This is a genomic window from Paraburkholderia fungorum (genome assembly GCF_003610895.1).
Lineage (GTDB): Bacteria > Pseudomonadota > Gammaproteobacteria > Burkholderiales > Burkholderiaceae > Paraburkholderia > Paraburkholderia fungorum_B.
On sequence record NZ_MCAS01000025.1, the window covers coordinates 1 to 57454 of the forward strand.

51 protein-coding genes and 1 riboswitch (1 of these 52 cut by a window edge) are annotated in these 57454 nt (G+C 63.8%); of the genes, 23 read left to right on the forward strand and 28 right to left on the reverse strand.

Annotated elements, in window-relative coordinates; genetic code table 11:
• The 5 genes from BCY88_RS22945 to BCY88_RS22965 all read right to left on the reverse strand — a co-directional run.
• Nucleotides 1-728: IS30 family transposase (locus tag BCY88_RS22945; protein ID WP_147408512.1), on the reverse strand; the 728-nt coding region annotated here is incomplete at its 3' end.
• 292 nt (nucleotides 729-1020) lie between these two features.
• Nucleotides 1021-2253: a multifunctional CCA addition/repair protein gene (locus BCY88_RS22950; RefSeq protein WP_120346472.1), complete on the reverse strand. Its 1233-nt coding sequence runs from the start codon at nucleotides 2251-2253 to the stop codon at nucleotides 1021-1023.
• On the reverse strand, nucleotides 2250-2903 hold the full coding sequence (locus tag BCY88_RS22955) for a glutathione S-transferase family protein (protein ID WP_120346473.1): 654 nt from the start codon (nucleotides 2901-2903) through the stop codon (nucleotides 2250-2252). The genes BCY88_RS22950 and BCY88_RS22955 overlap by 4 nt, the downstream gene beginning before the upstream one ends.
• A 35-nt stretch (nucleotides 2904-2938) precedes the next feature.
• Nucleotides 2939-3892: a complex I NDUFA9 subunit family protein gene (locus tag BCY88_RS22960; protein WP_120346474.1), complete on the reverse strand. Its 954-nt coding sequence runs from the start codon at nucleotides 3890-3892 to the stop codon at nucleotides 2939-2941.
• Between the two features lie 81 nt (nucleotides 3893-3973).
• Entirely contained in the window at nucleotides 3974-5941 is a 1968-nt protein-coding gene (locus tag BCY88_RS22965; protein ID WP_120346475.1) for a lytic transglycosylase domain-containing protein, read from the reverse strand.
• Nucleotides 5942-6018: 77 nt separating this feature from the next.
• Here BCY88_RS22965 and BCY88_RS22970 point away from each other — a divergent pair, with 77 nt between their 5' ends.
• Entirely contained in the window at nucleotides 6019-6561 is a 543-nt protein-coding gene (locus BCY88_RS22970) for a 5-formyltetrahydrofolate cyclo-ligase (RefSeq protein WP_259461491.1), read from the forward strand.
• 81 nt (nucleotides 6562-6642) lie between these two features.
• Here BCY88_RS22970 and BCY88_RS22975 read toward each other — a convergent pair whose 3' ends face one another.
• On the reverse strand, nucleotides 6643-7155 hold the full coding sequence (locus tag BCY88_RS22975) for a winged helix DNA-binding protein (protein ID WP_120346476.1): 513 nt from the start codon (nucleotides 7153-7155) through the stop codon (nucleotides 6643-6645).
• 206 nt (nucleotides 7156-7361) lie between these two features.
• Between BCY88_RS22975 and pxpB the strand changes: the two genes are divergently transcribed.
• The 6 genes from pxpB (at nucleotide 7362) to BCY88_RS23005 (ending at nucleotide 13825) form a co-directional block, all read left to right on the forward strand.
• Complete coding sequence (gene pxpB, locus BCY88_RS22980; protein ID WP_120346477.1) at nucleotides 7362-8015, forward strand: 5-oxoprolinase subunit PxpB; 654 nt, start codon at nucleotides 7362-7364, stop codon at nucleotides 8013-8015.
• Entirely contained in the window at nucleotides 8012-9064 is a 1053-nt protein-coding gene (locus tag BCY88_RS22985) for a 5-oxoprolinase subunit C family protein (protein WP_120346478.1), read from the forward strand. The genes pxpB and BCY88_RS22985 overlap by 4 nt, the downstream gene beginning before the upstream one ends.
• 24 nt (nucleotides 9065-9088) lie before the next feature.
• The gene (pxpA, locus tag BCY88_RS22990) at nucleotides 9089-9841 is read left to right on the forward strand and encodes a 5-oxoprolinase subunit PxpA (protein WP_120346479.1); all 753 of its coding nucleotides are present in this window, start codon (nucleotides 9089-9091) and stop codon (nucleotides 9839-9841) included.
• A gap of 275 nt (nucleotides 9842-10116) precedes the next feature.
• Nucleotides 10117-10866 (forward strand): DUF969 domain-containing protein, encoded by a 750-nt coding sequence (locus BCY88_RS22995; RefSeq protein WP_120346480.1) that lies wholly within the window; start codon nucleotides 10117-10119, stop codon nucleotides 10864-10866.
• Nucleotides 10863-11819: a DUF979 domain-containing protein gene (locus tag BCY88_RS23000; RefSeq protein WP_120346481.1), complete on the forward strand. Its 957-nt coding sequence runs from the start codon at nucleotides 10863-10865 to the stop codon at nucleotides 11817-11819. The genes BCY88_RS22995 and BCY88_RS23000 overlap by 4 nt, the downstream gene beginning before the upstream one ends.
• Nucleotides 11820-12019: 200 nt before the next feature.
• Nucleotides 12020-13825: a tetratricopeptide repeat protein gene (locus BCY88_RS23005; protein ID WP_120346552.1), complete on the forward strand. Its 1806-nt coding sequence runs from the start codon at nucleotides 12020-12022 to the stop codon at nucleotides 13823-13825.
• A 28-nt stretch (nucleotides 13826-13853) separates the two neighbouring features.
• Here the strand turns inward: BCY88_RS23005 and BCY88_RS23010 are convergent, their stop codons facing one another.
• The 11 genes from BCY88_RS23010 to BCY88_RS23060 form a co-directional block, all read right to left on the reverse strand.
• On the reverse strand, nucleotides 13854-15005 hold the full coding sequence (locus BCY88_RS23010) for a TraB/GumN family protein (RefSeq protein WP_120346482.1): 1152 nt from the start codon (nucleotides 15003-15005) through the stop codon (nucleotides 13854-13856).
• Nucleotides 14998-16017, reverse strand: coding sequence for a peptide ABC transporter ATP-binding protein (locus tag BCY88_RS23015; RefSeq protein ID WP_120346483.1), 1020 nt, complete (start codon nucleotides 16015-16017; stop codon nucleotides 14998-15000). The genes BCY88_RS23010 and BCY88_RS23015 overlap by 8 nt, the downstream gene beginning before the upstream one ends.
• Complete coding sequence (locus BCY88_RS23020) at nucleotides 16014-17018, reverse strand: ABC transporter ATP-binding protein (RefSeq protein WP_120346484.1); 1005 nt, start codon at nucleotides 17016-17018, stop codon at nucleotides 16014-16016. Before BCY88_RS23020 ends, BCY88_RS23015 begins: the two co-directional genes overlap by 4 nt.
• A 1-nt stretch (nucleotide 17019) precedes the next feature.
• Entirely contained in the window at nucleotides 17020-17937 is a 918-nt protein-coding gene (locus tag BCY88_RS23025) for an ABC transporter permease subunit (RefSeq protein WP_120346485.1), read from the reverse strand.
• 85 nt (nucleotides 17938-18022) lie between these two features.
• Nucleotides 18023-19033: an ABC transporter permease subunit gene (locus BCY88_RS23030; protein WP_120346486.1), complete on the reverse strand. Its 1011-nt coding sequence runs from the start codon at nucleotides 19031-19033 to the stop codon at nucleotides 18023-18025.
• A gap of 132 nt (nucleotides 19034-19165) precedes the next feature.
• Nucleotides 19166-20794: an ABC transporter substrate-binding protein gene (locus tag BCY88_RS23035; RefSeq protein ID WP_120346487.1), complete on the reverse strand. Its 1629-nt coding sequence runs from the start codon at nucleotides 20792-20794 to the stop codon at nucleotides 19166-19168.
• 205 nt (nucleotides 20795-20999) lie between these two features.
• The gene (locus tag BCY88_RS23040; RefSeq protein ID WP_120346488.1) at nucleotides 21000-22643 is read right to left on the reverse strand and encodes an ABC transporter substrate-binding protein; all 1644 of its coding nucleotides are present in this window, start codon (nucleotides 22641-22643) and stop codon (nucleotides 21000-21002) included.
• 306 nt (nucleotides 22644-22949) lie between these two features.
• Entirely contained in the window at nucleotides 22950-23780 is an 831-nt protein-coding gene (gene metF / locus BCY88_RS23045) for a methylenetetrahydrofolate reductase [NAD(P)H] (RefSeq protein ID WP_120346489.1), read from the reverse strand.
• Between the two features lie 11 nt (nucleotides 23781-23791).
• Nucleotides 23792-24145 carry a phage holin family protein gene (locus tag BCY88_RS23050; protein WP_028198543.1) on the reverse strand — a complete coding sequence of 118 codons (354 nt, stop codon included), beginning with the start codon at nucleotides 24143-24145 and terminating at the stop codon, nucleotides 23792-23794.
• Between the two features lie 155 nt (nucleotides 24146-24300).
• The gene (gene ahcY, locus BCY88_RS23055) at nucleotides 24301-25716 is read right to left on the reverse strand and encodes an adenosylhomocysteinase (RefSeq protein ID WP_120346490.1); all 1416 of its coding nucleotides are present in this window, start codon (nucleotides 25714-25716) and stop codon (nucleotides 24301-24303) included.
• A 33-nt stretch (nucleotides 25717-25749) separates the two neighbouring features.
• Nucleotides 25750-25884, reverse strand: a riboswitch (S-adenosyl-L-homocysteine riboswitch).
• A 145-nt stretch (nucleotides 25885-26029) separates the two neighbouring features.
• Nucleotides 26030-26827 (reverse strand): glycosyltransferase family 2 protein, encoded by a 798-nt coding sequence (locus BCY88_RS23060; protein ID WP_120346491.1) that lies wholly within the window; start codon nucleotides 26825-26827, stop codon nucleotides 26030-26032.
• A 304-nt stretch (nucleotides 26828-27131) separates the two neighbouring features.
• Here BCY88_RS23060 and BCY88_RS23065 point away from each other — a divergent pair, with 304 nt between their 5' ends.
• Entirely contained in the window at nucleotides 27132-28130 is a 999-nt protein-coding gene (locus BCY88_RS23065; protein WP_120346492.1) for a LysR family transcriptional regulator, read from the forward strand.
• A gap of 132 nt (nucleotides 28131-28262) precedes the next feature.
• Here BCY88_RS23065 and BCY88_RS23070 read toward each other — a convergent pair whose 3' ends face one another.
• Together BCY88_RS23070 and BCY88_RS23075 are read right to left on the reverse strand one after the other, a co-directional pair.
• Nucleotides 28263-29999 carry an OmpA family protein gene (locus tag BCY88_RS23070; protein WP_120346493.1) on the reverse strand — a complete coding sequence of 579 codons (1737 nt, stop codon included), beginning with the start codon at nucleotides 29997-29999 and terminating at the stop codon, nucleotides 28263-28265.
• A gap of 172 nt (nucleotides 30000-30171) precedes the next feature.
• A complete protein-coding gene (locus tag BCY88_RS23075; RefSeq protein WP_120346494.1) occupies nucleotides 30172-31821 on the reverse strand; it encodes a GMC family oxidoreductase in 1650 nt (549 codons plus the stop codon).
• 307 nt (nucleotides 31822-32128) lie between these two features.
• On the opposite strand from BCY88_RS23075, the gene BCY88_RS23080 reads away from it, so the two are divergent.
• Together BCY88_RS23080 and BCY88_RS23085 are read left to right on the forward strand one after the other, a co-directional pair.
• Nucleotides 32129-33814, forward strand: coding sequence for an isovaleryl-CoA dehydrogenase (locus tag BCY88_RS23080; RefSeq protein WP_120346495.1), 1686 nt, complete (start codon nucleotides 32129-32131; stop codon nucleotides 33812-33814).
• 88 nt (nucleotides 33815-33902) lie between these two features.
• Nucleotides 33903-35321 carry a coniferyl aldehyde dehydrogenase gene (locus BCY88_RS23085; protein ID WP_120346496.1) on the forward strand — a complete coding sequence of 473 codons (1419 nt, stop codon included), beginning with the start codon at nucleotides 33903-33905 and terminating at the stop codon, nucleotides 35319-35321.
• Nucleotides 35322-35488: 167 nt separating this feature from the next.
• On the opposite strand, the gene BCY88_RS23090 is transcribed toward BCY88_RS23085, so the two are convergent.
• The 5 genes from BCY88_RS23090 to fliE form a co-directional block, all read right to left on the reverse strand.
• Nucleotides 35489-35854, reverse strand: coding sequence for an EscU/YscU/HrcU family type III secretion system export apparatus switch protein (locus BCY88_RS23090; protein ID WP_120346497.1), 366 nt, complete (start codon nucleotides 35852-35854; stop codon nucleotides 35489-35491).
• Nucleotides 35854-37290: a flagellar hook-length control protein FliK gene (fliK, locus tag BCY88_RS23095; RefSeq protein ID WP_120346498.1), complete on the reverse strand. Its 1437-nt coding sequence runs from the start codon at nucleotides 37288-37290 to the stop codon at nucleotides 35854-35856. The genes BCY88_RS23090 and fliK overlap by 1 nt, the downstream gene beginning before the upstream one ends.
• Nucleotides 37291-37371: 81 nt before the next feature.
• Nucleotides 37372-37698 carry a flagellar protein FliT gene (locus BCY88_RS23100; RefSeq protein WP_120346499.1) on the reverse strand — a complete coding sequence of 109 codons (327 nt, stop codon included), beginning with the start codon at nucleotides 37696-37698 and terminating at the stop codon, nucleotides 37372-37374.
• Nucleotides 37695-38129 carry a flagellar export chaperone FliS gene (gene fliS / locus BCY88_RS23105; RefSeq protein ID WP_120346500.1) on the reverse strand — a complete coding sequence of 145 codons (435 nt, stop codon included), beginning with the start codon at nucleotides 38127-38129 and terminating at the stop codon, nucleotides 37695-37697. Before fliS ends, BCY88_RS23100 begins: the two co-directional genes overlap by 4 nt.
• A 298-nt stretch (nucleotides 38130-38427) precedes the next feature.
• On the reverse strand, nucleotides 38428-38763 hold the full coding sequence (gene fliE, locus BCY88_RS23110; RefSeq protein ID WP_120346501.1) for a flagellar hook-basal body complex protein FliE: 336 nt from the start codon (nucleotides 38761-38763) through the stop codon (nucleotides 38428-38430).
• Nucleotides 38764-39000: 237 nt separating this feature from the next.
• On the opposite strand from fliE, the gene fliF reads away from it, so the two are divergent.
• From fliF to fliR, 13 genes are all read left to right on the forward strand, one after another.
• Nucleotides 39001-40794 (forward strand): flagellar basal-body MS-ring/collar protein FliF, encoded by a 1794-nt coding sequence (fliF, locus tag BCY88_RS23115; protein ID WP_120346502.1) that lies wholly within the window; start codon nucleotides 39001-39003, stop codon nucleotides 40792-40794.
• Nucleotides 40784-41779, forward strand: a complete 996-nt coding sequence (gene fliG, locus BCY88_RS23120) for a flagellar motor switch protein FliG (protein ID WP_120346503.1) — start codon at nucleotides 40784-40786, stop codon at nucleotides 41777-41779. Before fliF ends, fliG begins: the two co-directional genes overlap by 11 nt.
• On the forward strand, nucleotides 41766-42449 hold the full coding sequence (gene fliH / locus BCY88_RS23125) for a flagellar assembly protein FliH (protein WP_183081431.1): 684 nt from the start codon (nucleotides 41766-41768) through the stop codon (nucleotides 42447-42449). Before fliG ends, fliH begins: the two co-directional genes overlap by 14 nt.
• Nucleotides 42443-44146 carry a flagellar protein export ATPase FliI gene (gene fliI / locus BCY88_RS23130; protein ID WP_120346505.1) on the forward strand — a complete coding sequence of 568 codons (1704 nt, stop codon included), beginning with the start codon at nucleotides 42443-42445 and terminating at the stop codon, nucleotides 44144-44146. Before fliH ends, fliI begins: the two co-directional genes overlap by 7 nt.
• A gap of 2 nt (nucleotides 44147-44148) precedes the next feature.
• Complete coding sequence (gene fliJ / locus BCY88_RS23135) at nucleotides 44149-44598, forward strand: flagellar export protein FliJ (RefSeq protein WP_120346506.1); 450 nt, start codon at nucleotides 44149-44151, stop codon at nucleotides 44596-44598.
• 60 nt (nucleotides 44599-44658) lie between these two features.
• Complete coding sequence (locus BCY88_RS23140; protein ID WP_120346507.1) at nucleotides 44659-46236, forward strand: flagellar hook-length control protein FliK; 1578 nt, start codon at nucleotides 44659-44661, stop codon at nucleotides 46234-46236.
• A gap of 1000 nt (nucleotides 46237-47236) precedes the next feature.
• Entirely contained in the window at nucleotides 47237-47743 is a 507-nt protein-coding gene (fliL, locus tag BCY88_RS23145) for a flagellar basal body-associated protein FliL (RefSeq protein WP_120346508.1), read from the forward strand.
• Between the two features lie 50 nt (nucleotides 47744-47793).
• Nucleotides 47794-48792 carry a flagellar motor switch protein FliM gene (fliM, locus tag BCY88_RS23150; RefSeq protein WP_028198523.1) on the forward strand — a complete coding sequence of 333 codons (999 nt, stop codon included), beginning with the start codon at nucleotides 47794-47796 and terminating at the stop codon, nucleotides 48790-48792.
• Nucleotides 48785-49249, forward strand: a complete 465-nt coding sequence (fliN, locus tag BCY88_RS23155) for a flagellar motor switch protein FliN (protein ID WP_120346509.1) — start codon at nucleotides 48785-48787, stop codon at nucleotides 49247-49249. The genes fliM and fliN overlap by 8 nt, the downstream gene beginning before the upstream one ends.
• A complete protein-coding gene (gene fliO / locus BCY88_RS23160; RefSeq protein ID WP_120346510.1) occupies nucleotides 49246-49890 on the forward strand; it encodes a flagellar biosynthetic protein FliO in 645 nt (214 codons plus the stop codon). The genes fliN and fliO overlap by 4 nt, the downstream gene beginning before the upstream one ends.
• Nucleotides 49890-50732: a flagellar type III secretion system pore protein FliP gene (gene fliP / locus BCY88_RS23165; protein ID WP_120346511.1), complete on the forward strand. Its 843-nt coding sequence runs from the start codon at nucleotides 49890-49892 to the stop codon at nucleotides 50730-50732. Before fliO ends, fliP begins: the two co-directional genes overlap by 1 nt.
• A 131-nt stretch (nucleotides 50733-50863) precedes the next feature.
• Entirely contained in the window at nucleotides 50864-51133 is a 270-nt protein-coding gene (gene fliQ, locus BCY88_RS23170) for a flagellar biosynthesis protein FliQ (RefSeq protein ID WP_028198519.1), read from the forward strand.
• Nucleotides 51134-51179: 46 nt separating this feature from the next.
• Entirely contained in the window at nucleotides 51180-51962 is a 783-nt protein-coding gene (gene fliR / locus BCY88_RS23175; protein WP_120346512.1) for a flagellar biosynthetic protein FliR, read from the forward strand.
• A gap of 80 nt (nucleotides 51963-52042) precedes the next feature.
• Here fliR and flgL read toward each other — a convergent pair whose 3' ends face one another.
• The 4 genes from flgL to flgJ all read right to left on the reverse strand — a co-directional run.
• Nucleotides 52043-53263, reverse strand: coding sequence for a flagellar hook-associated protein FlgL (flgL, locus tag BCY88_RS23180; protein ID WP_120346513.1), 1221 nt, complete (start codon nucleotides 53261-53263; stop codon nucleotides 52043-52045).
• 10 nt (nucleotides 53264-53273) lie between these two features.
• A complete protein-coding gene (gene flgK / locus BCY88_RS23185; protein WP_120346514.1) occupies nucleotides 53274-55256 on the reverse strand; it encodes a flagellar hook-associated protein FlgK in 1983 nt (660 codons plus the stop codon).
• Between the two features lie 97 nt (nucleotides 55257-55353).
• Nucleotides 55354-56127 (reverse strand): flagellar brake protein, encoded by a 774-nt coding sequence (locus tag BCY88_RS23190; RefSeq protein ID WP_183081432.1) that lies wholly within the window; start codon nucleotides 56125-56127, stop codon nucleotides 55354-55356.
• A gap of 439 nt (nucleotides 56128-56566) precedes the next feature.
• Nucleotides 56567-57454, reverse strand: the 3' portion of a protein-coding gene (gene flgJ, locus BCY88_RS23195) for a flagellar assembly peptidoglycan hydrolase FlgJ (RefSeq protein ID WP_120346516.1). It continues 102 nt past the right edge of the window; 888 of the gene's 990 nt are visible here — the last part of the coding sequence; its start codon lies beyond the right edge, outside the window; the stop codon is at nucleotides 56567-56569.

Consider the following 57454-nt stretch of genomic DNA (forward strand, 5'->3'; position numbering starts at 1 on the left):
GCCAGCAGATCGCCTTCCCAATGCCCGGGCACCGCGCGGTCTTCCACTTCGGCCGGTCTTTCGCTGATCGACACGGCCCCGATTATCCTGCCCCTGTTCTGCCCGCTTGCCGAGGCGCTCTTCGCCTGACGCATCGTACGATTGGTACGAAGATGCTCGACGAGTTCCTTTTTAAGGACCCCGCGTGCCTGGATGAACAGGCTCCGGTAGATCGTCTCGTGTGATATCTGCATGTCCTTGTTGACCCGGAACTCGCGCCTGAGCCATCCCGCTATCTGTACAGGGGCCCATTTTAATTTGAGTCTGGCCGCCACCAGCCGGCGCAGCCGCGCATTGCCTGACAACGCACACACCTTGGGCCGCCGTGCACGCTCCCAGGCGTTCACATCGGCCTCGTGCGCCCGATATCGGTGGCTGCCGCCATTACGCGAAATCTCCCGGCTGATGGTCGATTTCGAGCGCCCCAGTTGCAACGCAATCTCGCCCATCGTACCGCCTGCGACAAGGCCCCGCGATATCTCCTCGCGTTCGGCCAGCGTCAGTGCCCGTGCAGATCGTGTGCGCACGGGCGGGGAAAATCCGCCGTTCCTGTTCACAACGTGATAAACGGCACTCGGCTGGCGCTCGAGCATCCGCGCGATTTCACTCAGCGACTCGCCCTCGCGCCACAGCTTCCAGATTTCCGCCTTCTGTGCGGTGTTCAACCACGGTCTTCTTTGTCGTCCCATCGTGCTCCACTCTCCATTTCCCTATTGGAACAGAGGTGTTGCAACGACCGGTTGAATCCGCCGCCGCTTTCTTTGCTTATCTTTCTTTGCGGCGGCAAAGAAAGTAAGTGCCGCCCCGCACAGGGGCAACACTAATAGACCATTAAGAAATCAAGGAAAGGCCAAAGAAGCCAGAACAAGGAAAGGCCAAAACCACAAAAGCACAGCCAAACCGCGCGGAGCAAACAAACAGATCAAGAAAAGGCCAACATCGTAAAACCACACCCAAAGCGCCGCGCAGGCAAAACCCCCCTCACCCAACAACAACCTCAACAGCGCGAACGCGCTCCCGATGCACCGCATCCTTAATCCCACCAGGCGAGTCAGCAAGCCGCTTAGCCACTGCCCCAGCATCAACTCCCCGCGCAGCAACAAGCGCAACCCGCAGCCGCTCAGCCTGCGGATACTCCCGCATCTCAAACCCAAGCCGCCCGCGTGCATCCGCCTCGCAAGCCTGCAAGGCTTCAGCAAACCGTGCCGGTTTCCGGATAGCATCGCTGCGCTCGAGCAACCTCACCAGCGCGGCCGCGCCCATCTCCATCACGCGATGAATATTCCCATGTTCCCGCGCCACCAGCACCGCCAGATCGCGGCATTCATTCGGTACCCGCAGCCGCTCGCATAACGGTTTCAGCAAATCCACGCTGCGCCCCTCGTGCCCGATATGGCGTGGCAATACGTCCTCGGGCGTCGTTGCTTTGCCCAGGTCATGCGTGAGCGCCGCGAACCGTACCGGCAACGCATACCCCTGCTGCGCGGCATGGTCGACCACCATCATCACATGCACGCCCGTATCCACTTCGGGGTGATAGTCCGCCCGTTGCGGCACGCCGAACAGCGCATCGATCTCCGGGAGGATTCGCGCCAGCGCGCCACATTCCCGCAGCACCTCGAACATCCGCGATGGCTTCTTCTCCATCAACCCGCGTGACACCTCCTGCCACACGCGCTCCGCCACCAGCGCGTCCACCTCACCGTCGCTCACCATCGCGCGCATCAGCGCCATCGTCTCCGGCGCCACCGTGAAATCGACGAAGCGCGCCGCGAACCGCGCAATCCGCAGAATCCGCACGGGGTCTTCAAGAAACGCACCGCTGACGTGACGAAACAGCCGCGCCTGCAAATCGCCCCGGCCGTTGAACGGGTCGATCACCGGCCCAGTCAGTTCGCCGTCCGGGCGCATTTCGCGCGCCATTGCATTGATCGTCAGATCGCGGCGAGCCAGATCCTCTTCGAGCGTGACGTCCGGCGCGTAGAAGAACTGAAAACCGTGATAGCCCGCCGCAGTCTTGCGCTCGGTGCGTGCGAGCGCATATTCCTCGTGCGTTTTCGGGTGCAGGAATACCGGGAAATCCTTGCCCACCGGACGGTAGCCCTGCGCCACCATCTGCTCCGGGGTCGCGCCGACCACCACGTAATCGCGGTCCTGCACCGGCACGCCCAGTAACTCGTCGCGAATCGCGCCGCCGACCGCGTAAATGTTCATGGACATTCGTCTTGATAGGGAATCGTGTGCGTTTCGCGAAGCGCGTCGTCAATCCAGGCCTTCACGGCCGGCAGCGCCGTCACGCGACGAACATAAGCCGCCGCGGCTTCGGACAAGCCGGGCTGCCATGTGTTGAAACGCATCACCACCGGCGCGTACATCGCGTCGGCAATGCTGAACTCACCGAACAGGAACGGGCCGCCGTAGGTCTCGAGGCAATGGCTCCAGAGCGCGTCAATACGCGCGATGTCGGCAAGCGCGCCCGGCGTGCCGTTCTTGCCGGGAAACGACGCGCGAATATTCATCCACATGTTCGAGCGCAATTCGCCAAAGCCCGAGTGCATCTCGGCGCTCACGCTGCGCGCGTGGCTACGGGCTGCCGCGTCACGTGGCCACAATGCATGCTGCGTGAAGCGCTCAGCCAGCGTCTCGGCGATCGCCAGCGTATCCCACGTGGCCGATCCGTCTTCGCCGATCAAACACGGTAACTTGCCCGGCCCTGTCGGCGCATAAGCAAGAATCGCGGACTTCGTGCCGGGTTCATTCAGATGAATCAGCACCTCCTCAAACGGGATGCCGAAATGCTTGAACAGCAGCCACGGACGCATCGACCACGACGAATAGTTCTTGTCACCGATAAGCAGCTTCATGCTCTGTCTTTGTATAAGTGGGTAGATAAAATGATTCAACGCCCCGCGCCGGCGCGAAACGTATCGAAGCGCGAGCGCGTCGACGCACCGGTCAGATACACGGGCGCGATGGTTTCGATGCTGACGGGCTCGATGCCGAGTTCAGGCGCAAGCGGTCCGCTCAGCACGTTGTCGACTTTCATCGAATCGAGATTGTCGCGCGAAATCACCGGTTCCCCAGGCGCCATTTCGAACGTCAATGCCTGCAGGCGCGCCAACGCTTCCGGCAGGCGAATAATCCGCGCTTTCCGGCCAATCACATTGCCGCAATACTCGACGAGGTCTTCGAGGGTATAGACAGTCGGCCCGCCCAGTTCGTAAGTATGGCCGCTCGCGGCATCGAGATCGAGCACGTTGCAGATCGCTTTCGCCACGTCGCCGACATACACCGGCTGGAATTTCGCGTCCGGCATGGCAAGCGGGATCGCCGGGAACATCCGCTGCAGGAAAGCGAACTTGTTGAGAAGCTGGTCTTCGGGGCCGAACACCACGGACGGCCGGAAAATCGTCCACGCCAGATTCGCCGCGTGCACAGCCTTTTCGCCGTCGCCCTTGGAGCGCGAGTACATGCTCGGCCCGTTCGTGTCGGCGCCGAGTGCGCTGATATGAATCAAACGATGCACGCCCTTGCCTTCGCAAGCCGCCACGATCCGGGTCGGCAATTCGACGTGCATGCGCGCGAACTCCGGGCCATAAGGCTTGCCGCGTTTGCCATGCAACGTGGCAACGAGATTGACGACGCAATCGGCACCCTCGACGAAACGCGCGAGCTGCACCGGATCGAACACGTCGGCTTCGATGACGTCGATGGGCAGCAGGGTGAGATGGCGGGCGTTGTAGCGGCGCCGCGTGGCAATGCGCACGTCTTTGCCCATTTCGACGAGCGCGTTGACGAGATAGCTGCCGATAAAACCGGAACCGCCGATGATCGCAATGGCTTGGTGTCGCATTTTCGACTCCCAGGTGGAAGCCGCGGCAACGGCTGGCGTGACGCACCGCCGCGTCGGAGTGACGCGGCGGCGGCCCGGCGCTTACGGTGCGATATAACCCAGACGCGCCTTCAGCGATTGCGGACGGCCTTCGAACAATGCCGCGTAGTAGACCGTGTTGGACAACACATTCTTCACGTAGTCGCGCGTTTCCTGGAACGGAATCGCTTCGGCAAAGATCGCGCCTTCAACCGGACGCTGCAACGATTGCCGCCAGTTGCGCGGGCGGCCGGGACCGGCGTTATAACCGGCGGTGGCCAGCACGGCGGACCCGTCGAACTGATTGTAGATCATCGACAAATAGTTCGTGCCGAGCAGGATGTTGGTGTTGATGTCATTCATCTGCTCACGCGAAATCGGGCCGAGGCCGATTTTCTTCGCCACCAGTTGCGCGGTGCCCGGCATCAACTGCATCAGACCGCTCGCGCCGACTTCCGAACGCGCGTTCATGATGAAGCGCGATTCCTGGCGAATCAGCCCATATGCCCATTCGACGTCGAGCCCATTCGACTGCGCGTCGCGCTCCACGATGTCCTTGAACGGCGACAGATAGCGCAGCGAGAAATCATGCTCGCTCTTCGTGCGGTCGGCCGTGTTGACCGTGCGGTCATACAACTGGATACGGCGCGCGTATTCGGCCACGGCGAGCAGTTGCCGGTCGCTCATGTTGCGCAGCGGCCAGTTCCATTCGCGATTGCCTTCGAGCCGCAGATTCAGCGCATAGAACCGCTGCGCCAGATCGAAGCCCGGCGTGTTGCCGGCCTGCTGGATTTCGGCGTCGCTCACCGTGGTTTTCGGCGGCACGGTGATCTTCTGACCGAGCTCTTCGGAAGCCAGCTGGCCATAGAAGTTGAAGCCCTGCGAGATCGACTCGAATTCCTGATTGGCGGTGGCGGTGTCGCCGGCCTGCTTGAGCGCGCGGGCATGCCAGTACACCCACGACGGCTGGTTGCGCAGCCCTGCCGGCATCTGTTCGATCGACCAGCGCACCATCGTCCAGTCGCCCGCGAGCAGTGCTGTGCGGGTGCGCCATTCGTAAGCAGGGGTCGACAGCGGCGCATTCACCGAAAGCCGGTACCAGTCGACCGCGCTCGGCATCTGCTTGACCGCGGCCTGATAGGCAATCGTGCCCCAGCCGATGGCCCGCTCGGGCGAACTCAGCGACGGCGCCACCGAGGCGAACGTGGCCGCGGCCATGGCCGGGTCGTTGCGCGCCATGCGCGTGATCGCGAGCAGCGCGAGTTGATGCGACTGCGTATCCGGACCGACACCGCGTGCCAGCAGCAACGGCGGCGTACTCGTGGCCTGGCCGAACAGCACCGGATCGGGCGGCTGGTTGCTGAGCGCATCGACGAGCTTGCTGCCGGTGCTGGTGTAGTTCTGCTCGTACGCGAGACGGATCTGTTGCCACACGTCGTCGGAGCTGAATTGCTGGTTGACTGCCAGCGCGGTAACCAGATCGACGCAGCCGTCGCCGTACCATTTCGGATCGACCAGCAGCGCACGCGCCGCGTCGGCAACGTTCTCGCCACGCGCGGCACGCGATTCGAGCGCGTAGCACTTCACCTGCGTATCGTCGTTCAGCACGAAGCGCGCGTATTGCTGATCGAAATTACGCCAGTCATGACGCGCGCCGAGCACCGTAAGGTAGTCGTTGCGCAAGCGGTCGGCAATGGCCTGGCCGTCGTATCTCTGCAGGAACGACAGCACCGGCGCATCTGGCGCGTCGATGCGCGCATGGCCGCTGGAATCGAACAACTGCGGTTTGATCTGGAAGTACTCCAGATACGCAGGCGCCGGATAGTTCGGGATCATGCTCGCCAGTTGCGCTGCACGCGCCGCATCATTATTGCGGGCGGCTTCGCGAAGCTGGACGAAGGTCTGGTCGTCGTTCGTGAGTTGCGAAAGGGGAATGGGCTTGACGGCGGCGGCCGTGCTGCACGCGACGAGTGCCGCAGCGGCAAGCGCCAGACCGGCCGCGCGATATACTCGATAGAGGCGTTTTGACATCGTTGTTTCTGGAGCGCGAATTGAACCCAAGCATAGCATGCAACCCTGTCGCGGAATCGAAAAAGGCGCTGCGTCGAATGCTATTGGAAGCAAGGCTACAAGCGGCTTCCGAGCCGGCACGCCATGCCGCGCTCGGGCGCCACGTTCTCGACGCATTGAAGCGCTACGGCGTGAGCAGCGCCGGGTTCTACTGGCCGCTCACGGGCGAGTTCGACGCACGCGCCGCGATCGCGGTCTGGCTCGCGGCAGACGCGCAACGCGAGGCGAGCCTGCCGGTCGTCAAGGAACGTGGCGCGCCGCTCGAATTTCACGCATGGGCGCCGGATATGCCAATGAAGATCGGTCATCACAAGATTGCCGAGCCCACTTCGGGGCGCGTCGTCATTCCCGAGCTGTTGTTCGTGCCGTGCGTCGGCTTCGACGCCGACGGCTACCGGCTCGGCTATGGCGGCGGCTACTACGATCGCACGCTCGCCAGCTGGCCGGGCGCGACGAAACCGGTCACGGTCGGCATCGCCTATGAAGCGTGCCGGACCGACGCGCTGCAGCGCGAGGCCCACGACATCCCACTCGATCTGATCGTGACGGAGGCCGGCTGCTATCCCCACCCAGCGGATTAAGCGTTTGACGAGCGCCGTGCGGCGCGCGCCCTTCAGCGCGCCCTGCGCGCGCCCCTCCCCCAGCGCCGCGGCCGCGCCCCGTTATAAAGACGCCGCCGCCCGCGCGGCCGTGTCATACAGTCCCGACGCATTGCGCATCAGTTGTGCCGCCTCGCCGATCTGCTCGTTAGTCAGACCGCTCTCCTTCAGCGTCGAAATCAGGCAACTCTCGCGCACTTCGCGGTACCTCAGGCAGAGTTCGCGGCCCGCATCGGTGGCCGAGAAGAACACTTCCTTGCCGGTCTTTTCGCTTTTTACATACCCTCTAGCTACGAGCTTCTTCAACGCATAGGTGGCGACGTGGGTGTCTTCGATGTTCAGCACGAAGCAGATGTCGGCCAGTTTCTTGCGCCGTTCGCGATGGCTGACGTGGTGCAGCAACGAGACTTCGATCGCGGTCATGTCCTTCTCGCCCGCGGCCGACATGCAGCGCACCATCCACCGGTTGAATGCGTTGCCAGCCATGATGAGTGCGTACTCCAGCTCGGACAGCTCCGCGCTTGTGTCAGACACGAGATGTTCCGAGGAGACGATCTTGGTGGGGTGGCGCGACATGTGAAATTTCTCGAGAAACACGATGGGAAGGTGTCGGGAGTGTACGACGAGCAGCCCCTTCCCGGGAGCCTGGCGAAAACGCTTATTGAGAATTTGTCGATATTTTATTGATAATGTACGCTCCAAACATCGCGGACCCCGTGCCGACTGAAACTCATGGGGTCCGATATGCTCGACAATTCCGACTCGACCAGGGCCACTAAGCGATGAGCCAACCCAGAATCTTTCCGTTCGGTGATGCCGCGCTAGTCTGCGAGGCGCCGCCGCCAGCCACGCTGGAATGCCAGCGGCGCGTGTGGGCGACCGCCGAAGCCGCGCGCGACTGGCCGCATGTGCTGGAGGTCGTCCCAGGCATGAACAATCTCACGCTCGTGTTCGATTCGCTCGAAGCCGATCGCGACGCGCTGGTGAACCATCTGCAAGCGGCCTGGGACGCGGTGAGCGACGCGCCCGCAACCGGCCGCGAAGTTGAAATCCCGGTGCAATACGGCGGCGAATTCGGACCGGACCTGAAAACGGTCGCCGATCACACCGGCCTGAGCGTGCGCGAGGTCGTGCAACGCCATTCGGCGGGCGAATACGTGGTGTTTTTCCTCGGTTTCCAACCGGGCTTCGCCTATATGGGCGGGCTCGACGAAACGCTGCACACGCCGCGCCGCTCATCGCCGCGGCTGGAAGTGCCGGCTGGTTCGGTAGGTATTGGCGGTGAGCAGACCGGCATCTATCCGGCCACCTCCCCCGGCGGCTGGCAGTTGATCGGCCGCACCGAACTGCCGCTGTTCGATCCGGCGCGGCGCCCGCCCACGCTGCTGCAACCGGGCGACCGGGTGCGCTTCACCATTGCGGGGATACACGCATGATCGATGTGATCCGCGCGGGCCTCCTGACAACGATCCAGGATCTTGGCCGCCACGGCTACCGGCACCTCGGCGTCGCCATGGGGGGCGCGCTCGACCGTTTATCGCTCGAAGTCGGCAACCGCCTGGTCGGCAACCGGCCCGACGCGGCCGGCCTGGAAATTACCTTCGGCCCGACCGTGCTGCGCTTTCTGCGCGCCACACGCGTGGCCATCACCGGCACCGAATTCGGCGCGACGCTCGACGGCAAGCCGGTCTATTCATGGTGGAGCCTGCCAGTGCAGGCCGGCCAGGAGCTGGTCCTGAACACCGCCAAACGCGGCATGCGCGGCTATGTCTGTATCGCGGGCGGCATCGACGTTTTGCCGATGCTCGGCTCGCGCAGCACCGATCTGGCCGGCCAATTCGGCGGACTCGGCGGCCGGGCACTGCGTGACGGCGATCGTCTGCCGGTCGGCGCGCCGCCGCAACGCGGCCACCTCGGCTTTACCCCCGAAGCGCCGGAGTTCGGCGTGAAAGCGCCCGCCTGGTGCAAGTTCGTGCTGGTTCACGAGCCGCTGCGGCGCGGCCGTCATCCGTCCGGCGTGCCTTGGGCGGTGCCGATCCGCGTGCTGCAAGGCCCCGAGTACGGCAGCTTCACTGAAGAAGCGCACGAATCGTTCTGGTCCGACGAATGGCTGGTTACCCCAAACAGCAACCGCATGGGCTACCGTCTCGCCGGAACGCAACTGAAGCGCACCCAGAAAAGCGATCTGCTGTCGCATGCAGTGCTGCCCGGCACCATTCAGGTCCCGCCCAACGGCCAGCCGATCGTGCTGATGAGCGACGCGCAAACCACCGGCGGCTATCCGAAAATCGGCGCCGTGATCCAGGCCGACCTGTGGAAGCTCGCCCAGGTCCGCCTGAACGCCGCCATCCGTTTCATCCCGACGACGCCCTATGAAGCGCGCCAGGCGCTGCTGGAAGAACGCACCTATTTGCGGCAGATCGACGCCGCGATTGCCATGCACGAGGAGCGCTGCGCGCGCCAGCCGGCGGTCGCGACGCTGTAACACTAAGTAGAGTAGAGGAACACCATGGAAATCGATTTGAACGCCGACCTCGGCGAAGGCTGCGGCTCCGACGAAGCACTGCTCGATCTCGTCAGTTCGGCCAACATCGCGTGCGGCTGGCACGCAGGCGGCGCCAACGCGATGCGCGACTGCGTGCGCTGGGCGGTACAAAAAGGCGTGTCGATCGGCGCGCATCCAAGCTTTAACGACCCCGAAAATTTCGGCCGCAAGGAAATGGATTTGCCGGCCCACGAGATCTACGCGGGGGTGCTGTACCAACTCGGCGCACTGTCGGCGATCGCACTGGCCGAGGGCGGGCGCATCGCGCACGTCAAGCCGCACGGTGCGCTTTACAACCAGGCCGCGCGCGACGCGAAGATCGCCGACGCGATCGTCTCGGCGGTCCATGATTTCGATCCGTCGGTCGCGGTATTCGCGCTCGCCAACAGCGGACTCGTGACGGCCGCGCGCGAAGCAGGTCTGATCGCCGTGGAAGAAGTCTTCGCCGACCGCGGCTATCGTGCCGACGGCTCGCTCGTGCCACGCAAGGACCCAGGCGCGCTGCTCGACGACGAAGAAGTCGTGCTCGCGCGCACGCTCGCCATGGTGCGCGAGCGCCGCGTGCAGGCCGTGGACGGACACTGGGTGCCGCTCAACGCGCAAACCATCTGCCTGCACGGCGACGGCCCGCATGCGCTGGCGTTCGCACGGCGCATCCGCAGCGCGCTGGAAGATGCCGGCATTGAAGTACACGCGGCAGGCGCCGCGAGCGTCTGATCCGCGCGCCGGACCGCGCGAGTCCGTCAGCGTGAATCGCCCCATTGTCATGCCCTGAACGCCCCGCTCCTTGCGGGGCGTTTGCCAGGTGCAGATGGTTTGCAGTACCCGGAGTGGAACAACACCGTCGAACAACAAAAAGCAGCAGGTGCAGGTGTAGTCGAAGCAACGCGGCCAGCAAGAGCCGTGGCAACAAAACGGCGCGAGGATCAGCAAGCGCCGGCCCACGTTAGCCGCCACAAGCGGCGAGGTTGAAACCCTGTTTGGAGATCCAGATGCAGACAACAGTCAGTCTATGGCCACTCATTGGCGTGGCCGTCATCATCGTCGGCTTTTTATTACGGTTCAATCCGATGCTGATCGTGGCAGTTGCCGCGATCGTCACGGGTCTGGCCGCGCACTTCCCGCTCGAAAAAATCCTTGCCGAAATCGGCACCGGCTTCATCAAGACCCGCAATATTCCGCTGATCATCCTGTTGCCGCTGGCCGTGATCGGCCTGCTGGAGCGGCATGGATTGCGCGAGCGCGCGCAGACATGGATCGGCAGCATCAAGGCCGCGACCGCGGGACGTTTGCTGATCGTCTATCTGCTGGTGCGCGAACTGACGGCCGCTGTCGGACTCACCGGCCTCGGCGGCCATCCGCAGATGGTGCGCCCGCTGATCGCCCCCATGGCTGAGGGCGCGACTGAAACACGCTTCGGCAAGATCAGCGACGCGGTTCGCTTCAAGTTGCGCGCCTTCTCGGCGGCGACCGACAACGTCGGCCTGTTCTTCGGCGAAGACATCTTCGTTGCATTCGGCGCCATCGTGCTGATGACGACCTTCCTGAAAGAGGCCGGCATCGTCGTCGAGCCGATTCACGTGGCTGTCTGGGGCATCCCGACCGCGATCAGCGCGTTCATCATTCACGGCTTCCGTCTGTATCTGCTCGACCGCAGGCTCGAGCGCGAACTGCGCGGCAATGCCGCAGCGAACGCCGCATCCGTTTCGCCGACGCAACCCGCCGCAGGAGACAAAGCATGACGCTCACGATTACCTATCTGTTCTGGCTGCTGGGCGTGGTGCTGCTTGTGATCGGCGGCATGATCGTCACCGACAAGGAGCACCCGCGCCGTTTCACCGCCGGCGGCTTCTGGATTCTTTACGCGCTGATCTTCCTGATCGGCGACAAGCTGCCGGCCTCCGTGGTCGGCGTGCTGGTGATCGTGATGGCGCTGGCCGCGGGCTTCGGCGGCGTAACCGCGGCGAAGCCGAAGCTGCTGTCGCTCGAAGCCCGCAAGGCCAGCGCCGCGCGTCTGGGCAACAAGCTGTTCGTGCCCGCGTTGACGATTCCGGTCGTCACCGTGGTCATTACGCTGTCGGCCAGCCATCTGATCTTCGGCGGCATGCCGTTGATCGAGAAGGCCAACGTCACCCTGATCGGCTTCGGCATTGGCTGTGTGATCGCGCTGGCGATTGCCTGCGTGATGACACGCGACACCGTCGGCCAGTCGATGAAAGAGGCGCGCCGCCTGGTCGATGCGCTGTCATGGGCCGCGGTGCTGCCGCAGATGCTCGGCATGCTTGGCCTCGTGTTCTCGGACGCGGGCGTCGGCAAGGCGGTCGCTCACGTGACCACGGCCTACATCAGCCTCGACTACCGGTTTGTCGCGGTGGCCGTGTACTGCATCGGCATGGCGCTCTTCACGATGGTGATGGGCAACGGCTTCGCCGCATTTCCGGTGATGACGGGCGGCGTCGGCGTGCCGATTCTGGTCGGCGTGTTTCACGGCAATCCGGCGGTGATGGTCGCGATCGGCATGTTCTCGGGCTATTGCGGCACGCTGATGACGCCGATGGCCGCGAACTTCAACATGGTGCCGGCGGCGCTGCTGGAGTTGCCGGACAAGAACGCCGTGATCAAGGTGCAAGTGCCGACCGCCTTGACCCTGCTGGTTGTGAACATCTTCCTGCTGAATTTCCTGATGTTCCTGTAGGACTGTTGACCTGGCCGCGTGCGAGATAGTGGTGTCGCACGCGGGCGGCGAGTTGCATAAGCCGTGGTGAACGAACGCCGCCGAATTAGGATGCGTCCGATCGTCAACATGAGTACCTGAACATAAGCTGGTGGATGGTCTCCCATCCACACGCGCCGGCGCACGCAATGCGCGCCGCAGGCGCTCTCCAGCAGGTTCTCATGGAACAACCCTCCCACCCCGACACCGCGAGCGCCGGCGCGCCGCCTTCCGCCTATCTCGCCTCGGTAGTCGACGCCGCGCTCGAAGCACACCAGGCCGGCCGGCTCGATGCCGCCGAGCCGCTCTACCGCGAGGCTCTCGCGCTCGACCCTGCGCATGCCGGCGCGCTGCACTATTTCGGCGTGCTGCAACATCAGCGCGGCAACCACAGCTTCGCTGCGGAGTTGATGAGCGAAGCACTCAAGCGCGATCGCACCGACGCCGTCTGCTGGAGCAACCGCGGTCTCGTGGCCGCCGCGCTCGGCCACTCCCAGGAAGCCATGATCTGCTACGACCAGGCGTTGCAGCTGCGGCCGGATTTCGCCGACGCGCGCAACAATTTCGGCGTCGCGCTGCAAGCGCAAGGCGCGTTCGACGAAGCGATCGGGCAATACCGGCTGGCGCTGGCAGCGAATCCGCTGTTCATCGACGCGCTTCTGAACCTCGGCTCGGCGCTGAGCAAACTCGAGCGCTACGACGAAGCACTGGCGTGCTATCAGGACGCGCTGGCACTCGACCCGCAATCGGCGGAAGCGCACTTCAACGCGGGCAATGCGCACAACGCGCAGGACAATCACGATGCCGCCATCGCCAGCTTTCAGCACGCGCTCTCGCTGCGCCCCAATTACGCCGAGGCGCATGTCAACCTCGGCAGCCTGATCGGCAAGCTTGGCGACTACGCCGGCGCCGAAGCTCAATATCGGCAGGCGGTCGAACTCAAGCCGAACCCGACCAATCTGGTTTGCCTCGGCGCATCGCTCGGCGCGCAAGGCTGTCTCGACGAGGAGGAAGACCTGTATCGCCATGCGTTGGCGCTCGATCCCGACTACGCGGACGCGCATCAGAATCTCGCGTGGCTGTTGCTCAAGCGCGGCGACTACAAGCAAGGCTGGGCGGAGTTTGCAAAGCGCTGGCGCAAGCGCGATTACGAGGCGATCGCCGTGCCGGGCGTCGCCGAGTGGCATGGCGAACCGCTCGAGGGGCGCCGTCTGTTGCTGGTCGGCGAACAGGGTTTCGGCGACCACTTCCAGTTTCTGCGCTATGCGCATGAGCTCGAACAACGCGGCGCCACGGTCGACCTCTGCGTGCGCGAGCCGCTGTTGCCGCTGGTTGGACGCATTCCGGGCGTGCGTCGCGCGTTCAGTGGCAAGCCCGAGGGCGAGTACGACTTCTGGGTGCCGATGATGAGCGTGCCGTCGTGCGTCGGCACCGAACTGTCGAGCATTCCCGTCAACGTGCCGTATCTGTTCGCCGACAAGGCGCAGATCAGGACATGGCGCAAACGGGTGGACGCAGCCGGCAAATCGAAACGCAAAGTGGGTCTGGTGTGGGCCGGCAGTCCGACGTTTGGCAACGACCGCTATCGCTCCGTGGCGCTGGCCGATCTGGCCTCGCTAAGCGAGGCGAACGACGTTGCCTGGTATGCCCTGCAGAAAGGCCCGGCGCACGATCAGTTGGCCGACGCGCCTGAAGCTTTCCGGGCCCACGATTTCACCGCCGATCTGCACAACTTCGACGACACCGCCGCGCTGATCATGAATCTCGATCTGGTGATTGCCGTGGACACCGGCGTGGCCCACCTCGCTGCCGCGCTGGGAAAACCCGTCTGGGTATTGCTGCCCGCTAATTCGGACTGGCGCTGGCTCGAAGAGCGCAACGATTCGCCCTGGTATCCGACCATGAAACTGTTCCGGCAAACGGCCTTAACCGATTGGACGCAGGTGGTCGAACGTGTGTCGCAAGCGCTACGCGAGGGCAGCCGATAAAACCTGGGCCGCGCGGATTTCAGGCGTCTCAGCCCGCATCGACCACGAACCCGTGCTGCCGCAACAACTGCAGCACGCCCTTGCGGCCGCCCAGATGCAATGCGCCGATCGCCACGAACACCGGCTTGTTCGGCCCGGCGATCAGCAGCATCCGCGACACGAAGCGCCGATTGCGTTCGTACACGATCTTGTTGTCGATCGAATCGGAGATGCGCTTGTCGCGGGCCAGTTTCTCCGACTTCGCGGCCTGCCAGGCCGCAATCGCATCGGCGTCCCCCACGCGCCATAGCCGATGCAAGGTCTTCACATCGTCGACATTTTCCTGGGGTGTCTGCACCAGGTCCTGCGCCAGCATTTCGCGCTGTTGCGCGAGCGAAAGCCCGGTGAACGCGCGCATCTGCTGATGCAGCGTCTCAAGGCCGACGATCTTGCCGCGCGTCCTGATGTACACGTTTTGCAGCTGCGCTTCCGTGCCGTACTCGGTCTGCAAACCGGCACTCAGCGAATCGTAGGTTTCGACCACCAGGGACGCGAGCCACGGGCGCATCTTCTTGATTTCATCCAGCGCCGCGGGATTGCCGCGCAGGCGCGCGGCCAGCTTGTGCCACAAGGGCTCGGGCAGCAGGCCCGGCAGACAGTCGCGGCGGCATATGCCGTACTTCGACACGTCGTCCTGCGAGACCAGCAGTTCGTCGGGTGAGAGTTCAAGCGCCAGCGTCGGCGAGGCCACCAATGCGCCGAGAATCGGTGCTCGGAACGGCTGTTGGGGCGGATAGTCGGCGGGATCGCCGACGTGCAACGTGCCGAGCACGTAGATGGTTGTGGTGCCGCGCGTGGCGACATAGAACGGCATGCGCGCCGGCTGCAGGCGCACCGGACCGCTCGCCGTGGTGCCCGGCGTGGCGGGCGGTGGATTGAAACCTGGCAAGGTGGCGCGCGGCGGCGTCTGCAGATTGGGCACCTGCATTGCCGGCCGCCCGGCCTGAGCGGGCGTATTGGCAGCCGCCCCGGCGGCATGCGCAACGCCGATCGGCAGCACGCTCAAAAGAAAGACACAACAAACGCCGAGGAGCGCGGCACCGGTTAGTGCACGCGCTCCCCGGCGCCGCGCGAAAGCCACGTGGCGGCCGTCATCACGCGAGCGGCGCGTAGGACGACGCGCCGCCACTGCATCAGGCATCCACGTCCCCCACCTCCTCGGCACGGTGACACGACACCTGACGGCCATCCACTTCACGCAACTTCGGTTCTTCGCTGCGGCACCGGTCGATCACGTACGGGCAGCGCTGGTGGAACGTGCAACCCGATGGCGGATTCAGCGGCGACGGCATTTCACCTTGCAGCTTGATCTTGATGGTGCGATCCGCTTCGAAGATCGAAGGCGTGGCCGACATCAGCGCACGCGTGTACGGATGACGCGGGTTCGAGAAAATCCGCTTCTTGTCGCCGAGCTCCGCCACGCCACCGAAGTACATCACCATCACATCGTCGGCGATGTGCTCCACCACCGACAGGTTGTGCGAGATGAACACGTAGCTGGTTTTGAACTGCTCCTGCAGATCCATGAACAGATTGAGAATCTGCGCCTGGATCGACACGTCGAGCGCGGACACCGGCTCATCGGCGACCACGATCTGCGGATCGAGGATCATCGCGCGCGCAATCGCCACGCGCTGACGCTGACCGCCCGAGAACATGTGCGGATAGCGCTTTGCGTGCTCCGGACGCAGGCCGACCGTACGCATCATCTGCGCGATCCGCTCGGCGCGTTCGGTCGAGCTCATCTGCGTGTTGATCGCGAGCGGTTCGCCAAGCGTCTGCTCGACGGTCTTACGCGGATTCAGCGAAGCGAACGGATTCTGAAACACCATCTGCACGCGCCGCCGCAGCGCGGCGATCTTCGCGTGATCGGCGCCGGCCACGTCCTCACCGTCGATCAGCAGGCGGCCCGCGCTAGGCGCTTCGATCATGGTCAGTTGCCGCGCGAGCGTCGATTTGCCGCAGCCGGATTCACCGACCACCGCCAGGGTCTTGCCGCGTTCGAGCGCAAACGACACGCCGTTCAAAGCCTTTACCGTCCCCTGGCTGAACATGCCGCGCTTGACCGTGTAGTAACGCGCAAGCTTGTCGGCAACCAGCACGTGATCGCCCGCATGGCCCGACTGGCGCCGCGGTTCGAGTACTGCGTTCATCGTGCGCCTCCATGGGTGTGAACGTTGGCGTCGCCGCTCAGGTTCAGGGGTTTGATGCAGCGCACCCGCGCCACTTCAGCGTGACCTTGCATCGGCGCCAGCGCGGGACGTGCCTTCATGCAGTCGTCGACCACGTACTTGCAGCGCGGCGCGAACAGACATCCTTTGGGACGGTCGTCACGCCCCGGCACCATGCCAGGCAGCGCGGCGAGCCGCACCGCGCCGACATTGTGCTCAGGAATCGCCGCCAGCAAAGCCTCCGTGTACGGATGATGAGGCGCTGCGAAGATGTCCGGCACGCGGTTGGTTTCGATCACTTCGCCAGCGTACATGACCGCGACGCGCTGCGCGACCTCGGACACCACGGCCAGATCGTGCGAGATCAGCACGAGCGCCATGCCGCGTTCCTTCTGCAGCTTGATCAGCAGCTCCATGATCTGCGCCTGGATCGTCACGTCGAGCGCGGTGGTCGGCTCGTCGGCGATCAGCAGCTTCGGGTTGCAGGCAATCGCCATGGCGATCATCACGCGCTGGTTCATACCGCCCGACATCTGATGCGGGAACGACGTGATACGGCCCTTCGCGTCCGGAATGCCGACCTGGTCGAGCAATTCCAGCGCGCGTTTGTCCAGTGCACTGCCGCGCAGGCCTTCGTGCAGCTTGAGCACTTCCTTGATCTGATAGCCGACCGTGTAGCTCGGATTCAGACTGGTGAGCGCGTCCTGGAACACCATCGCGATGTCTTTGCCGATGATCTTGCGGCGCTCGCGCGCGGAGGCCTTCAGCAGGTTCTTGCCGTTGAAGGTGACTTCATCAGCGGTGACTTTGCCCGGCGCGTCGATCAGGCCCATCAGCGCCATCATCGTGACGCTTTTACCCGAGCCCGATTCGCCGACCACGCCGACCACTTCGCCCGGCGCGACATCGAGGTTGATACGGTCGACGGCGGGTAGACCGTTGAAATTCACCGCCAGATTGCGGATGGTCAGTAATTTATCCATGTCATGCCATCCGTTTCAGTTTGGGATCGAGTGCGTCGCGCAGCCCGTCGCCGAGCAGATTGATCGCGAGCACCGAGATCAGGATGGAAAGACCCGGCATCGTGACGATCCACCAGGCGCTGTCGATATAGTCGCGCGCCGAGGCCAGCATCGCGCCCCACTCCGCCGACGGCGGTTGCACGCCGAGGCCGAGAAAGCCGAGCGCCGCGGCATCGAGAATCGCCGACGAAAAGCCCAAGGTAGCCTGCACGATCAGCGGTGCAGTGCAGTTCGGCAGCACTTGCGAGAACATCAGGCGCAAGGTACTCGCGCCGGCCACGCGTGAAGCCGTCACATACTCTTTCTGCAATTCGCCTTGCGCCGAAGCACGCGTCAACCGCACATAACCCGGCAGCGCGACGATCGCGATAGCCAGCATGGTGTTGACGAGACCCGGCCCGATGATCGCGACCACCGCGACGGCGAGCAGCAGCGAAGGCAATGCGAGCAGCACGTCCATGATGCGCATGATCGGCGTATCGGCCCACTTCTCGAAAAAGGCCGCGATCAGGCCGAGCACAATGCCCGGAATCAGCGCGAGCACCACCGAGACGAAGCCGATCCAGAACGACAGACGCGCGCCGTACATCAAACGCGAGAGGATGTCGCGGCCCGCTTCGTCGGTGCCGAGAATGAACTTCCAGTTGCCGCCGTCGAGCCAGGCGGGCGGAATCTTGACGGAGTCGCGATACTGCTCGATCGGGCTATGCGGCGCGATCAACGGTGCGAAGATCGCGATGAAGATCAACGCCAGCACGACAATGCCGGCGCCAACCGCACCACGGTTACGTGAGAAATTCGCCCAGAATTCACGGGCGGCGATGGCACGGCCACTCGGGGGAGTGACGGCCTGGGGAACTGTGTTTTGTAGGTCTGCCATGGTCATGCCTCCCGCCGAGCCGACTCAAGGGAGGCATGCGCCCCCTCGGGGGGCAGCGAGCACAAGTGAGCGTGGGGGTTCATATTTACCTCGTATGGCGAATGCGCGGGTTCAGCACGCCGTACAGCAAATCGACGACGAGGTTCACGACGATCACGAGCGTGGCGATCATCAGAATACCGCCCTGCACCACCGGATAGTCGCGCCGGCCGATCGCGTCGATCAGCCACTTGCCGATACCCGGCCACGAAAACAGCGTCTCGGTCAGCACCGCGCCGGCCAGCAGCGTGCCGACCTGCAGGCCGATCACGGTCACGACCGGAATCAGCGCATTACGCAACGCATGCACGATGATCACGCGCGCGGGCGACAAGCCCTTCGCGCGCGCCGTGCGAATGTAGTCTTCGCGCAGCACTTCGAGCATCGACGAACGCGTCATCCGCGCGACAACCGCCAGCGGAATCGTGCCGAGCACAATGGCCGGCAGGATCAGATGGCTGAGCGCGGATTTGAACGCGCCTTCGTCGGTGGACATGAACGCGTCGATCAGCATGAAGCCGGTCACGTGCGGAATGTCGTATTCGACCGCGATGCGGCCCGACACCGGCGTCCAGCCGAGGTCCACGGAAAACAGCATGATGAGGATCAAGCCCCACCAGAAGATCGGCATCGAGTAGCCGGTCAGCGCCGTGCCCATCACACCGTGATCGACCACCGTGCCGCGCCTCAAGGCCGCGAACACGCCCGCCGGAAGGCCGACGATCAACGCGAACAGCATCGCGCAGAACCCCAGCTCAACGGTGGCGGGAAAGCGTGCGAGAAATTCGCCCATCACGCTGGTATTGGTGATGATCGAAGTGCCGAGGTCGCCGTGCGCGGCGCGGCCAACATAGTGGATGTACTGCATGGGCAAGGACTCGTCGAGCCCGAGGCGATGCAGTGCGGCCGCATGCATGGCGGGATCGACGCCGCGCTCGCCCATCATCACTTCGATGGGGTCGCCCGGTATCAGGTGAATCAGCGCAAACGCAAGGATCGTGATGCCGATGAAGGTCGGTATCACCATGCCGATGCGGCGCAAAACAAAGCGGAACATGGTTCGTCCCTATGGTCTTGATGAAGAAAAAACGCAACCGGCGACGAGGGCTTGTGACCCCGGTCGCCGGACCATTTCGACCAGTTTTCTAACCGTGCGAAAATCTACTGCGTAAGCTTGACTGTATTACCTTTACTTGACGCTGACGCCGTCGAAGCGCGCATAACCGAGCGGCTCGATACGCATGTCGACCACCTTCTTGCTGACAGGCTGGTACACGGTCGAGTGAGCGATCGGCGAGAACGGCAGTTGCTGCGCGAAAATCTGCTGCGCCTGCATGTAGGCCGTCGTGCGCGCGCCCTGATCGGACGTGACACGTCCCTTCTGGATCAGATCGTCGAACGGCTTGTAGCACCACTTCGAAAAGTTGTTGCCGTTCACCGCTTCGCAGCCGAGCAGCGTGCCGAGCCAGTTGTCCGGATCGCCGTTGTCGCCGGTCCAGCCGATCAGCATCGTGTCGTCTTCACCTGCGTGAGCGCGCTTGATGTACTCGCCCCATTCATAGGTGACGATCTTCGCCTTCACGCCGATCTTGGCCCAGTCGGCCTGGATCATTTCCGCCATCAGACGGGCGTTCGGGTTGTACGCGCGTTGCACCGGCATCGCCCACAGCGTAATGTCGAAGCCGTTCGGATAACCGGCCTTTGCCAGCAGCGCCTTGGCCTTGTCCGAATCGTACGATGCGCTCTTCAGATTCTTGTCGTACGACCATTGGGTCGGCGGCATCGGGTTCGTTGCGGCCTGGCCTGCGCCTTGATACACCGACTCGATAATCGCCTTCTTGTTGATCGCCATGTCGAGCGCCTGACGCACTTCGACCTTATCGACCGGCTTGTGCGTCACGTTGTACGCGAGGTAGCCCAGGTTGAAGCCCGGCTGCGACGGCATGTCGATGTTCGCTTCAGCCTTCAGCGGCGCGATGTCGGCCGGACGCGGATAGCTCATCACCTGGCATTCGTCGCGCTTGATCTTCTGCACGCGCACACCGGCGTCCGGCGTGATCGAGAAGATCAGCTTGGAAATCTTCACGGCGTTCGGCTTCCAGTAATCCGGATTGCCGTCGAAACGGATCGTCGCGTCTTTCGTGTAGCTGCGGAAGATGAACGGGCCCGTGCCGACCGGGTACTGGTTGATGTCGGCAGCCTTGCCGGCCTTCAGCAGCTGATCGCCATACTCGGCCGAGAGGATCGACGCGTATTCCATCGCCATGTTCTGGATGAACGGGGCGTTGACTTCCTTCAGCGTGAACTTGACCGTATACGGATCGACCTTTTCGACGCTGGTGATCAGCTTGTCGAGGCCCATGTCCGTAAAGTACGGGAACTGGACGGGGTACGCCTTACGGAACGGCTGGTTCGTGTCCAGCATGCGCTGGAACGTGAACACGACGTCGTCCGCGTTGAATTCGCGCGTGGGCTTGAAGAACGACGTGGTCTGGAACTTCACGCCATGACGCAGATGGAACGTGTAGGTCTTGCCGTCCGCGGAGACATCCCACTTTTCGGCGAGGCCCGGCTCGACCTTGGTGCCGCCGCGCTCGAATTCGACGAGGCGGTTATAGACGGTGAACGTATTCGCCGTGAAATCGGTGCCCGTGGTGTATTGGGCCGGATCGAAACCCGCAGGACTGCCTTCTGAGCAGTAAACCAGGGTTTTATTCGGAATCTCGGCGCGCGCAACACTTGCGCCTACCATCGATGCCGCTGCAGCTGCGACGAGCGTCGTAACACGCGCGGCGCGCAACAGATTGTTTTGCTTCATGTTTCCTCCAAGTTCGAGGCTGGCTGACGCCAGCGTAGCGCGATATTACTTGAGCTTGGCTCGCACCAACAAGCGGAGGAAAATACCCCCGTTGACGATCGGAAACACTTAAGGCATAAAGGCGGCCGCACGCAGGCGCCGACCGGAGCGCGCGGCGCCAGAGGCCTGCTGGGCAAAAAAGCGACCCAGCAGGCGTTGCCGGCGGCTATTTCAGGCCGACACCCATGAATTGCGTCGGTCCGAACGGGTCGATCTTGAAGCCCGTGACGTCTTTGCTGATCGGCTGGTAGACGGTGGAATGGGCGATCGGCGTGAACGGCACCTGCTGCTTGAAGATCTCCTGCGCTTCCACATAGTCTTTGGTACGCTCGGCGACATCGGTGGTGCCACGGGCCTTCCTGATCAGGTCGTCGAAAGGTTTGTAGCACCATTTGGCGAAATTGCTACCTTTTACCGCATCGCAGCCAAGCAACACGCCCAGCCAGTTGTCAGGGTCACCGTAGTCCCCCGTCCAGCCGATCAGGATTGCCTGGTGCTCGCCCGCATGGGCGCGGCGAATGTACTCACCCCATTCGTACGTGGCGATCGTGGTCCTCACACCGATTTTCGCCCAGTCGGCCTGCAGCATTTCGGCCATCAGGCGGGCGTTCGGATTGTAGGGCCGCTGCACCGGCATGGCCCACAGGGTCAGGTCGAAGCCGTCCGGATAGCCTGCCTCCTTGAGCAAGGCTTTGGCCTTGTCGATGTCGTAAGGTGCGTCCTTCAGGTTCTTGTCGTAGCCCCATTGGGTCGGCGGCATGGGATTCGTCGCGATTTGCCCCGCGCCCTGATATACCGACTCGATAATCGCTTTCTTGTTGATCGACATATCCAGCGCGCGTCGCACCAGCACGTTATCGAGCGGTTTCTTCGTCGTGTTGTACCCGAGGATGCCCAGATTGAAGCCGACCTCGCTCGGCATCGCCAGTGACGAGTCGGTCTTGATCTGCGCAATATCCGCGGGACGCGGATAGCTCATCACCTGACATTCGCCACGTTTGAGCTTCTGGAGCCGCACCGCGGGGTCCACGGTGATCGAGAAGATAAGCTTCCCGACCTTCACAATGCCCGGTTTCCAGTAGTCAGGATTACCGTCGAAGCGGATCGTATCGTCCTTCGTGTAGCTGCGGAAAATGAAGGGCCCGGTGCCAACCGGGTATTGGTTGATATCGGCGGCCTTACCGGCTTTCAGCAACTGGTCCGTGTATTCCGCCGACAGAATCGATGCGAACGGCATCGCGATCTGCTGCAGGAACGGTGCATCGACTTCTTTTAGCGTGAAACGTACCGTGTACGGATCCAGCTTCTCGATCTTGGCGATGTTCTTGGCTAGGCCAAGATCGGCGAAGTAGGGAAACGGAACCGGGTAGGCCTTACGGAACGGCTGGTCCGGATCCAGCATGCGCTGATAGGTGAAGACGACGTCGTCGGCATTGAATTCGCGGGTCGGCTTGAAGAACGAGGTGGTCTGAAACTTCACCCCATGCCGCAGGTAGAACGTGTATTGCAGGCCGTCTTGCGACACGTCCCATTTCTCGGCGAGGCCCGGCTCGATATCGGTACTGCCGCGTGCGAACTCGACAAGGCGGTTATAGACCGTGTACGAAGCGGCGGTGAATTCGACGCTGGTGGTGTACTGCGCTGAATCGAAACCCGCCGGACTGCCTTCAGAGCAGAACACGAGGGTTTTGTCGGGCAAGGCGGCCGCGCCGGCAGCGGCAGGCGCGAGGCCGGCCGCAAGGACCGCACAGGCGCTCAAGACTGGCAAGCAGGTATGGCGAACTGCAAACAGCAATCTGGATACTGTCATCATGTTCTCCGCACGGCAGCCAGGTCAGCTGCGCCCCGATCATAGACAGCAAAAAAATCGGGTTCAATGCGGGCTTACACGACAGAGGGAAATGCCTGACGACGTATTTATGCTGCGTCGCAGCAATTCACCTCGGAACGGCTTCGGCGAGGAAGGTCCTGCGCGGGTCATCGAGCAAAGCAAGGGTACGAGACAGGCGCTTGAGATAACTTGACGAGCATGGCCCATGCGAAAAAAAACCGCGCGGCCAGATTGACCGCGCGGTTTTTCATAACGATGCTGAAGCTGCCAGCAGCCGCCCGAACCTTAAGCGCCCAGCCGTTCGCAGATGGCCTTGGTCGCCGCTGCGCCATTGAGCGTGTAGAAATGCAGGCCCGGCACGTTCGCGCCGATCAGACGCTGGCACAGGTCCGTCACCACATCCAGCCCGAACGCGCGAATCGACTCGCGGTCGTCGCCAAAGCTTTCCAGACGGCGCGCGATCCAGCGCGGCACTTCCGCACCGCACATCTCCGAGAAACGCATCAGTTGCGAGAAGTTCGTGATCGGCATGATGCCCGGCACGATGGGCACGTCGACGCCCAGCTTCCTCGCGTCGTCGACGAAACGGAAGTATGCGTCCGCGTTGAAGAAATACTGCGTGATCGCCGAATTGGCGCCGGCCTTCACCTTGTGAGCGAAGTTTTCGAGATCGTGACGCGGCGAGCGCGATTGCGGGTGGTACTCCGGATAGCCGGCCACCTCGATCCAGAACCAGTCGCCAAACTCGGCGCGGATAAAGCTCACCAGTTCCGACGCGTAGCGCAATTCACCGACTTCGCCCATGCCCGACGGCAGATCGCCGCGCAGAGCGACGATATGACGGATGCCATGCGCGCGATACTCGTTGAGGATCGCGCGCAGGCTCTCTTTCGACGAGCCGATGCACGACACGTGCGGCGCCGCCTCGAGCCCTTCCTTCGCCATATCGACGACGGTATCGAGCGTGCCCTGTTGCGTCGAGCCGCCGGCACCGAACGTGACGGACACGAATTTGGGCTTGAGCGGCGCGAGCTGCGCGCGGGTGGCGCGCAGCTTGTCGACACCTTCCTGCGTTTTCGGCGGGAAGAATTCGAATGAAAGTTCGATCGGGTTCATGATTCAGTAGGTCAACCGATACTGCGGTTGCCGAAAATAAGCGCGGACAGCAGCCACGAAACGATGCTGTACAGAATCGAACCGAAGAACGCCGACCAGAAACCCGACACCTCGAATCCCTTGAGCAGCGACGCGCACAGCCAGAAGCACAGCGCATTGACCACGAGGATGAAGAGTCCGAGCGTGACGATCGTGACGGGCAGCGTCAGCAGGATCAGCACCGGTCGCAGGATCGTGTTGATCAATCCGAGCACCACCGCGACGATCAGGGCGGTACCGAAACTGCGGATATGAATCGACGGCACGAGGTAGGTGATGATCAGAAGCGCAAGCGCGTTGATCAGCCAGGTCAGCAGCACGGTCATGTAGAGCTCCTTTCAGGCAGGATGTCCGTTTGAACGGAACGAGGCGGCCATGGCGAACAAAGCGGCGCGTTGCGCGCCGCCCTGTCGTCAAACTGTCATGCTTTGAAACCGCCCGCGTGCTTAATGCTACTTACAAGCGGTTAGCTGGCCGCGACTTAGTAGCGGTAGTGGTTCGGCTTGAACGGACCGTTCTTGTCGACGCTGATATAGCTCGCCTGATAGTCCGACAGCACCGTCAGTTCCGCGCCGATACGACCCAGATGCAGACGTGCGACCTTTTCATCAAGGTGCTTCGGCAACACGTAGACCTTGTTTTCGTACTTGTCGCCGTGAACGAACAGTTCGATCTGCGCGATCGTCTGGTTCGTAAACGATGCCGACATCACGAACGACGGGTGACCCGTTGCGCAACCCAGATTCACCAGACGCCCTTCAGCCAGCAGGATGACGCGCTTGCCGTCCGGGAAAATGATGTGGTCGACTTGCGGCTTGATGTTTTCCCACTGGTACTTGCGCGTCGATGCAACGTCGATTTCCGAATCGAAGTGACCGATATTGCAGACAATCGCGTTGTTGCGCATGGCAGCCATATGATCGTGGCCGATAACGTGGAAATTGCCCGTTGCCGTCACGAAGATGTCGGCCTTGTCCGCCGCGTATTCCATCGTTACGACGCGATAGCCTTCCATCGCCGCTTGCAGTGCGCAAATCGGATCGATTTCCGTGACCCACACCGTGGCGCCCAGACCACGCAGCGATTGCGCGCAACCCTTGCCCACGTCGCCGTAACCGGCCACGACCGCGATCTTGCCCGCGATCATCACGTCGGTCGCGCGCTTGATACCGTCGACCAGCGATTCACGGCAGCCATACAGGTTGTCGAATTTCGACTTGGTGACCGAATCGTTCACGTTGATGGCCGGGAACGGCAGGCGCCCTTCCTTTTCCATCTGATACAGACGATGCACGCCAGTCGTGGTTTCTTCGGTCACGCCCTTGATGTGCGCGAGACGCGTGGAGTACCACACCGGATCGGCGTCGAGATGCTTGGCGATCGACTTGTACAGCGCCACTTCTTCTTCGTTTTCCGGCTTCGAGATCACCGAACGGTCTTTCTCGGCCTTCGAGCCGAGGATCAGCAGCAACGTGGCGTCGCCGCCGTCGTCGAGGATCATGTTGGCGAATTCGCCATTCGGCCATTCGAAAATGCGGTGCGAAAATTCCCAGTATTCGTCGAGCGATTCGCCCTTGAATGCGAACACCGGCACGCCGCCTTGCGCGATCGCGGCGGCTGCATGGTCCTGCGTCGAGAAGATGTTGCACGATGCCCAACGAACGTCCGCGCCGAGTGCCGTCAGGGTTTCGATCAGCACGCCGGTTTGAATCGTCATGTGCAGCGAGCCGGCAATGCGCGCGCCCTTCAGCGGTTGCGTGCTCTTGTATTCCTCACGCGTTTGCATGAGACCCGGCATTTCGGTTTCAGCGATATTCAGTTCCTTGCGGCCCCAGGCTGCAAGCGACATATCGGCGACGAGAAAATCTTGCTTTGAATCGAGAACTGCGGCGTTCATCACGCCCTCCTTTCTAAAAAATTGACTAGAAATTTGACGTGAGCGCGGTTCGATGCGGTGGTTGGGAAAGCGCTAGGCGCACCCTGACCCTCCGATTGAAGCCTCCGAGCCTGGCGGGCGGCCAGCGAATGCTGATTCGCGGTACCCGTCGCAACGCTCCTCGAAGACGAACGGCGATTGTAGCAAATCAAGATGGCTTCGGGGTGGCACCGGGTTAGCGCTTTTTTGTGGCGCTTTGGTATCGGCCCCGAGTCGCCGTGAGCCGCAGCGGCGTGCCGTGGTCCGATTGCCGTGCCGTTGCGGCGTCAGGAATCTACGCGGCGCGATTCGGGAGCGACGAGGCGGCGGCCTCGGCCGCAAGGCTTGCCGTGCGCAGCTGCTCGATCCCCGCCAGCGCGGTGTCGAGGAACTGCCTCGAAAGCCGGAATGCATCGGCCATGTCGGTAGGATCCGGTGCCCGCAAGCCCAGTGCGATGCGGAAATAACGTTCGGCGTGAATGCCCGCGTGGTAATGCATGCGCACGCGCTTCGCGTCGTCCAAACGCCGGTTACCGAAAATCTCGCGCAAGGCCCACGAAAACGCACCGTCTTCGCCGCCGATGCGGCGGAACGCGTCGTCCATCGGGAAGCCGCCGAGTGCGGCATACACCGCGCGGCGGATGATCAGGCTACTCGGCACGGTATTGCTGAGCGTAGCGGCATGTTTGTCGAAATCGGGGTGATGGATGATGTCGCCTGGAAAATCCGCGTAATCGACGTCGAGCCGCACGGATATTTCCTTCGGGTTCTGCGTGAGAAATACACACGCGGCGGCTAAGGCGCCAGGCATGTATTCGTCGTCCGCATCGAGGAAGGCAAGCAGACCGTGAGCCGCATGCATGGCTCCCCAGTTGCGCGCCCGGGCCGGACCGCCGTTGTACGGCATCTGCAGCAGACACACGCGAGGATCAAGCCGACCGTAATGTGCGACGAGCTCTGCGGAAGCATCCGTCGAGCCGTCGTCCACCACGATGATCTGCGCGGCTTCCGGCTGGATCAGGCAACTTTGGAGCGCACGGGCGAGCGTCGCCGCGCCGTTGTAGCAGGGAATGATGATCGAGATGGGTGTCATGAACTGAAACGGGCGCGGCTGGCCGAGCGGTAGAGAACCGTTAATAGTAGCCCGCTCCCGGCGGAGTCCATCCTGGAAAAGCAGGGTGGGCACGTTTGCCTGGCCGCATCCACTCACACGCCCCTCACGATCACCGTCAATGCGCTCAGATCCCTTCGGCGCGTGAATCTTGTCGAAGGCAGCGGCCACGACTGGCGCCGATCTGAAGTGCGTCAAGTGCGCCATGAGGTGGTGTCCGCAGCATAAATATAATGACTTACAATCACTCAGATCATTCCAAATTGGAATTCTGGAGCCTGACATCGTGGAACTACGTGCGTTGCGGTATTTCGTCGAAGTAGTCCGTCAACAGAGCTTCACCGTCGCCGCCGAGCAGATGTTCGTCACGCAGCCAACCATCAGCAAGATGGTCAAGTCGCTGGAAGACGAAATCGGCTCGCCGCTGCTGCTGCGCGACGGGCGCCAGATGGTGCTGACGGACGCCGGCCGGATCGTCTACCAGCGCGGTCAGGACGTCCTGGCGGCGCACGCGCAGTTGCAAGCCGAGCTGAACGATCTCGACACGCTCGGCCGCGGCGAACTGACCATCGGCATTCCGCCGATGGGCGGCTCGCTGTTCACCCCGGCCATCGCCGCGTTCCGCCAGCGCTACCCGAAAATCGAACTGAAGCTGTTCGAGCAGGGGTCGCGTGCGATCGAAACCGCGCTGATCCATGGCGAGCTGGAATTAGGGGGCGTGCTGCAACCGGTCAACCCGGACAACATCGAGGTGCTGCCCATGACACGGCAGTTGCTGTGGCTGGTCGCGCGCACCGGCTCGTCCTGGGACGATCTGCACGAGGTGCCGCTCGCTGCGCTCGCCAATGAGCCGTTCGTGTTCTACGGCGAGAGCCTCGCGCTCAACGACGTCGTATTGAATGCGTGCCGCGCCGCCGGTTTTACGCCGACTATCGTCGGACGCAGTGGGCATTGGGATTTCATGGCCGCACTGGTGCTGGCCGGCGTCGGCATCGCGCTGCTGCCGGCGCCGTACTGCCGGCGGCTCGACGCAGCGCAGTTCACCTGCCGGCCGGTCGTGGAACCGGAGATTCCGTGGGAGATGGCAATCGGCTGGCGCCGCAATGGCTATCTGTCGCATGCGGCGCGCGCGTGGCTGGAAGTGGCGCGTGAGACGCTGCCGGGTCAGGCCGGAGACGATTTCATGCTGGGTCCGGGTATCGGCATGACCGGCATCACGGCGCCGGTTCAAACGCAGCCGCCGCAAACTCCACCGTCCCAAACGCAAGCGCGGCAGGCCAAATGACGACATGCCGCCCTGCAGAAACCGGGCGGCATGCTTCGGGGCTCATCTCAAGGGCTCATCTCAAGGGCTTACCTCAACGGCTTACCTTGAGCATTCAATCAGCGATCATTGAACGCTCACCGAGCGCGGTCATTACTGCTGCGCGACAAACTCGATGCGGCGATTGGCAAAGCGGCCGCTCGCCGTGTCGTTGCTCGCAACCGGACGCGCGTCGCCGTAACCTTGCGCGACGAGCAAATCCGCCGGCACGCCCGTCTTCACGAGATACGCGCGAACCGCTTCGGCGCGTTTCTTCGACAGTTGCAAATTGGCCTGCGCGCCGCCGACGTTGTCCGAATAGCCGGCCACTTCGAGCCTGGCCGTCTTGCCGTTACGTGCGCAGGCATTCAGCACTTGCGCCGACTGGTTCAGGTCTTCAATCGCCGAGGCCGGCACGCGGGCACTGGCGCTCGCGAAGTTGATCACCTGCAGGTTCAGCACTTTGACGACGTCTGCCGCCGCGCACGAACCGTCCGGCGCGAGCAGGTTCTTGATCGCACCACGGAAGTTCTCGGTTGCGTTGGCGACGGCCTGTTCGACGTTGAATGAACCGATCTGATACGACCCGCCGAAGAGCGACTTCAGCTTGTCGAGCCAGCCGAGCTTCGCATTTGCCGCGCTGCCGCTCAGTTCGATGTGCGCACCGTCCACTTTCACTTCCGCACCCGGCAATGCCATCAGCGGCAGCAGGCCGTCCAGATGCGCGAGCCAGTCGGCGGTTTTGGTGTCCTGATCGACCGTGACGTTCGCGACGAAATGATCTGCGCCGAAGCGCTTTGTCAGGGCGTCGAGAAGCTGGGTCTTTTCGGCTTCGCTGCCGACCGTCGCCGTGAGCGTCGGTTTGCCGGCGGCGTCGACCGTGAAGCTGAGCTGGCTGTCCTTGGTCGCTGCGGGCGCGGCAGCGGCTTGCTGCGTCTCGCTGGCAGCGGATGCCGAAGCCGCGACATCGCTGGCTGCGGGCGTTGCAGCCGCCGCAGCCGAAGCCTCGACCGTTGCGGACGCGGGTTGCATGGCGGCGGCGGCTTGCGCGCTGCTGCGCTCGCTGCTTTGCTCACCTCGTTGTTCATTATGGCAACCGCGCAGGAACAGGAACGCCAGCACCGCGGCGATTGCCGCGAGCAGCCACCACAGCCCCTTATGCGAGCGGCGCTCTTCGCGCACCACCGCGTCGGCCGGCACCCGGATGCTCGACAGCGTCTCGGCCACCGGCTTGGCGGCAGGCGTCGGATGGTCGATATGCGCCGAGACCGCTTTCAGTTGCGACAGAATATTGCCGGTGAACGCACCGAGTCCGCTCAGGCCAAGACCGGTCATCAGACGGTCATTCAGGTACGGCGCAATCGCCGGCAGTTGGTGACCCAGCAAAGTCGGCAGTTGGCCGACATTGCCCTGACCTTCGAGAAAATGCCGTTTCAGCAGACCCAGCAGCGTGGCGCCGACGATACCCGTCATGGCGTGCGTCGCATGCGCCGGCACGCCGGTTTGGGCTGCGACTTCGTCACTCAGCGTATCGACGCGGCGATCGAGCACGCGCTCGAGCAAGTGACGCCCTGCGCCTTCCAGCTGACTCACACCGGTGGTGCTGCCGATCAGTTGCGGCAACTGCTCGGCGATGTGCCCATTCACCTCAGGCGAGAGGATTGCCGTGAACAGCGAACGCGCGCCGTCGAGCGTCGCGCCCTTCTGCATCAGGCCGGCGACTAGCGCAGGGCCGGTTGTTGCAAGCACTTTCTGGGTAGCGTCCGGCGGCAGCCCAAAGCGGGCCGCCAGCTGTCGCACGACACCGTCCGTCAACGCGGACTGAATCAGCTGAATCACATTGATACTCATCGCTTCGCTTCCTTGAGTTCCCGAACGCGCCACCTGACGCGCTCTTTTTCGCGGCGCGATTATAGGTTTGGGGAAATCTCATAAACGAAGTGACACAATTTATGACGAATTAACCGACGTTCACCTAAATATTCTTATATTTGCGAGCCAGATTAGGATGATTGATGCGCAATCAGGCGGTCACGCTGGCGACGCCCGTCGACGCCGTCGCGAGCGCCGCCTGCCCTTCGCGCCGGCTCGCCGCGATCAATTCGGCCGCGCGCTCGCCGATCATCACCGTCGGCGAATTCGTGTTGCCGCCAATCAGCGTCGGCATCACGGACGCATCGACGATCCGCAGCCCCGTCACGCCGCGCACCCGCAGTTGCGGATCGACCACCGATTGCGCATCGCCGCCCATCCGGCAGGTTGCCACCGGGTGATAGATCGTGTCGGCATGTTCGGCGATGGTCTGACGCAACGACTGCTCGGTCTGACCGGAATGCGTGTACAGCTCCTTGCCGCCGTGCAATGCCAGTGAAGGCGCGTCGAGAATGCGCCGCGCCATTTGCGCGCCCTCCACCAGCAGGTCGAGATCGCGTGAGTCGCTGAAAAATCGCGGATCGATCACGGGCGCGGTGCGCGCGTCGGCGCTCGCGAGCGTCACGGTGCCGCGGCTATGCGGCCGCAACACGCACACATGCAGCGAATAGCCGTGGCCCCAGTGCATATGGCGGTTGTGGTCGTCCACAATCGCCGCGCAGAAATGCAGTTGCAGGTCCGGGCGCGCCAGCGTCGGCCGGCTCTTCAGAAAACCTCCCGCTTCGGCGACGTTGCTCGACAGCATGCCCGTGCCGTGGCGCATGAAGGTCACGAATTGCGGCAGCATCCGCGCGATGCCGCGAATCGAAAAGCCGGTCGGCTCGATCGACGACACCCGTTTGTTGATCGTGAAATCGACGTGGTCGATCAGGTTCTGGCCGACCTCGGGCGCATCGTGCAGCACGGCGATGCCGAGCGACTGCAGATGCGCCGCCGGTCCGATCCCCGAGCACATCAGCAGTTGCGGCGAATTGAACGCCCCCGCCGCCAGCACCACCTCGGCGCGCGCCTCCAGCGTTTCGGTACGGCCGCCGCGCACGATCTCGACGCCGCTCGCGCGCTTGCCGTCGAAGGTGACGCGCAGCACCGTCGCATCGGCGATGGTATGGAGATTGGGGCGTTCGCGATCGTAAATATAGGCGCGCGCGACGCTGCAGCGCCGCCCGTCGCGCTGCGTGACCTGGTAGAAGCCGACGCCCTCCTGGTCCGCGCCGTTGAAGTCGCTATTTGGTTTGTAACCGGCGTCGATCGCGGCCTGCACGAAGCGCTTCGAAAACGGATTGCGATAGCGCAGATCGGACACCGTCAGCGGACCGTCGGCGCCGTGCCACGCATCGGCGCCGCGCTCGTTGCCCTCGGCTCGGCGGAAGTACGGCAGCACCTCGGCCCACGACCAGCCTTCGCAACCGAGTTGTGCCCATTCGTCGTAATCGAGCGGATGGCCGCGCGTGTAGATCATCGCGTTGATCGCGCTCGACCCGCCGAAGCCCCGCCCGCGCGGCTGATAGCCCTGGCGGCCGGCGAGCCCCGGCTGCGGCGTCGTCAGATAGCCGTAATTGGTCTTGAGTTTGTGCGGCACGACGGCCGCCACGCCCACCGGCATATTCACGAACAGATTGCGGTCCGTATGCGGGCCGGCCTCGATCAGGGCGATCGTGGCGTCCGGGCAGCTATCCGCCAGACGGCTCGCGAGCGAGCAGCCGCCCGAGCCCGCACCGACGATGATGTAGTCGTATTGCATCGCGCCTCCTATTGGGGCCGCGTTGCTGGCGGACCCTGTCTCGTGCACACTTGTCTACGTGTGTTTCCCCGGCATTGTAGGGAGCGTTCGGGCGCGACGGCGAGTTGATGTCAGAGCGATCCCTCTAAACGAAAGACCGGCCGCGACCCTATGATGAAAGACGCGCATGCGCCCGTCCGGCTGCTGCGCACGGCATTCAAACACGGCGCCGGGCGCGCCGTCCTCCGAGCGTGCGGCACGACACGCCACGATAAAACAGCACGCCGCCGAAACGCGACGGCGCGCATCCGGTGAACGGAGACAGCAGATGGAACGGCACAGCTTCGGCCACACCCATGACGTGACAAATCAGGTGCCGCCGCTCGCGGACTACAACCTGTTTTCAAGCGACCTGGCGTTGTCCGCTGCCCTCGAACGCGAAGGGGCCGCGTGGCATCGCGAGGCGTTGCAGCGGCACGGCGCGGCCCTCACCACGCCCGGGACACTGGCGCTTGCAGAACTGGCCAACCGTCACACGCCCGAACTTTTCACGCACGACCCGCGCGGCGAACGCATCGACGCGCTGGAGTTTCATCCTTCGTGGCATACGCTGCTGTCGTTGTTGCGCCGTGAGGGCCTGCACGCGTTGCCGTTTTCGGATCCTCAACGCGGTGCCATGGTTGCGCGTTGCGCCGGCTACTTCCTGCACGCGCAACTCGAATCCGGTTCCCTCTGCCCGCTGACCATGACGTTCGCGAGCATCCCGGTACTGCAACGCGAACCGGCGTTGTTCGACACGCTGCGCGACAAGCTCTACACCCGCGAGCACGATCCCCGCGACGTACCGCTCGCGCAAAAAAACTCGGCGATGATCGGCATGGGGATGACCGAAAAACAAGGTGGCTCGGATGTGCGCAGCAACCAGAGCCGCGCCTATGCCACCCGCGGCAGCGGCCGTGGCGCCGAATATCGCCTGGTCGGCCACAAATGGTTTTTCTCCGCGCCCCAATGCGACGCGCATCTGGTACTCGCTCGCACCGACGACCACGAAGGCCTCTCCTGTTTCTTTGTGCCGCGCTTCGCGCCGGACGGCAGCAAGAACGCCGTACAGATCCAGCGTCTGAAGGACAAGCTCGGTAACCGTTCGAATGCCAGCAGCGAGGTCGAATTCTTCGACGCGTTCGGCATCATGATCGGCGACGAAGGCCGCGGCGTGCCCACCATCATCGAAATGGCGAACTACACGCGGCTCGATTGCGTGATCGGCAGCGCGGCCTTGATGCGCGCGGCGCTGGTGCAGGCGGTCCACCATGCACGGCATCGCAGCGCCTTCGGCCGCCATCTGGCCGACCAGCCGCTGATGCGCAATGTGCTTGCCGACCTGGCCCTGGAATCGGAAGCCGCGACGGTGCTGTTCATGCGGCTCGCGCGTGCGTTCGAAGCGTCGGCGGAGGCGTCGTCGGCCGCGCCCGCCGAACGTGCATGGCGCCGCATCGTCACGCCGGCCGCGAAGTACTGGGTCTGCAAGCGCGCGCTGGAATTCACCGGCGAGGCGATGGAAGTGTGGGGCGGCAACGGTTACGTCGAAACCGGTCCGATGGCGCGGTTCTATCGCGAGGCGCCCGTGAATTCGATCTGGGAAGGCTCGGGCAACGTGATGTGCCTCGACGTGCTGCGCGCCATGGAGCGCGAGCCCGACGCGGCGCAGGCCCTGTTCGCGGCATGGCAGGCCGATGCGCAAGGGCACCCGGCTTTGAGCGCCGCACTGGGCAAGCTCGCCGCCACCCTCAACGGCCCCGCCGAACATCGCGAAGCCGCCGCGCGACGGATCGCGCAACAGATCGTGCTGATCGCGCAGGCCACCTTGCTGCTGAAACACGCACCACCAGAGGTCGCCGAGGCCTTCATCGCGACACGTCTCGGCGACGGCTGCGGCGAGAGCGGCCGCGTGTACGGCACGTTACCGGTCACGTTCGACCACGCCGCAATCGTCGAAAGGGCATTTCCCGCCTGAAACGAGGCGGGTGGCTAGAAAACACACCAACAACACACCAATAAGCGCGGCTCAACGCGCACCGCAATCCATCAGGGAGTGGACATTCATGAAGAACAATTTGCCAGAGGTCGTCGCGCTCGAAGCGCTGTTGCGAGATCAACGCCACGCGTATTTGCGCGCGCCGTACCCGTCGTGGGAAAGCCGTGCCGGGCATCTGAAAGCGCTACGCAAAGTCATGCTCGACAATCGCGACGCACTCGCCGACGCAATGAGCGCCGACTTCGGCAATCGCGCGAAACAGGAAGTGCTGCTCGCCGAATTCCTGCTGGTGAAAGAAGAGATCGATGCCGCGCTCAGACACGGCAAACGCTGGATGAGAGCGCAGCGCCGCAGCACCAGCAAGTGGCTGATGCCGGCGCGCGCGAAAGTCGTGCCGCAGCCGCTCGGCGTGATCGGCATCATCGTGCCGTGGAACTATCCGGTGCTGCTCGCCGCCGGTCCGCTGATCAGCGCGCTGACGGCCGGCAATCGCGCCATTATCAAGATGTCCGAATTGACGCCGCGCACCTCGGCGCTGTTCGAGCAGCTAATCGGCCAGACGTTCGCCCGTGAGCACGTCGCCGTGGTGAATGGCGACGCCGCGTTCGCCGCCGCGTTCAGCGCGCAACCGTTCGATCATCTGCTGTTTACCGGCTCGACCAAAATCGGCCACGAAGTGATGCGCGCCGCCGCCGACCATCTGACGCCGGTCACGCTGGAACTCGGTGGCAAGTCGCCGGCCATCATCGGCCAGCACGCGCGCTTCGACAACGCGGTGGACAACCTCATTGCCGGCAAGACGCTCAACGCGGGCCAGACCTGCGTCGCGCCGGACTACGTGCTGGTGCCGCGCGGCAAGGAGCAGGCGTTCATCGAACGGGCGCGCGCACGAATGGCGAAGGTGTACCCCGACTTTGCGCACAACCTCGATTACACGTCGATCATCTCCGAGCGGCACTTTGCGCGCCTGCAACGTCTGGCCGACGAAGCACAGGCCGCCGGCGCGCAACTGCACAGGCTCACCGACAGCACGCCGGACGAGGCAAGCCGGCGCTTTCCGCTGATCGCCGTCACGAATGCGCCGGATGAAAGCGCGCTGATGCAGGAGGAAATCTTCGGCCCGCTGCTGCCGATCGTCTCCTACGACACACTCGACGACGCGATCGCGTGGATCAACGCGCGTCCGCGCCCGCTCGCGCTGTATCTCTACGCCGACGACACCGCGACTATCGAGCGTGTCACGCGCGACACCATCGCGGGCGGCATGGCGATCAACGAAACACTGATGCATCTGGCGTGCGAAAGCCTGCCGTTCGGCGGCGTCGGCGCGAGCGGCATGGGGGCGTATCACGGTTACGAAGGCTTCGTGAACTTCTCGAAGATGAAGCCGGTGCTGACGCAGGCGCGCCTGAACGCGCGCGGATGGATCTCGCCGCCGTACGGCAAACGGGTGAACGCGCTATTGAAACTGATGCTGCGGTTTTGATGCGCCGGGCTGCCGGGGGCCGGGCATCCGGGGGCTGGGCATCGGGCGGTCGGCCATCCGGGCATCCGGGCATCCGGGCATCCGGGCATCCGGAGGCTAGCCCTCCGGGGCGCACGGAGCGCCGGGAATCCAGGTCGCCCAGGCGCAGGCCGTCCGCGGCGCTCGCGTCAGCGCCTCGCCGCCCCACCAGCAACATCCGCGATATCGGTCGCCTCCACATCGGTCACGTCATGCGCGGCGGCGGCCCCGCTTTCGGGCTCACTCTCAGCACCGCTTTCCAGCCGATGCAGCCACGCGAGCAACTCCGCCACCGCCTGATAAAGCTGCGGCGGAATCCGCGTATCGAGATCGACCTGCATCAGCAACGAAACCATTTCCGGCGCCTCGTGCACGTACAGTCCGGCCTCCCTCGCGCGCTGCACGATCATTTCGGCCAGCATGCCGTAGCCTTTGGCGACCACGCGCGGCGCGGGATCGTGGCCTTGCGCGTCATAGACGAGCGCCGCCGCGCTGCGGCGATGTTTGCGGCTCATCACATATCCCAATCGAAATCGTCGAGCGGCGCGGCGCCCGGCCGGGCAACCCGCGCCGTGCGGCGCAGCGCCGACGCCGTGTCGGCCGCCGAACCCGCCGACGCCGAGCGCGCATACGCGGACGCCGCCGCCTGCCCTGCGGCCGCAGCACCCGCCGCGCCGGCCGCGGCGGCCGGTATGCCGCCGCCGATCTCGCGAATCGTCAATCCATGCAATTCGATCCCTGCCGCCGCGAGCCGTTGACGAAAATCCTCACCCTGCACCGACAGTCGCGCCGCGCCGACCGGACTCGCCTGCACGCGCGCGACCAGCCGCGTGCCGGTCAGCGTCAGATCCGCATCGACGGTGCCGAGCGTCGGCAGCGACAGCGTCAGCCGCGTGCGCCACGGCTGATCGTCCTCACTCGCCATGCCGCCGCCGCTGCGGTCCCATTCGTCGCCTTCCTGCTCGATGGTCCAATCGAGCTTGGCGCCCGGCCATGCTTCGCCGGTCCAGCGAAACTGTCCGGTGGCGAGCAGATCGAGTTGCTGGCGCACCAACGGCACGGTCGCGGGATGAACCGCGGCCGCCATCGATTGCGAATTTTGCGACGCCCCGCTGTCGTCCGTCTGCACTGCCGCGCCACGTAAGCTCGCGTGTGCCGGCTGGCCATTCAGGTCGGACAGGGAACTCGCCAGCACCTCGCCCGCTACGAAGCGTGCGGCCTGCGCGGTCTGGATCGACGGCATCCGGGCGGCCGCGTTGCCCTCCGGCGCGCCGTTGGCCGGGCCGTTGGCTGCGGTGCCCACGCCCTGCCGGGGCGTCGCATTGGAGGCGCCGGCCTGATCGGCGTCGCTCGCCCAGTCGAGCGGCAATTGCGCGGCGGCGGCCACCAGCTTGTTTTGCGCCTCGCCGGCCAGTGCGGCGGGCGTGCTCTGGCCCGCCAGCCATTGCGCGAGATGGGATTCGTAAAACAGGCCGCTCTGGCCCACCGTCTGTTCGAGCGCGGCGGCGAGCGCGGCGACCGGCACCTGGGCTGCCGCGACATTGGTCGTGGCCGCGGTACCGGCGGCACCGGTGGCACCGGTGGCACCGGCAGTATTCGGATTGGCAGTGGCAGCCGCGGGCGTGGCGGTCGTTTCGAAAAGCGGCAAAGCGCCGGCCTCGATGTCGAGCGCCGGTGCGGCCGGCCAGATCGGCGTCTGGCCGAGCACGGCCGGCGTCGCTTCGCCGCCCGAATTCACAATCGCATTGAGCGTCAGCGCGACGGCGGACAGCGCGGTTTGCGCGGAAGCCGCAGGGGGCGCGGGGGGCGCAACGGGCGTGGTGTTGAGAACCTCGGTATCGACGCCCGCCGCGCCGGTCTGCGAAGCCGTCGCACTGCCCGGCGCGAGATTGAGCAGACTGTCGACCCGGTTCGCGAGCAACGAACTGACGACCGTGTCGATTCCGTTCATACCGATTCCTTGGTCACATTGGCCACGACACGCTCAAATATAGTCACGCGGACTCAGGCAGCGTGGTGCCCGCGGGCGCCTTCAGCGCGCCCCGTAGAGTTCCTTGAGCACGCGTGTCGGCCGTCCGGCGAACAGCGCCGACAGATTGGCCATACGCGGATTCGCCAGATCGCGGATCGCAGCGTCGTCGGCAAGAATCTGACGGATCAGCGCGTACTTGCGCAGGCGCTCCGCATCGTCCAGTCTGACGCCGGTGTCCGCGTCCTTCAACGCGTCCACCAGATGCCGATATTCCTCCTGCATGTGGACCAGATCGCTCCACAAGGCGCGCCGGGCAGCCGTCAGCATGCGGCGGGAAATCGCTGCAATCGCCTCGTAGCGGGCGAAATATTCTGCGTTCGATGTCATCTCATGCTTTCCGCGGCCGGCTGAGCTGCCATCCGCGCGATCTCCGGGGCGATCCCGATCCATGCTTCTTCGAGTGTCGCCAGCAGGCCATCGACCTCGACCAGCATCGCCTCGCTCTGATTTATATTGGCTTCGAGCAACCGGCGCGACATATAGGCATATAGCGCGTCCAACCGCTCTGCAATCTCGCCGCCCACCTCAAGGTTCAGCGACAACTGCAGCCCGCTTTCGACGATCTGAATCGCCTTGCCGATCGCCTCGCCGCGAGCCGGCACATTGCCTTGCTGCAAATGCATGCGCGCTTGCGCGATCGCCTGCCGGGCGCCCTGATACAACATCACGATCAGACGATGCGGACTCGCGCCCATCACCCCTGTCTCGACGCCGACGCGCGCGTACGCGTTGGCTCCAGAGTGTCCTGGGGAAAACATCGGCGCTCCTCCTTTCTTGCACTGCGGTTGGTCGTGGCTCCCCATCCGGGCACGCTGCCGCGCCCAGGATTTCTGCCTATACCTGGTTATCGGATAGGCAGCGGGAAAGCTTTAGGCCGATGTAAGGAGGATTAAGGGGCCGATCGCGGCGATATCACACCGTGCGCGGCGAGGCCGCCCGCCATGCAGCGCCACGAGGGCGCCAGGCGGATCGTCCTGCCGTGCGAGCGCACAGCGTTGCATCCGGGCGCGTGCGTGCATTCGGGCTGGCGGAGCAGCGCTGCCGCCCGAATTGCACTCACACCGACATCTGCATGATGTCGTTGTAGGCCGAGACCAGTTTGTTGCGCACCTGCAGCCCGAACTGGAAGCCGACGTTGGCCTTCTGCATATCGACCATCACGTCGTTCAGCGAGACATTGGACGCGCCGAGTTCGAACGCCTGCGATTCGCCGACCGCCTTGGTCTGATCGCCGCTGATCTTGTCCAGCGACGCCTTGAGCGCCGAGGCGAACCCACTGGCCGTCGCCGCGCCGGACTGGTCGGCCACCGGGCTGTTGCCGCCGGTCGCTTGCGCCGCCATCGACTGCATCTGCTGCAGCGCCGACGTCAGCGGGTTTACGGGCAAAGTCATGTTCTCTCCAGGGAATGACGACCGGCATGCCGGAAACCGCACCGATCTGGACGAAAGCATAGCAGTGGGTCCTCAGGGAAAGCCCCGAAACTAGGGGGGAAACCCGGCTCTATTCAAGCAATCGGGTTGAGCGGCGCTGCGGATAATTTCAATGGTGAAAGTCTCTGTCCGCACGCCTGCCGACCCTCGGTGCGCTCAAGCGGCAGAACGCAAAGGCATCCCGGAGATACCCGACGCATGGATTCGTCAGCCAACTCTTTGATCAACCCCGACGCCCGCATGGGCCTCGCCGGCGCGCAGCCGGGCGCCGGTGCGGCCGGCACCGGCCAGGGCGGCGGCGCCGCGGACCTCGGCGGCCTGGGGGGCAACCTGGGCGGCAATTTCGGCCAGCGTCTGTCGGGTCTCGCGCAAATGCGCGGCAACCCGCGCGCACCGCTGATTTTCGCGGTGGCGCTGCTGGTCGCGATCGTCGCGGGTCTGTTCCTGTGGTCGCGCGCACCGGACTACAAGGTGCTCTACAGCAACCTGTCGGACCGCGACGGCGGCGCCATCATCACCGCGCTGCAGGCGGCCAACATCCCCTACAAGTTCTCCGACGCCGGTGGCGCGATCCTCGTGCCGTCCGAGCAGGTGCATGAAATGCGTCTGCGTCTGGCTGCGCAAGGTCTGCCCAAGAGCGGTTCGGTCGGCTTCGAACTGATGGACAACCAGAAGTTCGGCATCAGCCAGTTTGCCGAACAGATCAATTACCAGCGCTCCCTGGAAGGTGAACTGGAGCGCACGATCGAGTCGATTTCGTCGGTGAAATCGGCGCGCGTGCATCTGGCCATTCCGAAGCCTTCGGTGTTCGTGCGCGACAAGGAAGCGCCGTCGGCCTCCGTGCTGGTCAACCTTTATCCGGGCCGTGCGCTCGATGAAGGCCAGGTGCTGGCGATCACCCATATGGTGTCGTCGGCGGTGCCGGACATGCCGGTGAAGGGCGTGACCATCCTCGATCAGGACGGCAACCTGCTGACACAGCCGTCCACCGGCAGCGGTCTGGACGCCTCGCAACTCAAGTACCGCCAGCAGATCGAGCGCAGCACCCAGCAACGCATCGACGCGATCCTCTCGCCGCTGTTCGGTTCCGGCAACGCGCACTCGCAGGTCAGCGCCGATATCGACTTCTCGCGCAGCGAGCAGACCTCGGAAAACTACGGCCCGAACGGCAGCCCGCAGCAGGCGGCGATCCGCAGCCAGCAAACCAGCAGCGCCACCGAAATGTCGCAAGCCGGCGCCTCGGGCGTGCCGGGTGCGCTCTCGAACCAGCCGCCGCAACCGGCTTCAGCGCCGATCACGGCGGGCAACGGCGCAAGCGGCGTGACCACCACGCCGGTCAGCGACCGCAAGGATTCGACCACCAACTACGAACTCAACAAGACCGTGCAGCATCTGGAGCAGCCGATGGGCGGCATCAAGCGTCTGTCGGTGGCGGTGGTGGTCAACTATCTGCGGGTGGTCGACGCCAAGGGTCACGCGACGATGCAGCCGGTCAGCGCCGACAAGCTCGCGCAGGTCAATCAGCTGGTGAAGGACGCGATGGGTTTCGACCAGGCGCGCGGCGACTCGGTCAACGTGGTCAACAGCCCGTTTACCGCCGACATCGACCCGGACGCCGACCTGCCGTGGTGGCGCACGCCGGACATGATCGCGCTCGCCAAGCAGCTCGCGACCTACCTCGGCATCGGCGCAGTCGCCCTGTTCCTCTACTTCGTGATGGTGAAACCGGCTCTGCGCCGCGCCTTCCCGCCGCCGGAGCCGGCCGCCGCCGCGGCACTGCCGTCGCCGGACGAACCGATCCTGCTGGACGGCATTCCGGCCGCCGAGCGTGTCACCGCCGTCACGGAAATGGAAAGCGACAGCGAGCTGCTGGCATTCGAAAACGAGAAACACAAATACGAACGGAATCTGGAATTCGCGCGCAACATTGCCCGCCAGGATCCGAAGATTGTCGCAACTGTCGTGAAAAATTGGGTGTCTGATGAGCGCTGAAGGCGTAATGAAGAGCGCGCTCCTGCTGATGTCGATCGGCGAGGAAGAAGCCGCGCAGGTGTTCAAATTCCTCGGGCCGCGTGAGGTTCAGAAGATCGGCGTGGCGATGGCCGCGCTGAAGAACATCACGCGCGAGCAGATCGACGAAGTCCTGCAGGAGTTCGTGCGCGAGGCCGAGAAACACACGGCGCTGTCGCTCGATTCGAGCGACTACATCCGTTCGGTGCTGACCAAGGCGCTCGGCGACGACAAGGCCGGCGCGATCATCGACCGGATTCTGCAGGGCAGCGATACCAGCGGGATCGAAGGCCTCAAGTGGATGGACTCCGCGGCGGTGGCCGAGCTCATCAAGAACGAACACCCGCAGATCATCGCGACCATCCTGGTTCACCTGGACCGCGATCAGGCTTCGGAAATCGTCGCCTGCTTCACGGAGCGTCTGCGCAACGACGTGCTGCTGCGGATCGCCACGCTCGACGGCATTCAGCCGGCCGCGCTGCGCGAACTCGACGATGTGCTCACCGGCCTTCTGTCCGGCAGCGACAACCTGAAGCGCAGCCCGATGGGCGGTATCCGCACGGCGGCCGAAATTCTCAACTTCATGTCGAGCAACCATGAAGAAGGCGTCATCGAAAATGTTCGCCAGTACGACGCCGAACTCGCGCAGAAGATCATCGATCAGATGTTCGTCTTCGAGAACCTGCTCGATCTGGAAGACCGTGCGATCCAGTTGCTGCTGAAGGAAGTCGAGTCCGAGGCGCTGATCATCTCGCTGAAGGGCGCGCCGCCCGCGTTGCGCCAGAAGTTCCTCTCGAACATGTCGCAGCGTGCCGCCGAACTGCTTGCCGAAGACCTCGATTCGCGCGGCCCGGTGCGCGTCTCCGAAGTCGAGACGCAGCAGCGCCGCATCCTGCAAATCGTGCGCAATCTGGCGGAAAGCGGCCAGATCGTGCTAGGCGGCAAGGCGGAAGATGCCTATGTCTGATCAGAACTCCACGGCGAAGGAAAGCCTCTCGGCCTACCAGCGCTGGGAGATGGCTTCGTTCGACCCGGTACCGCCGGCGCCGCCCGAACCCGAAGTCGACGACGGCGCGTTCGAAGCCGAGCTCGAACGTGTACGCGACGCCGCGCATGCGCAGGGCATCGCAACGGGGCACGTGGCCGGGCAAGCGCTCGGTTATCAGGCGGGTTACGAGCAGGGTCATGCGCAAGGGTTCGAGCAGGGTCAAAGCGAAGCGCGCGAAGAAGCGGCGCGTCTCGCCGCACTGGCCGAGACCTTCAAGGCGGCGCTCGACGGCGCGCAAGGCGCGATCTCCGAGACGCTGGTCGCGCTGGCGCTGGACATCGCCCAACAGGTTGTGCGCCAGCATGTTCAGCACGATCCGACCGCGCTGATTGCCGCCGCGCGTGAGGTGCTGGCCACCGAACCGGCGCTGGTCGGCGCCCCGGCGTTGATCGTCAGCCCCGCCGACCTGCCGGTCGTCGAGGCCTATCTGATGGAAGAATTGCAAACGCGCGGCTGGACCGTGCGGACCGATCCGGCGGTCGAGCGCGGCGGCTGTCGCGCGCAGGCCGGCACCGGCGAGGTCGACGCCGGCATCGACACGCGTTGGGAGCGCGTCGCCGCCGCGCTCGGCAAGGTGAGCACATGGTGAAGCCCACGCTCGAAGACATCCGCGCCAGCGATCTGACGCCGCTCGAGCGCGAGCTGGCGCTGGCGTCGTTCGGCGCCGAGGCGCTGGCGGATACACCACCTGCGCTCACGCCGGCGGCCGCCGCGGTCGCGGCCATTGAAGCCGCCTTGCGGGAACCCGGTCACGGCCATCCAGGCGCGGGGGCACCGGCGAAAAACGCGCCAAAGAGCACGGCGGTGAGCCATGAATCCGCTGCCGCAGATGCCGCCTCAAATGCCACTTCTTCGAGTCCCGCTTCCACCCTTGCGCCTGTCGCCCCGTACGACCCCGCGCTCGATAGCAACCCGCACATGCAAGCCTGGCGCAGCCGTCTCGACGCGCTGCGCGAGCGCAACGCGATCGCCAAACCGATGCGGGCCTGCGGACGGTTGACCCGCGCCGCCGGTCTGGTGCTCGAAGCGGTCGGCTTGCGCCTCTCGGTGGGCGCCGAAGTGATGATCGAACTGCCGCGCGGCAGTTCGCTGCCGATGGCCGAAGCCGAAGTAGTCGGCTTCTCCGGCGACAAACTGTTTCTGATGCCGACCACTGAAGTGATCGGCCTGCTGCCCGGCGCGCGCGTGTACCCGCTCGAAAGCGCGCCGATTGCCGATCCGATGGCGGGCGCCAAGCGTCTGCCGGTCGGCTGGGAACTGCTGGGGCGCGTGCTGGACGCGTCCGGCCGCCCGCTCGACGGACTCGGCCCGCTCGGCGCGCATGCCGACGCGCCGTTGTCCTCGCCGGTCATCAACCCGTTGAATCGCGAGCCGATCCACAAGGTGCTCGACGTCGGCGTACGCGCGATCAACGCGCTCCTGACTGTGGGCCGCGGCCAGCGCATGGGCCTGTTCGCCGGTTCGGGGGTGGGTAAATCGGTGCTGCTCGGCACGATGGCGCGCTACACCAGCGCCGAGGTGATCGTAATCGGCCTGATCGGCGAACGCGGTCGCGAAGTAAAGGAATTCATCGAGCAGATTCTCGGCGAGGAGGGTCTGGCGCGCTCGGTCGTGATCGCCGCGCCGGCCGACGTCTCGCCGCTCCTGCGGATGCAGGCCGCCTCGTATTCGACCTCGCTCGCCGAATACTTCCGCGATCAGGGCAAGCACGTGCTGCTGCTGATGGATTCGCTGACCCGCTACGCGATGGCTCAGCGCGAGATCGCCCTGGCCGTGGGCGAACCGCCCGCCACCAAGGGCTATCCGCCTTCGGTGTTCGCCAAACTGCCGGCGCTCGTCGAACGGACCGGCAACGGTCCGGCGGGCGGCGGTTCGATTACCGCGTTCTACACCGTGCTGACCGAAGGCGACGACCAGCAGGACCCGATCGCCGACTCCGCGCGCGCGATTCTCGACGGCCACATCGTGCTGTCGCGCTCGCTCGCCGAGGCCGGCCACTATCCGGCGATCGACATCGAAGCGTCGATTAGCCGGGCAATGACCGCGCTGATCGACGATAACCATCTCGAGAAAACGCGTATGTTCAAGCAGATGCTGTCGCGCTACCAGCGCAACCGCGATCTGATCAATGTCGGCGCCTATTCGAGCGGGCGCGACGCCCTGCTTGACCGCGCGATTGCGTTGTATCCGAGGATGGAAGCGTTTTTGCAGCAGGGTTTCCGCGAATGTGCGAACTTTGAACCGAGTCTCGAGATGCTTGACGCTCTGTTTGCCCAAGGAGGCTGACGATGGCGAAACACTTTCCGATCAAGACACTTATTGGCCTCGCGCAGGACGATGTGGATGCGGCCGCGCAACGTCTGGGCCGCGCGCAGCGCGAGCGTAACGACGTGCAGTCGCAACTCGACTCGCTGGTGCAGTATCGGGACGAGTATCACGCGCGTTTCACGGCAACCGCCCAGACTGGCATGCCGGCCGGCAACATGCGCAATTTCCAGGCGTTCATCGACACGCTCGACGCCGCCATCGAGCAGCAGCGCAACCTGCTGGTGACGGCCAACGCACGCGTCGAGGCGGCCAAGCCCGACTGGCAGCGCCAGAAGCAGAAGCTCGGCTCGTATGAAGTGCTGCAGGCACGCGGCGTCGCCAGCGAAGCGAAAACCGCTGCGCGGCGCGATCAGCGCGACGCCGACGAACATGCCGCCCGCATTCTGAGGATGCGTGCCGAGGGCGTTTGACGCGCCCGGGCGCCGCCCCGATGACCGAACACCCCGTTTGACGGATTGACAGGATTCCCTATGTCGCTTCTTTCACAGATCGGCTCACTGCTCGGCTCGGCCAGCAGCACGTCCACCACCGCGGCCATGGCCGCTGCGGCGAACGCCACGCCGTTCTCGCAGACTTTGCAGCAGAGCATCGATCAGCAGAACAACGCGGCCGCGCAGAGTGCGAGCAAGCCGCCGGCTCCGCCGCCCTCTTCATCTTCGTCTTCGTCGTCTCCGTCTGCCTCCTCATCGTCTTCGGCATCCTCGTCGAGCGTGCACGACGCACCGCCGCCGCCCGATCCGTCGACGAACAATCAGAACGCATCGAGCAGCAACACAGGCAACAGCAGTTCGGCGAATGGCTCTTCGTCCAACTCTTCATCCAGTTCGTCGTCGGCTTCGTCGTCCGGTTCGTCATCCAGCTCGCAGCAGGCCTCGAGCGGCACGGGCAACGCGACGCCGTCGAAGTCCGCCAACACCGCCAACACCTCCACGCAGACCGACGCGGGCGCGGCAGCGGCTGCCGCCGCGGCGCAGGCCCAGGCCCAACTCCAGATTCAAACCCAGGCCAATGCGAATAGCGCTGCCGATCCTGCGAGCGCCGATCCCGCCACGGCACTGACTGACGCCGCGGCCACGCAGGCAGGCACCGACACCACGACGGACGGCGCCACTGGCAAAAAGACGGCTTCCAGCGATTCGAAGTCAGTGCAGGACGCCTTGCAGGCAGCGCTGGCCGCGCTGGCGAGTGGCCAGGCCATGGTTCCGGCACAGGCGCTGGCGAGCGGCGCGGCGGCTAACGCGACGACGGCAGGCGGGTTGGGGTCTGGCGCGGGCAGTGGGTTGAACGGATCGGCGGACGGCAAGACGCTTGCGGCCGGTTTGTTCGGCAATGGGAAGGGATCGAGCGCTGACAGGACTGCTTCGACGACGGCGCCCACGACGGCGGCCGATCCATCGGCGGCCTCGAAGGCGGCGGCTGACGTGCTGAGCGCGACGGCTGCCGGTGGCGCGCAGGCTGACAATCTTGCGTCCTTCAGGAGTGCCGCCGATGCCGCGACGGCGGCGCTGGCTGCCGGCCAGGCTGCGGCGAGCGCCGCGAGCACGACGACGGCTGTGCAAACAACGGGTAACGCGGGTGCCGCGGCGGTAGCGAATGCGTTGTCGCCGCAGGTGGGCACGACGGACTGGGAAGACGCGCTGAGTCAGAAGGTGGTGTTTTTGTCGAATGCGCATTCGCAGAGCGCCGAACTGACTTTGAATCCGAAGGATCTCGGGCCATTGCAGGTGGTGTTGCAGGTTGCCGATAACCACGCGCATGCGTTGTTTGTTTCGCAGCATCAGCAGGTGCGGGAGGCGGTCGAGGCGGCATTGCCGAAGCTTCGCGAGGCGATGGAGGCGAATGGAATTGGGTTGGGGAGCGCGAGTGTGAGCGACGGGTTTGCCCGGCAGAGCGGCCAGCAGAGTGCGGGGTCGGGCCGTTCCGGTGGGGGTGGCAGCGGGGCTTCGGGAAGTTTTGCCGGCGGCGCTGGGTCGGGTTCTGGTTCTGATTCTGTTGTGGCGGATGTGGCCGTGCGGCGGAGTGTGGGGTTGGTGGATACGTTTGCTTGATCCTGGTTTTTTGGCCTGCTCGGCGGATGGGTTTTCTTTTGTGCGCTTACGGCGTTGGCCTTTCCTTGATTTCTTATTGGTCTATTAGTGTTGCCCCTGTGCGGGGCGGCACTTACTTTCTTTGCCGCCGCAAAGAAAGATAAGCAAAGAAAGCGGCTCAACCCGCCAGCTCTTAAGCGGGTCCCCCGCACAGCCACGGTAGTGGTGCATCTGGAATCCGTGTTCTCGCACACTCCGCGTTAGCGACACAGGGCTCATCCGCTCCCACTCCGCACTGCGTGCGTCGCGGATGGGTCCGCATGGGAAACCAGGGGTTTCGCTTCGCGTAGCGGGGGCCATCGGCTTCGCCTCGGCGAAGCGCTCTCGCCGCTATTGGCAAACCCCACCTCAAATGAAATGTCGACGCGTTGCATTCGCGGCGGCGGCTGCATTTATGCCCGCGACACCGACACAACGGAGCGATGGAGCAGTGACGCGCCGACGAATCGGGGAACTGGGTGAACCGCGGGAGGGAGAGTTCAGCGGGTAGTTTTTGAAGTACGGTTCGGCGCGCGCAGCGCCGCCGGAAGTATGACGCCCTTGTCACTAACGCGGAGTGTGCGAGAACACAGATTCCAGATGCACCACTACCGTGGCTGCGCGGGGGACCCGCTTATGAGCTGGCGGTGTGAGCCGCTTTCTTTGCTTATCTTTCTTTGCGGCGGCAAAGAAAGTAAGTGCCGCCCCGCACAGGGGCAACGCTAATAAACCAAAAGCAAATCAAGGAAAGGCCAAAGAAAAAGCCAGACCAAGGAAAGACCAACACCACAAGCACACAGACAACAAGCACAGCAAAAGCAAAAAGCAAAAAACCAAAACCCACCCGCCGCCAGGCGCCCCCCGCCCAAATGGGCAAAAACCAGAGATAGCCCTCAATAACCCTTCTTTTCGACCCATCGCGCCGCAGGCAAATCAACAACAATCACCCTCACCAGCAATAAAGGCAAGCAAAGCAAACCTCATGGCAACCACGACCGCAAACCAGCAAGCCGTGCCCGCTTCCCCGGGCCCCTTGAAGCGCATCATCCTGATCGTCCTCATCGCGATCATCGCCGCAGGCGCTGCCGGCGCGGGTGTGTGGTTCTTCATGTCCAAACGCGCCCCGGCGCCGGCGTCAGCGGATACCGTCAGCGCACCCGCGCCGCTCGCCGTGCCGCTGTTCTTCCCGCTCGAATCAATGACCGTCAACCTGCAATCGGACGACGGTCAGCAACACTTCCTGCGTATCGGCCTGACGCTCAAGCTCAACGACGCGAAAACCCAGCAGGAACTCACCGACCATATGCCGGAAGTGCGCAGCCGCATCCTCCTCGCCCTGTCGAACAAGCATCCGGAAGACCTCGCGCCGCTCGAAGGCAAACGCGCGCTGGCCACCGAACTCCGGACGCTGATCGAAGAGCCGACGGACAAGGGCGCCGCACCGATCCGCGTCCAGGACGTGCTCTTCACCGAATTCGTCGTGCAGTGAGTCTCCTTCACGCCGCCATCATCAACCGCCGGACGCACGAGGAATAAGGAATGGGCCACGAAGAGTTCATGTCCCAGGAGGAGGTCGATGCCCTCCTCAAGGGCGTCACCGGCGAGTCCGACTCGGAAACCGAGCAGACCGACCGTGCGGGCGTACGCCCGTACAACATCGCGACGCAGGAACGCATCGTCCGCGGCCGGATGCCCGGCCTCGAAATCATCAACGACCGCTTCGCGCGCCTGTTGCGCGTCGGTATCTTCAACTTCATGCGGCGTTCGGCGGAAATCTCCGTCGGGCCGGTGAAGGTGGTGAAGTACAGCGAGTTCACCCGCAACCTGCCGATCCCGACCAACCTGAATCTGGTCCACGTCAAGCCGTTGCGCGGCACGTCGCTGTTCGTGTTCGACCCGAATCTGGTGTTCTTCGTGGTCGACAACCTGTTCGGCGGCGACGGGCGCTTCCATACCCGCGTCGAAGGCCGCGATTTCACGGCAACCGAGCAGCGCATCATCATGAAGCTGCTCAATCTCACGTTCGAGCACTACGCGGCGTCGTGGAAAAGCGTGCGCCCGCTGCAGTTCGAATTCGTGCGCTCGGAAATGCACACGCAGTTCGCCAACGTGGCGACGCCGAACGAAATCGTCATCGTCACGCAGTTCTCGATCGAGTTCGGCACGACGGGCGGCACGCTGCACATCTGCATGCCGTATTCGATGATCGAACCGATCCGCGACATTCTGTCGTCGCCGATCCAGGGCGAGGCGCTGGAAGTCGACCGCCGCTGGGTGCGCGTGCTGTCGCAACAGGTGCAGGCAGCCGAAGTGGAACTGACCGCCGACCTCGCGCAGGTGCCGGTCACGTTCGAACAGATCCTGAACATGCGCAAAGGCGATGTTCTGCCGATCAACATCCCCGAACACATCACGGCGAAAGTCGATGGCGTGCCGGTGATGGAATGCGGCTACGGAATTTTCAATGGTCAGTACGCGTTGCGGGTCCAGAAAATGATCAGCGCAGCCGACACGATGAAGGAAGGTGGATATGAGTGACCTGAACGCAAAGACTGAGGCCGAACTGGCCGCCGGCGAGGCGCAACTGGCCGCCGACGCAGCCAGCGCCGAAGACGACGCGGCGATGGCCGACTGGGCCAGCGCGCTGGCCGAGCAGAACGACAACACGGAAGTCAGCGCGACCACCGCCGGTGTGTTCCAGCCGCTCTCGAAGGTCGAGCCGACCTCGACGCGCAACGACATCGACATGATCCTGGACATTCCCGTTCAGATGACCGTCGAACTCGGCCGCACCAAGATCGCGATCCGCAACCTGCTGCAACTGGCGCAAGGCTCGGTCGTGGAACTCGACGGCATGGCGGGTGAACCGATGGACGTGCTGGTCAACGGCTGCCTGATCGCCCAGGGCGAAGTGGTGGTCGTGAACGACAAGTTCGGTATCCGTTTGACGGACATCATCACGCCGTCCGAACGCATCCGGAAGCTCAATCGATGAAACGCGTTGCCGGTCGCGCCATGCTGCATGCGTCGCGCCAGGTCTTCAATCGCGCTGTGCCCGCAGCTTCGACAGCCGCGAGCGCAACGGCAACGGCATCAGCGGCCACCCGGGCATGGGCGTCGGCGCTTGCCGCCGTCGCGGCCTTCGCATCATCGGCCGCGCACGCAGCCGACATGAACGCGGTCAACAACGCCGCGAACATCGCGTCGGGTGTCGGTGCCGGCACGGCCGTTCCGGCGCTCGGCGTGGGCGCGGTGCTGCAGACCATCGTCGGCTTGCTGGTGGTGATCGGTCTGGTATTCGCCTGTGCATGGCTCGCGCGCCGCTTCGGCTTGCAGCCGGCCAATCGCGGCGGCCTCGTGAAGACGATCGGCGGCGCCTCGCTCGGCGGCAAGGAGCGCGTCGCTGTGGTGGAGATCGGCGACACGTGGCTCGTGCTCGGCACGGCGCCCGGCAATGTGCGTCTGCTGCACACGATGCCCGCGGGCTCTGCCGCGCTCGATCCGGTCGCGGGTACGCCACCGGTCACATCAGGTAAGGACACGGCGTTGCCCGGCACTTTCGGCCAACGCTTTCGCGACGCTTTACGAGGCGAAGTAGGCAAACGTTTCAGTGGGCAAGGCAACGGGGATCGGTAATGCAGTTCAGTCTTCACTCAGCGCGACCCGTGCAGGCGGACCGCCAGGCACACGCCACTCGCATGTCTTGCGCCGCCTCGAAAGTCATTGCCGTTCTGCGCCGCGTCGCACCGGTCGTGCTGCCGGCGCTGATGCTCGCGCTGCCGACGCTGTCGTTCGCGCAAACCGCCGGCTTGCCGGCCTTCAATACGAGCCCGGGCCCCAACGGCGGCACGACCTACTCGCTGAGCGTGCAGACGATGCTGCTGCTCACGATGCTGTCGTTCCTGCCGGCGATGGTGCTGATGATGACGAGCTTCACGCGCATCATCATCGTGCTGTCGCTGCTGCGTCAGGCACTCGGCACCACCACTACGCCGCCGAACCAGGTGCTGGTCGGTCTCGCGCTGTTCCTCACGCTGTTCGTGATGTCGCCGGTGCTCGACAAAGCCTATAACGACGGCTACAAACCCTTCTCCGAAGGCTCGATGCCGATGGAGACCGCCGTCAACCGCGGTCTCGCGCCGTTCAAGACATTCATGCTGCGCCAGACCCGCGAAAGCGATCTCGCGTTGTTCGCCCGCATCTCGCACGCAGCGCCCATGCAGGGTCCGGAAGACGTGCCGCTGTCGCTGCTGGTGCCCTCGTTCGTGACGAGCGAACTGAAAACGGGCTTCCAGATCGGCTTCACGATTTTCATCCCGTTCCTGATCATCGACATGGTGGTGGCAAGCGTGTTGATGTCGATGGGGATGATGATGGTGTCGCCCGCCACCATCTCGCTGCCGTTCAAGCTGATGTTGTTCGTGCTGGTCGACGGTTGGCAATTGCTGCTCGGCTCGCTCGCGCAGAGCTTTGTTTAGCCGGCTCGCCGGGTTGCGCCGCCTGATGGCGTCATCTGGTTACGTCAGTCGGTTATGTCACTCGGTTATGTCACTCGGTTACGTCACTCGGTTACGTCACTTAACCCTTACGTTCGCGCATTGAAAACGCCATGAATCAAGAATCCGTCATGACGCTCGCGCACCAGGCCATGTATGTCGGCCTGCTGCTTGCCGCGCCGTTGCTGCTGGTCGCGCTGGTGGTCGGTCTGGTGGTGAGCCTGTTCCAGGCCGCCACGCAGATCAACGAAACCACGCTGTCGTTCATTCCGAAGCTGCTCGCGATCGCGATCACGATGGTGATCGCCGGCCCGTGGATGTTGACCACCATGCTCGACTACCTGCGCCAGACGCTCACCAACATCCCTTCGCTGGTCAACTGAGCGCGGCCCTGGCCTTCGCCCGGCGCCTGCCTTCTCCCCCACCGCCATGTTTTCCGTCACCTACGCCCAACTGAACACCTGGCTCACGGCGTTCCTGTGGCCGTTCGTGCGGATTCTCGCGCTGGTGGCAACCGCGCCGATACTCGGCCACCGCTCGCTGCCGACGCGCGTGAAAATCGGCCTCGCAGCCTTCATCACGATCATCGTCGCGCCCACGCTCGGCGCGCTGCCCCAGGCCACGGTGTTTTCCGCCGAAGGCGTGTGGATCATCGTCAACCAGTTCCTGATCGGCATTGCGCTCGGCATGACGATGCAGATCGTGTTTCAGGCGATCAGCGCCACCGGTGATTTCGTCGGACTCGGCATGGGCCTCGGCTTCGCGACATTCTTCGACGCACAGGCGAGCAGTTCGAGCCAGGTGCTCTCGAGCTACATGAACACCATCGCCATGCTCGTGTTTCTGGTGATCGACGGTCATCTGCAGATGATCGGCGCGCTGCTGGCCACTTTCCAGTCCGTGCCGGTGTCGGCGAACATTCTGGGCGCCACCGGCTGGCGCACTCTGGCGAATTTCGGCAGCACGGTTTTTTCGGCGGGACTGCTGCTCTCGCTGCCAGTGGTCGTCGCACTGCTGATCACCAACCTCGCGCTCGGCATCCTGAACCGCGCCGCGCCGCAGATCGGCGTGTTCCAGATCGGCTTTCCGCTGACGATGCTGATCGGCATGCTGCTTCTGCAGTTGATGATCCCGAACATGATTCCGTTCTTCATGCGCCTCTTCGACGTCGGCATCGATCAGATGGGACGGGTGGCAGCCGGGTTGAGGTAAACCTGGCAAACAGAAAACAGAAAGGGCGGAACCGGCTCACACCGGCTTCCGCCCTTTCCTGTTTCAGACTACCGCGCCGTTCAGTTCAGGTACTGGAACAGCGACACGCTCTGAATCTTCACGAACGCCTGCTGCGCCGCCTGCAGCGCATTTTGCGTCATCGTGTACTGGCCGATCGTCTTGACCATGTCCGTCTGGGTCAGATCCGCCAGGTTGCTCGCCGTCTGCAAGGTGTTGGTCTGCGTGACCGTCTGCAATGCCTGCACCTCCTGCTCGCGGCCGCCCACCGCCGCTTGTGCCGTCACAACGTTGTTCATGGTGTTTTCGAGCTGGGTCATGCTGGTGGTCAGTGCGCTCTGGTAGCTGGCCGTCGAGGCGCCGCCCGACACCGGCGTTTGCAATGTGGTGATCAACTGGCTCAGGTTGGCAAACACATCCGTGCTGCCTTGCGTGGCCGGAGTCACCGTGAAGCTGTCGCCCGCGTTCGGCGCGCCGGTGATGTTCACCGTCTGGCCGCCGAGCGTGATCGCCGAGCCGGCCGTGAACGGTTGCGGTCCACCCGTGGTTACCGTTCCGGACGGCGTGGTCTGGGTCACCGTGTAGGTGGTCGCCGACGTGAACGAAATGCTGAACTTGTTCGCATTGGCCGGGTTGGTCGGGTTGGTCATGCTGACGGTGCTGATCACGCCCGTACCTGTGTTGCCGGTCGTCGCGGCCGGCACCGAGCTGGTTCCGATCGCGGCCACACTGTTGAAGATCGCGATCCCGTTGTCACCGGTCTGAATGGTGTGCGACGGCGTGATCTGCATGGCGGGCGTGCCGGTGTCGCCCGAATAGGTCACCGCGCCGGCCGAGTTGGTGGTGTACGGCTGTGCGGTGCTTTGATAACCGCCGAACAAGGCGTTGCCTTGCGGATCGGTCGCGTTGGCAAGCGTCATCAACTGGCTGCGCAAGCTTTGCAATTGAGTCGCGATCGAACCGCGATCGCCGTCGTTCAGCGAACCATCGCCGGCGCGCAGCACCAGTGTGTGAATGCTCTGCAAGACCGTATTCACGCTGCCGAGCGTCGAATCTTCCTGTTGCAGCGAAGCGAGCGCCACATTCTGGTTGGTCGTGTACTGCGCGAGGCTCGTCGCCGTCGAACTCAACTGCACCGCCTGCGCGGCGCCGAGGGGATTGTCCGACGGCGTGGAGAGGCTCACGCCACTCGAGATCTGTGCGTACAGTTGCGACAGCTGAGCTTGCTGATTGCTCATCGTCGTAACGTTCATGTTGAAGTACTGCATGCTGGAGATACGCATGTTCAACGCCTCACTGGAATATGCCGAGTAGCGTCTGGAACAGGGTCTGCGCGGTCTGGATGACCTTGCTGTTCGCCTGATACAGCTGCTGATACTGAAGCAGGTTGGCTGCTTCTTCGTTGATGTTCACGCCCGAGACCGACTGCTGCGCGGTGGTGATCTGCGTCACCAGCGCGGCCTGCGCCGTGCTCGAGGTCTGAATCTGGTTGGTCTGGTTGCCGATCTGGTTGACGTAGTTCGCATACGCGCCCGTCAGCGTGACCGTGCCGCCCGCCATGGCCTTCGCGTTCGACAGGTTCGACAGCGCCAGCGCATTGCGGCCGTCGTTGCTCGCGCCGGTGTTCGGGCCGATGGTGAACGTGTCGCCGTTCGCCGGCGCGCCGCTGATCGTCACCGACACGCCGTTCATGTTGCCGGCCGTCGCGTTGTTGATCGTCAACGTCGCACCGGTGGCCGACGAATACGGTATGACAGGCGTCGTGGTGGTGTTGTAAGTGGTGGTGGTCGGCGGTGTGCCGGCCGTCACCGTGACCGTCGAGCCGGCCGGGAAACCGGTCAGGCCGGTGCCGTTGTACGACAGCGTGGTGGTCGCGTTCGGCATCGTGTAGCCGGCCGTCACCGTGCCTTGCGTGATCGTGCCGGTGCCGGTGTTGCTCGCCGTTGCGGAGCCGAGCACCGGTGCGGCGGCGGCGATCGCCGACGGGTCCGTGACCGCCGTGTTGAAGCTGTTCAGCGCGCCGCGGGTCGGTTCGACCGTGAACGAGTCGCCGGCCTTCATCGTGCCGGTGGTCGAGAAATTCAGGCCGTTGATCGGCTGGCTCAGACTGGTCGCCGAACCCACCACATTGCCGGTCGAATTGTCGGTCAGCGTATAGGTGCTGCCGTTGAAGGCCAGCGTGTAATCGCCAGTAGTCGGCTGCGCGGGATTCGCGAACGAGACGTTCAGTTGCGCGTTGCCGGTATTCTGCGTGTTCGCGTAGACGGTCGGGCCGCCCACCGAGAACAGCGCGCCGCCCTGGGCGCCGGAGAGCGTAATGCCGAGGCTGTTCTGCGCGTTGACTTGCGATGCGAAGCTCACCGCAATCGCGCCAAGTTGCGCTTCGGCCGGATCGAGCGTCTGGCTGCGGAACGCGAGCAGACCGCCCAGCGTACCGCCGGTGACTTTGCTGTCGGGCAGGTTTTGCGGCGCGGCGGCCGGGTTAGCGCCAGCCTGGCCGAGATACTGCACCGACAATTCGCTGGTATCGCCCGTCGAAGGTGCGGTGCCCAGGTTGTAGCTGTTGGTGGACGACACCAGCGGCTGGCCGTTGCTCATGAACACGCTATAGCTGCCGTTGCTGTTCACGACGTTCACGCCGATCAGTTGCGACAGGTTCGACACGGCGAGATCGCGCTGATCCATCAACTGGTTCGGCGGCTGCCCTTGCGTGCTGGCCTGGGAAATCTGACCGTTCAGTTGCGCGATCTGCTGCGTGTAGCTGTTGATCTGCGAAACGGTGTTGCTGAGCTGGGTGTTGACGCTCTGGCGCAGCGCATCGTATTGCTGGCCGGCGGCATTGATCTGGTTCACGAGCGTCTGCGCGCCGCTCATCGCGGTCTGGCGGGTGGCCAGACTGGAGGCGTTGTTCGAGACGTTCTGCAGACCCGTGAAATAGCTGGTGATCGCGCTCGCAATACCGGCGGTCGGACTGCCCACCAGATTGTTCAGCTGCGAGATCAGCGTGTTGTAGGTCGACAGCGAGCTGCCCGAGCTCTGCGCGTTGTTCAGCTGGGTGGTCAGATACTGGCTGTACTGACGCGTCACGGTGACGGTCGAGACACCTTGCGGCAGATAGCCGGAACCCGTGTACTGGCCGGCGCTTTCCGCGTAGACCGGGGTTTCGATCGTGTAGCCCGGCGTCGACGCATTGCTGATGTTCTGGCCGGTCGTCGTAAGTCCCCACTGGGCTGCGTTCAGTCCACTGAGTCCGAGATTGATGAGGTTGCTCGACATGCGTCATCCTGAAGGGCGACACCGACCGCTTGCCGCCGCGTTACTTGAACATCCTGTTTAACGGCCCTCGCGAAGAAAAATTGAGGGCCGTCCCGCATCAGCGCACCAATGAACGGCGCTTCATTTCGAGTTGCGTGATCAGACGTTGCAGCGTGTTTTCGGCGCTGCCAGGCAGCGTCATGAAACGGAAACCAAGTTGGTAGCGCTGGGTGCCGTTCGGCAACGCGGTGGAACGGTGCGACACCAGTTGCAGATCGAGCGAAAGCCGGCCGAACGAACCGAGCGACAGTTCGCAATCCTGCAGCCGCACGCCCATCGGCAATTCGGCCACCCGCTCATCGGCGGTGCGCATGCCGACGCCGCCGAGCGACAGGTCGTGAACCTCGAAACGGAACGTGTCGCCTTCGGGCAAACGGCCACTGCACACGTACGGATCGAGAATCGGCGCATCGACGCGGAAATACTCGCGGCGCTGCACGTAGAACAGCACTTCGGGGAAGTCGGCCTCGAACGCGGGCAGTCCTTCGTAGCGGGTTTCGCGCGGCGTGGCGGTCGAAAACTCGACACGCACGCCGTCGGGCGATGCATGAAACTGGCAGCGCGACGCGGCCAGCAGGCCTTTGTTCTGCTCGGAGAGCGCGCCCCAATCGAAAGTGAAGGTGCGCCCGCGCACGTCGACCTCGAGCAGGCGCGTCACGAGTTGGCCGCCCGCATACTCGACGGTAAGGAAATCGCCCCGATTGACGAGGTTGCGTAACTGAACGCCGATCTCCAGCGGATTGCGGCGGCCGAAATCGGGGGTGCTGTCGTCTAGCTGGGCGTGCGACTGGCCGGGTGCGTCGGTCTGGCCGTGCGACTGGTTAGTATCCATGGGCTTGCCGGTATGCATGTTCTTGCGGGCGCGTGCCAAGGCTCCTGCCGGGGCTTTCGCGCGGTCTTCGTCGAAGCCGCAGCACGCGCATTCAACCGGACATTACAACGCTTTCCGGTATCGGGTCTAACTGATTAGCGGCAGCATTCAGCCAAAATTTAGGGCGTGTAATGAAATATTTGCCACAAACCTTAGAACGCCGATATTCGATCAGCTGAATCCGGGTGCATCGAAACCAGTCTGCAATCAGCGGTACTCATTGGCAATTGCGTCGCTTATGCGGGTGGACCGGCCGCCCACAGGCGGCCGGCCTCGTCCGTCTTGTTATGCACCTGGCCCCGTCGCGTGCATACTTTATTCGAGAAAATCAGACTGCATGAACTGATTGGCTGCGCAATCCAGTGCAACCGCCCCTCCGCGCTCCTGTATTAACAGCAGCTCAGCCCATTTTCTGCATGATGGACATCAGTTTCTTCGCGTAATGCGGATCCGTTGCGTAACCCGCGCGCTGCATGCCATTTGCAAAGCCATTTACATCATGCGCGGAATTGATCACCTGCGCGTAACGCGGATTGCCCTTGAGCAGTCCCACGTAGTCGGACATCGCTTCCTGATACGAGTCGTACGCACGGAATTTTTCAACCGTGCGCTGCGGCTTGCCGTTCACGTACTCGGTCGTGACCGTCGAGACGGTCTTGCCGGTCCAGTCCTTGGTCGCCTTGATGCCGAACACGTTGTGGCTGGTCGAACCGTCCGACTTCTTGATCTCGCTCTTGCCCCAGCCCGATTCGAGCGCGGCCTGGCCGATGATAAAGCGTGCCGGAATACCGGTCGCGGCACTGGCGGCTTGCGCCGGCGCGGCCAGCTTGTCGACGAAGGCATCGACCTTCGGCGAGCTGCCGTCACCCTTGAGCGGCGGCGTCAGCGCGCTGTTGGCCGAGTAGCCCTTGCCCATCGCCAGCTGGCCGTTGGCCTGCGCGTTGCCGTAGGCCTTGGCGAGCGCGTTCAGCGCCGCGGTCTGGCCTTCGTCGCCGCCGCCGCCCAGCGAATTCGCCATGCCGGCAAGACCGCCGCCTGCGCCGCTGTCACCCGTCTGCATGCCCTGATTGCGCATCATCTGCTTGAGCATCGCGTCAGCCACGCCGATGCCCTTTTGCGACAGCTGTTGCGACAACTGCTGATCCATCATCGAGGTGAAGGTGGCGCTGTCGTGCGAATCGAACGGACCGTCTTGCGGCGTCGCATCGCGCATACTCTTCAACATCATCTGCGTGAACACCGCGTCGAACTGCTGCGCGGCCATCTTCATGCCGGCCTGCGGTGAAGC

Bases quoted from the DNA above. Each gene is read 5' to 3' on its own strand.
- BCY88_RS23010 (WP_120346482.1), bottom strand. From the start codon at position 15,005: ATGCCTGATGCAGTGGCGGCGCGTCGTCCTACGCGCCGCTCGCGTGAT.
- BCY88_RS23070 (WP_120346493.1), bottom strand. From the start codon at position 29,999: ATGAGTATCAATGTGATTCAGCTGATTCAGTCCGCGTTGACGGACGGT.
- BCY88_RS23020 (WP_120346484.1), bottom strand. From the start codon at position 17,018: ATGGATAAATTACTGACCATCCGCAATCTGGCGGTGAATTTCAACGGT.
- BCY88_RS23000 (WP_120346481.1), top strand. From the start codon at position 10,863: ATGACGCTCACGATTACCTATCTGTTCTGGCTGCTGGGCGTGGTGCTG.
- BCY88_RS22985 (WP_120346478.1), top strand. From the start codon at position 8,012: ATGATCGATGTGATCCGCGCGGGCCTCCTGACAACGATCCAGGATCTT.
- BCY88_RS22955 (WP_120346473.1), bottom strand. From the start codon at position 2,903: ATGAAGCTGCTTATCGGTGACAAGAACTATTCGTCGTGGTCGATGCGT.
- pxpB (WP_120346477.1), top strand. From the start codon at position 7,362: ATGAGCCAACCCAGAATCTTTCCGTTCGGTGATGCCGCGCTAGTCTGC.
- fliE (WP_120346501.1), bottom strand. From the start codon at position 38,763: ATGACTTTGCCCGTAAACCCGCTGACGTCGGCGCTGCAGCAGATGCAG.
- BCY88_RS23060 (WP_120346491.1), bottom strand. From the start codon at position 26,827: ATGACACCCATCTCGATCATCATTCCCTGCTACAACGGCGCGGCGACG.
- fliO (WP_120346510.1), top strand. From the start codon at position 49,246: ATGAAACGCGTTGCCGGTCGCGCCATGCTGCATGCGTCGCGCCAGGTC.
- BCY88_RS23140 (WP_120346507.1), top strand. From the start codon at position 44,659: ATGTCGCTTCTTTCACAGATCGGCTCACTGCTCGGCTCGGCCAGCAGC.
- BCY88_RS22995 (WP_120346480.1), top strand. From the start codon at position 10,117: ATGCAGACAACAGTCAGTCTATGGCCACTCATTGGCGTGGCCGTCATC.
- BCY88_RS23100 (WP_120346499.1), bottom strand. From the start codon at position 37,698: ATGACATCGAACGCAGAATATTTCGCCCGCTACGAGGCGATTGCAGCG.
- BCY88_RS22950 (WP_120346472.1), bottom strand. From the start codon at position 2,253: ATGAACATTTACGCGGTCGGCGGCGCGATTCGCGACGAGTTACTGGGC.
- BCY88_RS23030 (WP_120346486.1), bottom strand. From the start codon at position 19,033: ATGTTCCGCTTTGTTTTGCGCCGCATCGGCATGGTGATACCGACCTTC.
- fliP (WP_120346511.1), top strand. From the start codon at position 49,890: ATGCAGTTCAGTCTTCACTCAGCGCGACCCGTGCAGGCGGACCGCCAG.
- ahcY (WP_120346490.1), bottom strand. From the start codon at position 25,716: ATGAACGCCGCAGTTCTCGATTCAAAGCAAGATTTTCTCGTCGCCGAT.
- BCY88_RS22975 (WP_120346476.1), bottom strand. From the start codon at position 7,155: ATGTCGCGCCACCCCACCAAGATCGTCTCCTCGGAACATCTCGTGTCT.
- fliI (WP_120346505.1), top strand. From the start codon at position 42,443: ATGGTGAAGCCCACGCTCGAAGACATCCGCGCCAGCGATCTGACGCCG.
- flgL (WP_120346513.1), bottom strand. From the start codon at position 53,263: ATGCGTATCTCCAGCATGCAGTACTTCAACATGAACGTTACGACGATG.
- fliJ (WP_120346506.1), top strand. From the start codon at position 44,149: ATGGCGAAACACTTTCCGATCAAGACACTTATTGGCCTCGCGCAGGAC.
- BCY88_RS23040 (WP_120346488.1), bottom strand. From the start codon at position 22,643: ATGACAGTATCCAGATTGCTGTTTGCAGTTCGCCATACCTGCTTGCCA.
- pxpA (WP_120346479.1), top strand. From the start codon at position 9,089: ATGGAAATCGATTTGAACGCCGACCTCGGCGAAGGCTGCGGCTCCGAC.
- BCY88_RS22960 (WP_120346474.1), bottom strand. From the start codon at position 3,892: ATGCGACACCAAGCCATTGCGATCATCGGCGGTTCCGGTTTTATCGGC.
- BCY88_RS23080 (WP_120346495.1), top strand. From the start codon at position 32,129: ATGGAACGGCACAGCTTCGGCCACACCCATGACGTGACAAATCAGGTG.
- fliL (WP_120346508.1), top strand. From the start codon at position 47,237: ATGGCAACCACGACCGCAAACCAGCAAGCCGTGCCCGCTTCCCCGGGC.
- fliH (WP_183081431.1), top strand. From the start codon at position 41,766: ATGCCTATGTCTGATCAGAACTCCACGGCGAAGGAAAGCCTCTCGGCC.
- BCY88_RS22970 (WP_259461491.1), top strand. From the start codon at position 6,019: ATGCTATTGGAAGCAAGGCTACAAGCGGCTTCCGAGCCGGCACGCCAT.
- BCY88_RS22965 (WP_120346475.1), bottom strand. From the start codon at position 5,941: ATGTCAAAACGCCTCTATCGAGTATATCGCGCGGCCGGTCTGGCGCTT.
- fliM (WP_028198523.1), top strand. From the start codon at position 47,794: ATGGGCCACGAAGAGTTCATGTCCCAGGAGGAGGTCGATGCCCTCCTC.
- BCY88_RS23015 (WP_120346483.1), bottom strand. From the start codon at position 16,017: ATGAACGCAGTACTCGAACCGCGGCGCCAGTCGGGCCATGCGGGCGAT.
- fliK (WP_120346498.1), bottom strand. From the start codon at position 37,290: ATGAACGGAATCGACACGGTCGTCAGTTCGTTGCTCGCGAACCGGGTC.
- BCY88_RS23005 (WP_120346552.1), top strand. From the start codon at position 12,020: ATGGAACAACCCTCCCACCCCGACACCGCGAGCGCCGGCGCGCCGCCT.
- fliR (WP_120346512.1), top strand. From the start codon at position 51,180: ATGTTTTCCGTCACCTACGCCCAACTGAACACCTGGCTCACGGCGTTC.
- BCY88_RS23025 (WP_120346485.1), bottom strand. From the start codon at position 17,937: ATGGCAGACCTACAAAACACAGTTCCCCAGGCCGTCACTCCCCCGAGT.
- BCY88_RS23075 (WP_120346494.1), bottom strand. From the start codon at position 31,821: ATGCAATACGACTACATCATCGTCGGTGCGGGCTCGGGCGGCTGCTCG.
- fliN (WP_120346509.1), top strand. From the start codon at position 48,785: ATGAGTGACCTGAACGCAAAGACTGAGGCCGAACTGGCCGCCGGCGAG.
- fliS (WP_120346500.1), bottom strand. From the start codon at position 38,129: ATGTTTTCCCCAGGACACTCTGGAGCCAACGCGTACGCGCGCGTCGGC.
- BCY88_RS23035 (WP_120346487.1), bottom strand. From the start codon at position 20,794: ATGAAGCAAAACAATCTGTTGCGCGCCGCGCGTGTTACGACGCTCGTC.
- flgK (WP_120346514.1), bottom strand. From the start codon at position 55,256: ATGTCGAGCAACCTCATCAATCTCGGACTCAGTGGACTGAACGCAGCC.
- fliG (WP_120346503.1), top strand. From the start codon at position 40,784: ATGAGCGCTGAAGGCGTAATGAAGAGCGCGCTCCTGCTGATGTCGATC.
- BCY88_RS23190 (WP_183081432.1), bottom strand. From the start codon at position 56,127: ATGGATACTAACCAGTCGCACGGCCAGACCGACGCACCCGGCCAGTCG.
- fliF (WP_120346502.1), top strand. From the start codon at position 39,001: ATGGATTCGTCAGCCAACTCTTTGATCAACCCCGACGCCCGCATGGGC.
- BCY88_RS23050 (WP_028198543.1), bottom strand. From the start codon at position 24,145: ATGACCGTGCTGCTGACCTGGCTGATCAACGCGCTTGCGCTTCTGATC.
- fliQ (WP_028198519.1), top strand. From the start codon at position 50,864: ATGAATCAAGAATCCGTCATGACGCTCGCGCACCAGGCCATGTATGTC.
- BCY88_RS23090 (WP_120346497.1), bottom strand. From the start codon at position 35,854: ATGAGCCGCAAACATCGCCGCAGCGCGGCGGCGCTCGTCTATGACGCG.
- BCY88_RS23085 (WP_120346496.1), top strand. From the start codon at position 33,903: ATGAAGAACAATTTGCCAGAGGTCGTCGCGCTCGAAGCGCTGTTGCGA.
- metF (WP_120346489.1), bottom strand. From the start codon at position 23,780: ATGAACCCGATCGAACTTTCATTCGAATTCTTCCCGCCGAAAACGCAG.